We start from the raw sequence: 55,199 nt of genomic DNA, 5'->3' as shown, positions 1-55,199 counted from the left end.
GACGGCCCGCAGCGTCAGGGCGATCTGCGAGGCCGCGGACACCGCCGGATGGCAGCACAGGAACAACAAGGTCAACGTGTCGTCCCGGCCACCCGGATCGTCGATGTCCGGCGCCGAGGCAACAAACTCCTCGGGCGCGGCCAGGTTGGCCGCGTTCTCCTCTCGCTTCCGCCGCGCCGACTCGCTGCGCAGCAGGTCGGTCAGCCGCCGTGAGCCGACCCGGATCAGCCAGCCGCGCGGGTTGTCCGGCACGCCCTCGGCCGGCCACTGCTGGGCAGCAGCGAGCAGTGCCTCCTGCACGGCTTCCTCGGCCAGGTCGAAATGCCCGTAGTGCCTGACGAGCGCGCTGAGCACCTGCGGGGTCTCTTCCCGCAGCAGGAGCTCGAAGTCGCTCACATCTCCAGCCCGGAGCTGTCCATCACAGGTCGCACCTCCACGGCCACGTACTTCGCGTCCGGCATCCGGGCCGCGTACTCGATCGCCTCGTCGATGGTGTCGCACTCCACCAGGTAGAAGCCGGCCAGGTGTTCCTTGGCTTCGGCGTACGGGCCGTCGGTGGTGGTCCGGGTGTCGCCGCGGACCAGGACCGTCCGGGAGGTGATCGGGTCGGCCAGGCCTGCGGCGCTGACCAGCATGCCCTGCTCGGTGAGCTCTCTGGTCAACTCCTCGTGCGATCGGGCCAGGCCCTCGCGCTGCTCGGCCGTCAGACCGGCCCAGCTCTCCGGGTTGCTGTAGATCAGCAGCATGTACTTCACAGGCACCATCCTGACGGTCGCGGAGGTCCCGGCGACCCCCTCACACCCGGTACGTCGAAGCAAACCCCACCGATTTCGACTTCCTGCCCAACAGTCCCGCAAGAAATCTGCACCGCCGGCTCCGAAATGTCGAGCCCTCGCCGGCCAGTACGACGTACCGGGCAGATGACGCCCAGCCCGGGCGTCCCGAGTACTGGAGGCCCCTCGTCATGGAGAACGCTCCCGATCCGAAGCGCTGGTTCGCGCTGGCCCTGCTGTGTCTGGCGGGGTTCATGATCATCCTGGACGCGTCCATCGTGCTGGTTGCAGTGCCGTCGATCGAGCGCGAGCTCACCTTCTCCAGCGGTGGGGTGCAGTGGGTGCCCAGTGGCTACGCGCTGATGTTCGGCGGTCTGCTGCTGCTCGGAGGGCGCGTGTCCGACCTGCTGGGCCGACGGCGCGTGCTGATCGCCGGGCTGCTCCTGTTCGCCGCTTCGTCGCTGCTGTGCGGTTTCGCCTGGACAGGTGACACTCTGGTGTTCGCGCGCGGCCTGCAGGGGATCGCTGCCGCAGTACTGGCTCCTAGTGCGCTGTCGATCGTGATGACGACGTTCCCGGACGGTGCAGAGCGCAACAAGGCGCTGGGCGTCTGGGGAGCGACCAGTGGAGTCGGCGGTACCGCGGGGTCCCTCATCGGCGGGCCGGTCACAGACGGGCTCGGCTGGCAGTGGATCTTCTTCATCAACGTGCCCGTATGCCTCCTGGTCGTCGCACTGGCTCCGGTACTGCTCAAGGACAGCCGCGGACCCGGCCGACGCGGTTTCGACCTCGCCGGCGCTGTCACCGTGACCGCCGCCCTGATCGTTCTCGTGTACGCCGTCATCGAGGCGCCGACGTCATCGGCCGGCCGGACCACCTTGCTGGTGCTCGCCTCGGCCGGTCTCTTCGCCCTGTTCGTCCAGGTGGAGAAGCGGTCGTCCGCGCCACTCGTCCCGTTGCGCATCTTCCGCTCTCGCGCGGTGGTGGGAGGCAACCTGATCGGCATGACCTGGGGTTTGACGGCTTTCGGACTGACCTTCGTTTACACGCAGTACGCGCAGCATGCGCTGGGTGCATCGGCGGTCCGCTTCGGGCTGATGTCCTCGGTGGTCGCGGCGACGGCGGTCGGTGGATCGATCCTCGGCCAGAATCTGGTCACCCGCATCGGTCCGCGTCCGGTCTCTGCTGTAGCGCTGTTGCTGGGCGGAATCGGCTGCACGGTGATGAGCGTGCTCACCGTGTCGTCCGGGTACTTCGAGGTGGCGTTCTGGGGGCTGCTCATCTTCGGTGCCGCACTCGGCGCGGGGACAGTTGCCGGGTCCATCGCGGCCTTGAGCGAGGTGACCGAGAAGGACTCCGGCGTCGCCTCCGGCCTGCAGAACGCGTCGTTCCAGATCGGTGGCGCGGTGGGTATCGCGGTCCTGTCCGCGGTCGCCATCGGCAACACGAGCGGGGCGACGCCGGTAGAGCTGGTGTCTGGCTACAAGGTGGCCTTCGCCGCCTGCTGGGCATTCATCGCCCTGGGGCTCGTCGGCACCAGCCTGCTGATCAGCAAGAAGCGTGCTGCCTCACGCGACGCGGTAGTGGTAGGTGTGTGAGCGAGCGAAGCCCACACTCTCGTAGAGGCGCCGAGCTGCTTCGTTGCCGGCCTCCACCTGGAGGTAGAGCCGCTCGGAGCCTCGGCTGCTCGCCCACTCGGCCCCGGCGTACAGGACGGCTGTAGCGAGGCCCTGCCGGCGGTACTCGGCGCGAGTGGCCATACAGAACAGACCGGCCATTCCAGGGGCTGCCACGAACAGTGCCGAGCAGGCGATGCGTCCATCCAGAGTGACACTCACGTACGCCGCCGGCTCGGCCAACCGGGACAGCACGCTCTCGGCAACAGTTGCACTGTCGCCGTGATGGTCGAGTTCCACAAAGCCTTGCAGCCAAGGGGTTGTCGGCTTGCCGCTCACCTCGACGGCAACCCCATGATCGCGCGAGATCCGGGACAACACCTCTTCGGTGCCGGCGGTCAGGACCGACGTTGGGGCAGCTTGCTGGTAGCCCATGGCAGCCAGTTCGGCGTCGAGCTCGGTGTTGAGTTCAGCCGGCGCGATCTGGATGCAGACCGGGAGCTGGTGCTCGGCGAAGAACGCCTCGGCCGTGGCGATCGACTGCCCACCGGGCTTCAGCGGCAGGGCGGAGTTCGAGCGGCGACGGCCCACTCCCGGCGTACTGCGTAACAGCCACCCGCCGGACTTCCCCACACGGGCGGCCGGCCAGGCCTTGGCGGCGTACTCCTCGATCTTCCAGGCGTCATCCATGAACCCAGGCTAGCTGGATAAAGATGTCATGGACAACATATTTATTCAGGCAGTGAGGAGCGTGCCGCGCAGTTCGACCCGGTCGCCGACCAGCGCGGAGACGCGGCCCGCGATCTCCTGCGCCCGCTCGTCGTCGGCCACGTCGACCATGAAGAAGCCGGCCAATTGCTCCTTGGCCTCGCCGAACGGCCCGTCGGTGACGACCTTCACGCCGTCCCGCACCTGGACAACGCGGCCCTCGCCGGGCACGGACAGCCCTTCGGAACTGACCAGCTCGCCGGTCCCGGCGAGTTCGCCCTTGAACTTCGTCAACTCGCGAACCACCCGCTGGTCGGCCGTGGAGCCGCCCGGAGCGTCGCCGTAGATCAGTACGAGGTACTTCATACCGCCGGATCGTAACCGGCCCGACCGACAGAAAACCCCGCGAGCCGAAGCTCGCGGGGTTGCTTCCGTCCGCCAGATCAGTACCAGTGCTTCCGTCCGCCGACAGCACGGCCGGTGGATCCCAGCAGGAACAGGACCGCTCCGACCACGAGCAACACGATGCCGATCGTCCACAGGATCGGGATACTCAAAACGAATCCCAGAATCAGCAGGATCAGTCCGAGGACGAGCATGAAGCCTCCTAGTTTCTCGGGCCGCCAGGGCGGTGATTGGCGGCACCTCCATCTGGTGCCCAGCCGTATTCGTCCCTAACCCGTCGGCAGTTCGCAGTACCGCGCAGGCGACACGGAGTACAGGGGCGGCCACCCGTAGTACCGATGAGCGGCGGAGGGTCCTCCGCTGAGCGTGCGCCATGTTCGCAATGCGTTAAAAGTCCACGCCGGTTGGTGGACTTGCCGGGATGTGTGCTTGACTCCTCCGGTCGATAACGTTTTGATCTCGGCAGATTGGGTGAATCAGTGGCTGAAGGACGGCATAGACAGGCGCGGCACCGTCATCCGCGCCCGAAGGTGATCGGTCCCGGCATCGTGAAGGTTGCGATTCCCGGCGCCGCGGTGGCATTACTGGCCACCGGATCCGCAGTCGCATTCCCGGACGAGACCCCGAAGCAGGATGTGTCTACCGCCAGCTCGCCCCTGCAGCTGAAGCGTGAGGCACCGACCAGCCGGGACGCTCTTCGTCCCTCGTTGAACCTCGCTCCGACGAAGGCACCGACCCAGGCTCCGAAGCCGAAGGCGCCGGCGCCGCCGAAGCACCTGAAGAAGCAGGCGCCGATCCCGAAGCCCACGTCGGTCAAGACCCGGGCAGCCGAGAGCGTGAAGACGCTGCTTCCGCCGAAGATCATCGGCAGCAAATACACCACCACAGATGTGAACCTGTGGAGCGCACCGGTGTCCGGCACGCTGCTGACCGTGCTCGACAAGGGCACCAAGGTCTCGGTCACCGGCGAGGTCAAGGGTGCGTTCGCGGAGGTTGTCCGCAACGGCGTCCGCCGCTGGGTCAAGGCGCAGTACCTGGCCGCGACCAAGCCGGTGGACAAGCCGGTCGAGGACAACAGCCCGTCGCAGGCAGCCTGCAAGTCCGGTTCGAGTGTCGAGAGTGGCCTCACGGCCGACGCGATCCGGGTGCACCGCGCGGTCTGCAACATGTTCCCCTCGGTCACCTCGTACGGCGGGCTCCGCAGCGGCGACAGCGGCAGCGAGCACTCCACCGGCCGGGCGCTCGACATTATGGTCCGCGGCTCGCTCGGCCAGGAGATCGCCGACTGGCTCCGGGCCAACCGCAAGTCCCTGGGCATCAGCGAGCTGATCTGGGCGCAGCAGATCTGGACGGTCCAGCGCAGCAGCGAAGGCTGGCGCTCGATGGAGGACCGCGGCGGCGACACCGCGAACCACTACGACCACGTGCACGTCTCGGTCTACGGTAACTCCGGCACTGTCTGAGATTCACCGGCTGAGATTCACCCGCCGCACCAGCAACGGCCCGGCCTCGAGGGATGAGGCCGGGCCGTTGTCATGACCTGAGGTGCGCTCAGGCCGGCGTCAGGTTGTGGTTCAGGTGGAAGAAGTTCTCCGGGTCGTAGGCGCGCTTGACCGCGCGCAGCCGGGTGAGGTCCGCTTCGGCGTACGCCGAGGTCGCGCGGGCCGGGTCGGCCAGGAAGTTGAGGAACGTGCGACCGGTGGTCCGCAGTACCGGCGCCAGCTCGGGGACCTCCTCGTTGATGATCAGCGAGTACGTCGCCGCGCGGTGGCCGACCGGACCGGCGCCGGGACCGGGGTGAGCCATCGCGCCACCCCAGTGGCGGATCTCCACGATCGCGGTGGGCAGCGTGGCGAGTTCGTCGAGCAAGTCGTCCGCCAGGGTGTCGACCAGGTCGAGGTAGCGGGCCGGCGTACCGCCCATCGCGGACGCGGCGAACGGAGTCGTCATCAACTCGCCGGCCACGACCGGACCGGCCACCTGGAAGAGCGGCTTCAGGAGGTGCTCGGCCAGGTCGGCTTCACCGGCGTACGAGGCCTTGACCGCGAGCGCGCGGGTGGTGGTGCCGGGGAGGTTGGTCACCAGGATCGCGGTGCTCAGCTCGTTGGGGATGCTGGCTGACCAGTCGCGGTAGAACTTGAGCGTCTCGGCCGCGTTGTCCATCCCGAAGTACACGATGCCGGAGTGGACCTGCGGAACGGAGTACAGGCGGAACTCGAGTGAGGTGACGATGCCGAAGTTGCCGCCACCGCCACGGATCGCCCAGAAGAGGTCCGGGTGCTCGTCAGCGCTTGCCGTGACTACTCGGCCGTCTGCGGTGACTACCTCCGCACGGATGACACTGTCGGCGGCGAACCCGTACTTGCGGGCCAGCCAGCCAACACCACCGCCCAGCGTGTAGCCGGTAACCCCGACGTCCCGGGAGGACCCTGCCAGCGGTGCAAGGCCGAACTGGCCAGCTGCATCGATCACTGCGCCCCAGCGAGTACCAGGACCGACCTTGGCGATCTTGCGCTGCGGGTCAACCAGTACTGATGTCATGGCCGAGGTCCTGAGCAGGATGCCGCCGTCAGCCGGTACACGCGTCCCATGTCCAGTCGCCTGTACTGCGAGCGGCAACCCGAGCTGCCGGGCAGTGCGGACTGCCGCCTGCACGTCGGACCGGCTGAAGGCCTCCGCAACGACCAGCGGGCGCGAGTCGAACGTCGGCACGATCGACTGGCGCAGTACGTCGTACTGCTCGTCCCCCGGCCGGTGAACCGACCCGTTGAACCCAGCGCCGAGCAGACCCGCCACCACGTCGCTACCGGTCGCCTCTGCCGCGAAAATCGCCTGCGTGCTCATCCTGTGACTCCTTCGCCGTAGCCGTGTTCTCACCAACACGTCGAAGGAGACAGCCCGGACTAGACACGCCCTCCCAAACTTTTTCTGAGATTCTTCGCCAGGTGCCCCATACTCACGTCGTCACCACCCAGGGCGAGCTCGTCACCAAGCGGTACGTCTCGTGCCCGCGCGACGAACACCTGCGCGAGTGGAGCGCCCTCCAAGCCATCCACCGCCACTCACCGGACCTGGCTCCCACTCCTATCTCCCTGGACCTCAGCGGCCCGGTCCTGGTGATGTCCCGAGTCGCCGGACGACCACTGGCCGGTTCACTGACCGCTGCCGAGCTGGACGGCCTTGCCGCCGCACTGGGCCGCCTCTGGGCCTTGCCGACGGATGACCTACCGCCGGTCGGCCTGCAGCCCATCCCGGAACTCCTGGCCCGGGTGCGCGCCGACATCACGTCGTACTGCGGTGGCGGCATCGTGGGAGAGGCCTTTGGAGCAGCCGCGATCTGGCTGGGTGGTTCTGAGGTCGACAGCCTTCTCATGCCCGGCACCCCGGTCATCGGTCACGGCGACCCCAATCTGGCGAACTACCTCTGGGACGGCTCGCGGGTGCGGATCGTCGACTTCGAGGACTCCGGGGTGAGCGACCTGTCCTTCGAGCTGGCGAACCTGGTGGAGCACCTCGCCGGGCGTGGGACCGACTGGTCCGGCTTCGCTGATCGCTTCCCGGTCGACCAGCTGCGGCTACTCACAGCACGGCGGTTATGGGCGATGTTCTGGCTGACGCTGCTGCGCCCTGGTGGGCCGGCTGAGAGCCGAAACCCCCCAGGGACCGGGGCGCTTCAGAGTGAGCGGGTGCTCGGGTTGCTCAGGCAGGGATCGGCAGGGCCTCGAGGCGGGGAAGGTCGGCGAGGATGTTGATCTCGGTGATCTTGCCGTCGTGGATCGTCACGTCCATGACGCCCATCAGGGTGTCGCCCACGACGGTGACCATGCCGAGGCGGCCGTTGACCAGCGCCGGGCGGCTGTGCGGAGCCAGCTTGGTGAACGTGAGCGCCTGCTCGACCACCGCGAGCGCGCCCCGGACCAGCTTGGAGACGGCGGGACCGCGGCCTTCCGTAGTACCGGCGTCTGCGCGGAGGACCACGTTCGGGTCCAGGAGGGAGAGCAGCGCCTCGAAGTCGCCACCGCGCGCGGCGGCGAGGAACGCATCGACGACTTCGCGTTGCCGGCTCACGTCGTTGTCACCGACCGGAGCGCCCTGAACGCGGCGGCGGGCGCGGGAGGCGAGCTGCCGCGCGGCGGCCGGAGTCTTGTCGACGACCTCGGCGACCTCGTCGAAGCTGAGCCCGAACATGTCGTGCAGCACGAACGCGAGCCGCTCGGCCGGCGACAACTTGTCCAGCACGACCATCATCGCCAGCCCGACGGCATCGGCACGGACCGCCTCGTCCTCCGGATCGACCGGGCTCAGGATCGGGTCGGGCACGTAGAGGTCGTCGAGCGGATCCTCCCGCCGCGTCTTGCGGCTGCGCAGCTGGTCGAGGCAGACCCGCGACACCACGGTCGTCAGCCAGCCGGCCAGGTTCTGGATGTCGCTCGCGTCGGACCGGCTGAGCCGCAGCCAGGCTTCCTGGACAGCATCCTCAGCCTCACTGACTGATCCGAGCATCCGGTACGCCACCGCCCGCAGGTGCGGGCGGTTCTCCTCGAACTGGCCGGCCAGTCGCTCGATGTCGTCCACAGGTCACAATCTCTCGTCGCGGTCCGTCAACCCGTTGACGGTGGGGGAGCCCATCATGTGACAACTCGTCGTCGGTCCGCTCATCATTACCGGATGACCGACCGTCAGCTGATCTTCGAGGACCACTTCGACGGACCGGCGCTGGACACTGAGGTCTGGCTGCCGAACTACCTTCCGCACTGGAGTTCCCGCGCCGCGACAGCCGCGCAGTACGAGCTTGTGGACTCTTGTTTGCGCCTGTTCATCCCACCCGAGCAGGGGGTGTGGTGTGAGGACGACCACACGCCGCCGCTGCGCGTCTCGGGGATCCAGTCGGGCAACTTCTCCGGACCGGTCGGCAGCACGATCGGGCAGCAGCCGTACCGCGAGGGTGTCGTCGTTCGCGAGGAGCAGGAGCCGTTCTGGGGTTGGACGCCATCCAGCGGTTATGTCGAACTGCGCGCCCGCGCCGTCGTCTCGCCCCGCTCGATGGCCGCGCTGTGGATGGTCGGCCTGGAGGATCGCCCCGAACGCTGCGCCGAAATCTGTGTCACCGAGATGTTCGGCAAGTCGGTCGGCCCTGGCTCGGTCGAGGTCGGTCTGGGTCTGCACAGCTTCCGTGACCCGTCCGTGCCCGAGGACTTCGAAGCCGTCCGGCTCCCGCTCGATCCTTCGGACTTCCACGTGTACGCGGTCGACTGGACTCCTTCGCGCGCGGACTTCTTTGTCGACGGGGAGCTGATCCGCAGCTGCGCGAGCCCACCGGCGTACCCGATGCAGCTGATGGTCGCGGTCTTCGACTTCCCCTCCGAAGCCGGGCCGGGAGACGACCTCGTCCCGGAGTTTTATGTCGACTACATCCGCGGGTACTCCTGAGTTATCGTTCTCGCGTGACCACGCGTTTGAGCAGCTGGTGGGTCGTCGACTAGGCGGCCTGCTTGTTCACGCGTAACCAACCGGCCGCCTCGATGAGGCGGCCGTTGTGATGTTCCAGCCTCGTCGGGTCGGCGCTACCCCCGAGGACTGTCGATGGCAACGACGTTGCGTACTACGGACTACAGCTGGTCCGCGCTCATTTCCGATCTGCTCGTCGGTCGTGAACTCACGCCGGAGGAGCTCTGGTGGGCGATGGACAGCGTGGTTGGTGGCGAGGCAACCTCGGCGCAGCTCTCCGGTCTGCTGATCGCCTTGCGGGCCAAGGGCGAGACGCCGCCCGAGATCGCCGCTCTTGCCAGTGGGGTGCGGCGGCACGCCATTGCGGTCGACGTTCCGGGGCTGTTCGTCGACATCGTGGGGACGGGTGGTGACGGCACCGGCGCGGTCAACATCTCCACCATGGCGGCGATTGTGGCCGCGTCCACTGGCGTGACTGTGGTCAAGCACGGCGGCCGAGCCGCGTCCTCCCAGACCGACGGCTCTGCGGATCTGGTGGAGCACCTGGGCATACCGCTCTCACTGTCACCTGCAGACGTACTGCGGACTGTGGAGGCGGCTGGCATCACCTATCTGTTCGCACCGACGTTCAACCCAGGTCTGCGGCAGGTAGCCGCGGTACGGCGAGAGCTGGGCGTCCCCACCGCCTTCAACGTGCTCGGGCCGCTCATCAACCCGGCGGATCCCCAGCACCAGCTCGTAGGAGTCGCCGATCCGCGGATGCAGCCGGTCATCGCCGCAGTACTCGCTCAGCGGGGCTCAACCGCACTAGTGGTCCGAGGCAACGACGGCCTCGACAAGCTGACCACTACTGCCGGCTCCTGCGTCTGGGTAGTCCGCAACGGCCACGCAGTACGCCAACAACTCGACCCCCGCACGCTAGGCATACCCCTCTCATCACTAGCCGACCTACGAGGCAGTACTGCGGCCGCGAACGCCGCAGTACTCCGCTCCGTCCTAGCTGGCGAGCCCGGCCCGGTGCGAGACGTAGTACTCCTCAATGCGGCGGCTGCAGTAGCAGTGAGCCGCCTCGGGCCTGAGCCCCTGGAGCCGCAGCTAGCTAACGCCCTGCAGCTCTGCGCCGAAGCAATCGACAGCGGAGGGGCCGCTACGACACTGGCCCGCTGGGTCGCTGCCTAGTACTAGGTGCGGTAACGCAGGAGGGCGACTCCGGAACGGAATGGTTGGGTGTCGACTAGGCGCAGGTTGGTGGTGGGGGTGCCGTCTTGCCAGAGGCGGGCTCCCTTGCCGAGTACGACTGGGTAGACGAAGAGGCGGTACTCGTCGACCAGTCCGGCTGCCATCAGGGAGTGGACCAGCTTGATGCTGCCGGTGGTCACGATGTCTTTACCCGGTTGGGTTTTCAGGGCCTCTACCTCAGCCAGCTCACGCAGTACGGTGCTGTGCTCCCACTCCGGATCCTGCAGAGTTGTGGACACCACGTACTTCGACACGGTGTTGAGGTAGTCGGAGATGCCGGTCTGGTCGTCTGTCTGGTGCGGCCAGTAGCCGCGGAACTCCTCGAACGTCTGCCGCCCGAGCAGTAGCGCATCAGCACCTTCCCGCTGCGCCTCGAGGGCCGCGAGTTGGTCCGACAGGTCGGTCTCCCCTGCGTCTCCCGGGTTGAACCACCCCTCGCTCGCGTCGATCACCCCGTCGAGCGTGATGTTCTCGGTGACCACCAGATACCGCATGCTCCGACCTCCGTACGTCGTTTGTGGGAGCTACGTCGGAGGCCGGTACCCGTTTTCGACAGTCGCTAGTGCGCCGCGTAGGAGGTTCCGCTGCGCTCCCGGCTCTTCGTCGCGCGGAAGACGAGGAGGCGGGACTCGTCGGTCAGCGGCTCCTGGTGCCAGCCGGCGTACACCTCTGTGTTCTCGAAGCCCGCTGCTTCCAGGGCCGCGCGGATCTCGTCGCCTGTGCGGAAGTAGAGGACGGTGGTGGCGATGGCGTCGGAGCCGCCCTCGAAGACGTTGTGGGCGTCGAAGACGACGCGTCCGTTGTCCACCTCGGTGACCTCGAGCCACTCGCGGAGGTGACCGGCGGGGGTGTCGCGTTCGTAGTACGTCTGGTCCCGGGTCCACTGCTCCCAGGCGCGCGCCGCCGGGTTGCGGCTTTCGAAGCTGATGATTCCACCGGGCCGCAGCGCCGCCGCGAGCTTTTCGAGGACCCACGGGAGGTCGTCGTCGCTGATGTGCATCATCGTGTTCCCGGTGCTCACCACCAGGTCGGCGTCACCCGTGCCCTCGACCGCCTTCGCATCGCCATCGACCCAGGTGACCGCCTCGGCCCCCGGCTGCCGGCGCGCGTATCCCAACATCGTCGCGCTCGGATCCACCCCGACCACGACCCGCCCGGACTCCACGAACGCCCGAGTCAGCAGTCCGGTCCCACACCCGAAGTCGACCACCTTCCGGGCTTCGGTCTCGTTCGCAAGACTCAGGAAGTAGTCGTGATCGTCCCCCGGCCCGTTGTCCCCGTCGTACAACCCGACCAACCGCTCATCGCCGTACGGATCCGCAGTCATCCCCGCACGCTACGGAGCGCGCGCCCTGCAGCGCAAAGAGTTAAACGACCGCTGGCTTCCGCACGAGGAGGTAGCCCTGCGAGACCTTCTCCGTATCGGCGCGCTCCCGCACCGCCGTCATCCACATCTCGAAGCCCGCCTCCCGCAACAAGTCGGCAACCTCATCCGGCTGCTGCCGGTACCAGTCGAGCTCCACCGCAGTACCGAGGAACTCCGTACGACGCCCTCGGTCGTCGCCGATCTGGAAGACCAGCATCAGTACTCCGCCGGGCGCGAGCACCCGGTGGAACTCGGCGAACACCTGAGCCCGCTGCTCCCACGGAATGTGGATGATGGAGTAGTAGGCGAGAAGCCCACCGAGCGAGGCGTCCGGCAGGTCCAGCGCCAGCATCGACCCCTCTTCGAACCGCAACTGCGGATAGGTGCGTCGCGCAACCTCCAGCATGCCGGGCGACAGGTCGATGCCGAAGGCATCCAGTCCGAGCCGGGACAGCAGAATCGTCACCCGCCCCGGTCCACAGCCGACATCCGCGACCAAGTCGTTGCCCCCGGCCCGCACCAGCTCGGCGAAGGTGGCGAACAACGCACGATCCAAAGGCCGGTCGTCGAGCCCGGAGGCCACCACATCCGCATGCTCGGCAGCCAGTGCGTCATAGGAATCCCGGGTTGCCGCGACAAATGCAGAATCCACCATGCCACCGACCCTAAACGCCACCACCCCCAGAATCGGTTGAGCTGCTTGGAGAGGGCGTGCTGTGGGCCGTCAACAACCCGTTCATCGGCAGCCAGGCCAGTACCAAGATTTACACCGCCATCATCTGACCTGAACCCGTCAGCGGAGAGGATGTCGAGAACGGCGACGCGGCTCCGTCCCAAGGGCAGAAGCGGCTACCGAGGCCGTCCTGAACCGGGAGACAGAGCATGACCATCAAGCGCATGGACCACGTCGGCATCGTCGTCGAGGACCTCACGGCGGCCACCGAGTTCTTCGTCGAGCTCGGGATGGAGCTGCTGGGTGAAGGACCGGCCGAGGGCGCGTGGATCGACGGCATCGTCGGCCTGGACGACGTCCGGGTCGACGTCGCCTACCTGCGCACCCCGGACGGCCAGGGCGCGATCGAACTGACGAAGTTCCGCAGCCCGCTGGCCGGCACCGCCGAGCCGAGCGCGCCGGCGAACACCCTCGGCCTGCGGCGCGTCATGTTCACCGTCGACGACATCGACGACACGGTGGCCCGGCTCCAACCAATGGGCGGCGAACTCATCGGCACCGTGGAAAAGTACGGAGACAGCCACCGTCTCTGCTACCTCCGCGGCCCGCAGGGCATCATCGTCTCCCTTGCCGAAGAGTTGAGCTAAGCCTCGAGCCCGGTCGGGGGGCGAAGAATCGCGTCGCGGCCGATCTGGGTCGGGCGGCGAAGGATCGCGTAGCGGCCGACCTCGGTGGCCGCGATGCGGACAGGGTCGAAGCCGGCCGCCTCGGCTTCGGCGACCAGCTGCTCAGCGGTCCGACCGAAGGGCACGTTCCAACCGTTGGCGACCAGCCGGCGTACGGCGTACGCGGACCTGCCGCTCGGGGCGGGCTCGGGCTCGTGCTCCTGCATGAACAGCAGGCCGCCCGGCCTGATCGCCCGTCGGATCACGGCGAGCGTTTCCGCCCGGGTCTCCTCAGGGAAGAACGGCTGAGCCCAGAAGGCGCCGCCGAACTCGTCGACCTCCTTCAGATCGCGGATGTCCATGCACCGGATGTCGACGCGATCGGCCACGCCATGCCCCTCGGCCCGGCGTACCGCCTCGGCGGCGACCTTCGGTACGAGCTCGACCGCCACCGACCTCATCTGCGGAAACAGCGTCGCCAGCGTGAGACTCGAACCGCCCACCCCACAGCCCACGTCAAGCCATCGCTGCGTGCTCACCAGCTCGGCAAGCTCAGGCAACTGGGGAAGGAAGGTGTGCTCCTACAACGCCCGGGTGTGGTCGGTGGCCCGACCGCCCGATGCCCTCGCGATGACGAGAGCCTCGTCCTCGGTCAGCGGCAACGGCCCGGGATCCTCGACAACCGTGCGGACCAGCTTGGCCATCACCGCGGATCGATCCAGGATCTCGTCCAGCCCGATCCACGCATCATCCGCGGCGAATGCCTCGTACTGCGCACTCAGACGAACCCGGTCGCCGGAGTACTCGACGATCCCGTGCTCCTCGAGAACGGCCAGTACGTCGCCCAACCGGGCCGGCGTCAGCCCGGAGTACCGGCCGAGTTCGCCAACCTCCCGCGCCTCGGCAAGAAACCGCAGCCACCCCAGGTCCCGGATCGCGGTGAGCAACTCCAACACCTGCGCCCCAGTAGCCCAGCCCTCAACCCGCTGCCGCCCGTCACGCGCAAGCTCGAATAAGCCCCTCGTCCCTTTGAACTTCGTCGGATGCAGGACCCGACGATAGGAACGAGCAGCCCGAAAGACCTTGACCCAAGCTTGAGCGGCGACCGTTCCCCAGGTCAGACGCATGATTCGAGCGGAGGGTGTGGGATTCGAACCCACGATGACGGTCACCCGCCATACCGGTTTTCAAGACCAGCGCACTCGGCCACTATGCGAACCCTCCAGGCGGTCACCCGTGGGTGGTCGCCGAGGGTCGAGGATAGCGCTCCTTCGGCGTGGCGGGGGGATCGGGGGACCGGAGTAATGGGGTGGGCGGGGGTGTGTTCGGTCGGTAGGGTCTGCGGGGTGGGTGAGTGGAGGTGCCACTCGCTGACGGAGACGGGAGGTGGGAGCGATGTCCAGGTCATCGGAGGACATGGCTTGTGCCGTCCGGTCGGCTCGCTGAGCTACTGCTGACGCGGGGTGACCGACCGGGCGATCCGGCGGCGTCGGGCGACGTCGCCAGTCCAGTCTGCCGTCATGCCCTCTGGGAGTTCCGATGCGATCCCTTCGTACCTTTCTCCTGCCCGCCGAACTGGGGCAGGATTTCCGCCGGATCTGGCCGGCCTCGACCATCTCCAATCTCGGCGATGGCGCGATGCTTGCCGCTGGCCCGCTTTTGGTTGCCTCGATCACCGATGAACCACTTGCCGTCGGCATCGCCGCGTTCGTGCAACAGTTGCCATGGCTACTCTTTGCCTTGCTCAGTGGAGCACTGGTCGACCGGCTCGATCGCCGACTGGTGGTCGTTGCCGCTGACACCTTCCGAGCGGTCGTGCTGGCCGCGCTCGGCATCGCAGTACTAGTTGGCGTTTCGCCGTTGTGGGCTGTCTATCTGACGCTCTTCCTTCTCGGTACTGCGGAAACGCTGGCTGACAGCGCATCTGGTGCGCTGCTCGTCAACGCAGTACCGAAAGAGCAACTCGGTAAAGCTAATGCGCGTCTCTATGCCACTGGAACCGCCGCCAACCAACTCGTCGGACCACCGATCGGTGCCTTGTTGTTTGCCGTCGGCACCGGGGTTCCGCTGGTCATGGATGCGGTGACGTTCGCGGCAGCCGCAGTACTGATGAGCAGGGTTTCCGCACAGTTACCTGCTGCTCAAGACGCAGCCCGTACTGCGCTCTGGGCCGATGTCCGCGAAGGAGTCCGGTGGCTGTGGAACCACGCCGGTGTGCGCACGCTCGCTTGGACGATCCTGGTCATGAACATCACCTTCATGGCCGGGTTCGCGACCTGGGTGCTGTTCGCCAAGGAGCGACTCGGGTTGAGCGAGACGCAGTTCGGGCTGTTGATCTCCGCCAGTGCGGTCGGTGCGATCGCGGGGATGCCCGTCTACCACCTGCTCGAACCACGACTCGGAAGTTTGACGCTGCTTCGGGCGGGACTGGTGGTGGAGACGGCGATTCACCTGATCCTGGCCGTCACCAGAAGCCCGGTCGTGGTGGTCGTGACCATGACGGTGTTCGGAGTACATGCCGTTGTGTGGGGCATCGTGTCGACCACGGCTCGGCAACTCGCGACACCTGACGCGCTGATGGGCAGGGTGAACAACGTGTACTCGTTGGCCTCGATCGGGGGTGCCGCGCTGGGGGCGTTGCTCGGCGGAGCGCTGGCGCAGCGGTTCGGGCTGACGACGCCGTTTGCCTTCGCCTTCGTCGGCATGGCGATCATGACTGCTGGGGCGTGGCGGCCGTTGCGGTACGTCGTAGTACGGGCGGCAACCCCGCAGAGGTAGGCATTAAAAGATTGGAGCGTCTCGACCGCGGGTTGTTAGTGTTCACGGTTGACTGTCCAACTGCAGCCGGGGAAATCTCATGCCTTCAGCAACGTCCCTCGGCCTGCCGAACATGCGTGGGCGGACACCTTTGATGGCCGCGTTGGCGATCGATTCGTTCGGCGGCGGCTGCGCCGGCCCGCTGGTACTGCTCTTCTTCGTCCGGGTCGCGGATATCCCCCTCGGTACTGCGGGGCTGATGCTGACCGTCGCGACCATGTTCTCCATCGCGGCACCGGCGGCCGTCGGGCTGGTGATCGACCGGGTCGGCCCGAGGAACCTGGTGATCGGGGCGCAGTTCGCGCAGGGCATCGCCTTCACCGGGTTCTTCTTCGGCCGGTCGCTGTGGTTGCTGTTCCTCTGTGCTCTGGTGTCGACGACCGGGCAGCGAGTGTTCTGGTCGGCGATCTTCAGCCTGCTGTCGGACGTCGCGGATCCGGGCGACCGGGATCGCTGGTTCGGCCTCGGCGGGATGATGCAGGCGGCCGGGTTCGGGCTGGGTGCGCTGGCGGCGGGTGTGCTGCTGAGCCTCGGCGGCAACGGGCCGTTCCTGGTCGGCATGGCGGTGAACGCGGTGACCTTCTTCGCCGCGGGTCTGCTGCTGCTCCGGTTGCGGGCCAGGCATGAGGCGCAGGCGGCTGCCATCCAGGACACCGGGCCGGCGCCGCTACTGCGGAAGGACAAGGCGTTCCTCGTGCTGATCGCGGTGAACACCGTCCTGGCACTGTGCACGATGATGCTGGGGGTGGGGCTGCCGGTCTACGTGACCGAAGCACTGCCGGACGCACCGAAGTGGATAGTCGGCGTACTGCTGGCGGCGACGTCCGTGGTGCTCGCGACCGGTCAGACGCTGGTGGTGCGGCATACCGAGCAGCGGCGGCGTACACAGGTGCTGGTGCTTGCCGGTGTGCTGTGGGCCTTGTGGGGTGTGCTCATGGCGGGGCTGCTCCATGTACCGGCCGTGCTGGTTGTGCCCGGGTTGGTGCTGGCGACTGTGGTGTTTGCTGGGGCCGACGTCCTGCATGCCGCTACTGGGAACGCGCTCGCAGCCGCGGTGGCGCCGGACAATGGGCGGGGGAAGTATCTGTCGTACTGGCAGTACTCGTTCACCTTCGCGAGTGTGCTGGTGCCGGCCTTCTTCGCGCAGCTCTTCGAAGTGCGGCAGGAGCTCCCGTGGGTCGCTTTGTCGGTACTGGCGCTGGTTGCCGCAGCGAGCATCATCATGCTCGAGCGGGTCCTTCCCGACGCGGCGACCCGTCGTACCTGAGGGTCGTTGAAGTGCGCCACGCTGACGGGTCAGGCTTTCTTGCGCTCTTCGAACAGGTGTTCTAATGTCCTTCTCGTAGCTCGCGGAGTTCACTCCCACCCAGAACCTTCGCCTCAGCCGGCTGAACCTCCCACCACCGACGTGGACAGCCGGCCCCAGGCGATGGCCGCCCGGGCAGTGAGGGCCCGGGCTGTGGAGTACCCGCCCACTGCCTAGTACAACTGCGAGAGGAACCCGAGGTGATGCCCGACGAGAGGATTCACTGATGTTGCTGGAACACCGTGGCCGGAGACCGGTCGTGCCGGAGTCTGCGTACGTCGCGCCATCAGCCGTGCTGTGTGGAGCCGTCGTTCTCGGCGAAGGCAGCCGGGTGCTGCATGGCGCAGTACTGACTGCGGAAGACGGTGAGGTCCACCTCGGAGAGAACAGCGTGGTGATGGAGAACGCCCTGGTCCGCGGCCGGGCGGATCACCCCGCGATGATCGGTGATGCGGTCTTGGTCGGTCCGCACGCCCACGTGAACGGCGCCACGGTCGAAGCTGAGGTCTTCATCGCCACGGGCGCCGCGTTGTTCCCAGGTTCGCGCGCCGGCACCGGCGCGGAACTGCGCATCAACAGCGTGCTCCAGGTCAACTCCCGCCTCGAACCAGGCACCGTCCTCCCGATCGGCTGGATCGCAGTCGGCGACCCCGCCCAACTCTTCTCCCCCGACCGCCACGAAGAACTCTGGGAAATCCAGCAAACCCTCAACTTCCCCACCACCGTCTACGGCGTACCCCGCGCCACCCCCATGCGCGACATCATGTCCCGCCAGTCCAAGTACTACGGCGCCCACCAAACCGACACCCAACTCCCTGACCCGACCTAACCCACAGCCGGCGCAGACAAGCCCTGCAACCGATGCGGGAGAGATCCGTTGTGTGACGCATGGCGAGCGTGGTGGCCGAGTTCGGTTTTTGGACCTGGCGGATACGGCAGACCAGCAGGAGCAGACGCAGCAGAGCGGTGCGGCGAACCCGGCGGACGGGTTCAGGCGAACCCGGCGGGCCGGTGCGAGCCGGACGCGGCAGAGCGGCGCCCCGAGCGCGGCGGACGGGTGCAGGCGGGCCCCGGCGGACCGGTGCGAGCGGACGCGGCGGACCGGTGCGAGCGCAAGCGGCAGAGCGGCGCCCCGAACCCGGCGGACCGGTTCAGGCGAACCCGGCGGACCGGTGCGAGCGGCCAGCCGGACCCCGTGCAAGCAGCGCGAGCGGTGCAAGCAGTGCGAGCAGCGCTCGACGGTGTGCGCCGTCTGCGGGGGAAGCCCCCGGTAGACGGCGTACGGCGCAGGAGTGGCTGCCGGATGCGCTTTGCCGGCGCAAGCGCGGAGGCAGCTCTGCTTTCCGGGCGCGGACTTACTAGTCGCACGCGCTGCCGTAGGTCGCGGACGCCGGACGATCGGCGCGCTGCACGCTGCCGACTGTTCTTCCCGACCGCGCGTCTCTTCCCGACCGCGGCATCTCTTGCCGACCGCGGCATCTCTTGCCGACCGCGGCATCTCTTCCCGACCGCGGCATCTCTTGCCGACTGCGGCTTCTCTTCCGACCGTGACATCGCCGCGGGATCGCCGTACGGGTTAGGTCGGGGACTGTTCGGGTGTTCCGGGGTCGGGTGGAGCTGGTTGGTGGGACTCATAGGCCTTTAGCCATTGGGCGCGGATCTGGGGTGGGTGGGCGTTCTGGACGCAGAACTCGTTGCCTTCCGGATCGGCCATCACGATCCAGGGTTGGGTGTCGCCTTGGCCGACGTCGACGCGGGTGGCTCCTAGTGCTTCCAGTCGGGCGACCTCTGTTGCCTGGTCCTCGGGGCGTAGGTCGAGATGGAGGCGGTTCTTGATCGTCTTGTGCTCGGGCACCTTGATGAACAACAGGTCGGGCACCACGCAGTCTTCACGACTTCCGGCCGGCGGCTCGACGATCCACTCAGGATCTTCGGCCTGGCTGATCACCCAGTCGAGCGCCTCGGCCCAGAACCTCGCCAGGCGGCCGGGATCTCGAGCGTCGACGACCAGTGCACCGATACGCAGCCCCATGTGGTCACGGTAGGGGCGGACGTCCAGGCCATCAAAGGTGGCGTCGCGGTGCGGGCGTGAGCGCGGAGGTTTGGCGGAGGGTCCGGGATTGATGGGCTGGGTGTTCGAGGGTGATGGGCTGGATGGTCGACGGCTCCGTGCAGACCGCCGACGGTCGCCGGGCTGGATGGTCGAGGGCTCCGGGCAGGCCCCCGACGGTCGCGCCGGACTCGGCTTCGCACATCGCCTTGCCGTCGGTGCCGGAGCGGCCGGGGTGATGTCGGCCAGGTCACCTGCGCGTCCGCCACCGACTGGATGGTCCGAACCCGTTCCGCGATAGCGGTCAGGTCAACCTTGGCGGGCATCAGTGCGCACGACGACAGCCGCGCCGGCCCTGGGGTGGGTCGGCGCGGCTGGGTCAGGCGAGCGGCTGGGGGGCCGCCACGGCTGGGGTGGGTCGCCGCGGCCGGGATGGAGCGGGTCGCCGCGGCCGGGATGGAGCGGCGTGGCTGGGGTGGGTCGGCGCGGCTGGAGCGCGGGCTGCACGTGCTCTGCGAGAAGCCGTTGGCCCGGAGGGTGGCCGAGGGCACCGTGGGCGCGCGGCGTCGGGTCGTCGCCGCGCGGCCAGGTGGGCGACGCGGAGGGTTAGTTGGGGGTGGGGGTTAGTTGGGGGTGGTCCATTCGACGAATTGGATGATGATGCCGTTGGGGTCGGTGATTTGGAAGAGGCGTTCGCCCCAGGGTTCTTCGCGTAGCGGCATGGTGATGGGGACGCCTTCGTCGCGCAGTCGCTTGTCCTCTGCGTCGAGGGTGTCGACGGTGAAGGCGAGGATCAGGCCGGCCGCGCGCTGGTCGCGCTGCTCGGGTGGTAGGACCTCGATGCCGCGCTGCAGCAGGACGATGTCGACCGCGTCGTCGCGGGTGAGGGACGCGAAGCCCTCGGCCGCGGCGCGTTCCTGGTAGCCGAGGTGGTTGACGAAGAACTCGCGCGATGCCGCGACGTCGTCGATGGTCAGGGAGATGGTGGAGGCGTTGATCTTCACAGGATTCCTTCCAAGAGACTCGGCTGAGGACGGGACCGCGGTCAGCGGACGCCGCGGCGCGGGATGTCGCGCCGGGTGGTGACGCGGGTGCTGGTGACCGGGAAACGCACTGTGCGGGTGGCCGGAGGCCACTGGTCGCGGCGCTTGCGCGGGAACGCACCGGACTGAGAGGTGCCGAGGTCTGGGTTTCGCATCCACTACTTCCTTTCGGGCTAACTTTACGACGAGCGTAACTTTAGCTCGAACCTAAGATGCTGTCAACATACTTTTACGACGGGTGTAAGATTTTCTTCCATGGACACCACCCACGCCCCAACCGGCCTGCGGGAGCTCAAGAAGCAGGAGACGCGCCAGCTGATCTCCGACCAGGCGACCCGGCTGTTCATCGCCCAAGGCTTCGAACAGACCACCATCGCCGAGATCGCCGCTGCGGCGCGCGTCGCGAAGAAGACCGTCACCAACTACTTCGCCCGGAAGGAGGACCTTGCCCTCGACCACCAGGACGCGTTCGTCGCCTCCCTGGCGGACGCGGTGGCGACACGGCGTCCTGGCGATTCCGCTCTCGCCGCGCTACGCCGCGACTTCGAAACCGCGATCGCGACCCAGAACCCGGTCGCCGGCTTCGCGGGGCACGATTTCACCCGGATGATCGCCGACAGCCCCACGCTCACCGTCTGTCTTCGCGGTTTGCACGACCGTCGCGAGCAGGCGTTGGCCGCAACGCTCGCCGAAAGCACTGGCGAGAGTGCTGATGACATCACCGTCCAGACGGCCGCTGCTCTGCTCGGCGCCGTCCACCGCACCTTGTTCCACCGGATCCAGCTCCTCACCCTGGCCGGCCGATCCAACGACGACATCGCGCAAACCATCGCCCCCGAAGCCACCCAGGCCTTCGCCCTCCTCGAACCCGCCCTCGGCGACTACGCCGTCGCTTGAGTCGAGGCGGCGGCTGCTGAGGCGGGGCGCTGACGCGGGGTCAGGCCCGGTGGCGCCGGGGTCAGGCGCGGTAGGGCGGGGTCAGGCGCGGCGGCGCGGGTTCAGGCGCGGTGGCACCGGGGTCTGGTGGCGCCGGGGTCAGGCTCGGTCGCGCTGGTCAGGGCGCGGTGGCGCTGGTCAGGCGTGGTGGCGCGGGGGTCAGGCTCGGTGGTGCTTGAGGGCGGTGAGGGTGTAGGTGGTTTGGTGGCCTGGCGGGCGGGTGTTGCAGGTCATGCGGGCGTTGATGGTGGCTGTTGTGGTGGCGAGGGCTACCTCGTAGGTGGTGGCGTCGGACGTCAGGTGGATCTGCCAGGTGGTGGGGGTGGGGCGGCTGAGGTGGGTTGGCTGTAGGGCGTCGACGGCTAGGGAGGCGCCTGCTTCGCGGGCGAAGTGTTGGGCGGCTTGTACCGGAGACGGGTGGGCGCCTGAGCCGCGGAGGTACTTCGGTACTACGAAGCCTTCGTTGTAGCGGGTTGCGAGGGTGACTGCTTCTGCGGTGGGGACGTGGCCGTAGAAGAGGCTGTGGGGAAGGAAGACGAGGTTGGCGGCGAAGCGGTCGCCGCCTATGTGGCTGCATTCCCAAGTTCTGTCGGGGTAGGCGGCGGTGAGGGCTGCTGCGGCTGGTCGGCCTTGGATGGCGCAGCAGGCGTCGTGGCGGCCGTGGGTGCAGACGAGGTAGATCGGTTCGGTGCTGGGGGTGCCGGGGTCGGTGCCGTCCAGGACGTTCAAGAGGTGGTCGTCGGCAGGGAGGTTGCCCCAGCGGATCGACTCCTGTCCGGGCCGGCTGTCGACGAGAGCCCAGCACCGGTCGGTACTCCGGCCCTGCCGGCCGTGACGCTTGATGAGTACCGGCCGGATGCCCGCTGACGCACACCTCCGAGCAACCTCACCAGCCAAACTCGAAACACCACCGGCGGAAACTGCGTCGGTGAGGGCGGTTAGGGCTTGGCGGGGCCAGGGGGCGGGGGTTTCTATTAGGAGCCAGCGTTGGGCTGGTGGGGCTGTTGCGTATAAGGGATCGCCTCGGCGCTCGGCGGCGGGGGCGCATCGCCGGACTGGCCCGGCCGGTTGGCCTTCCGACGGATCAGGAGCGGTCACTGGGGTTCGGTGGTCAGGACTGCTTCGGTCAGGAGGCGGCGCGTCAGGACCAGTTGGTCGGAGGCGTCCAAGCCGGGGAGGTCACCCACCCGAGTGGAGGCGCCGTCGGTCAAAGAGCTCAGGGCCGGATAAGTTGCCGCTGGCAAGGAGATTGTGCGGTCCGGGAGGAGGAGGCGAACCGGATTACCGTCGACCAGCTGGAAGCGCAGGCCCGCGCGCAGGTGCACGATGGTCTCCGCCGAGAGGGATGCGATTGCGGCCGCGTGCGCCAGAGGCGCGAGTGGCGCCGGGCGATTGCCGGACCAGGTCCGGCGGCGGAGGCGGGGGGCCAAGTCATCCGGGGTGGTCTGCTCGATCTTCTTGATCAGCAGCGACGCCACCTCGTCCAACACCAGAGAGAGCTGAGCCGGGTCGCCAGGGTCGAAGCCGAGCGGAAGCGCAGTACGCAAAGACGGTTCGTCGGCTGCCAACGCGGCGAGCTCCTGGACGAGGAGGTAGCGCGTCATGGTGTGCAGGCCGACCGTCAAGTGAGCACTGACTCCACCGAGCGCCTTCGCCGAGTGCAGGAAGCCCCGGGGTACGTAGAGCGCGTCGCCAGGGCGCAGTACGTCGTCGATCACCGGGGCGCGGTCACGGGCTGCTGCCGCGACCGCCTCCGAGTGATCGGTCCAAGGCTGGTTGCGGAGCGGGTCCACATGCACCGGTTCGTGCACGGTCCAGTGCTTCTCGCCCGCCACCTGCAGCACGAAGACGTCGTGAACGTCGTAGTGCGCGGAGAACCCCTGCGACTCCGCCGGAGTGATGTAAGCGTTGATCTGCACGGGATGCCCAGCATCCGACGACAGCTGAGTAGCGAAGTCGACCAGCGCGGGCCACGTGCGATGAAGAGCCTGCAGTACTACGGTGTGCCCGCTCGCGAAGAGCGCAGCCACCTTGTCGTCGCGTACCTGGTCGCCGATCTCCGCACCGACTCCGGCCGGCCCGGTGAACTGGCTGTCGCCGACAACCGTTCCGTTCTTGGCCAGGCGCAGGAACGGAGTACGGAGGCCGCGGCGGGACAGGAGTTCGTCGGCGGCCTGCAGGCTGAACAGGTCGCCGTAGTCTCCGCCGTGCGACAGCAGTGCGCGAGAACCCCAGTAGCTGCGGCCGAACTCGGCCAGGTCCAGCTCACTACCCACACAGCGCCGGAGAGCAGGGCGCCCGTCCGGCGGCAGCCCGCTCTCCGGCACCGCGGTCACCAACTTCCGGAGTTCCCGCCGGCACCGCCGTCAGCACCGCCGTCGGTCGCGCCTGGTTCGGCGCCGCCGTCCGCTGGGCCTTCGGCGCCACTGTCGGCTCCTCCGTCAGCGCCGCCATCGCTGACACCAGGCGAGGCGCCGCCGTCCGCAGGTCCCTCTGAGCCACCACCTGACGAGCCGTCACCGGCCCCGCCTGCGTAGCCGCCTTCACTCCCCGCACCGCCCGAGTAGCCGCCTTCACCCCCGGCACCACCGTCGGCACCGCCATCGGTCGCACCTGGGTCAGCCCCGCCATCAGCAGGCCCTTCCCCGCCACCGGAGTAGCTGCTCTGACCACCGCTGTCTTCGGCACCACCGGAGTCGCCACCGGCGCCACTGTCGGCACCGCCGTCAGCACCACCGTCCGTGCCGCCTACTGTCGCGCCGCCATCCGCCAAGCCTTCGCCACCGGGGTCGCCGGAGCCGCTGGAGATGTTCCCGCCGGCGCCGCCGTCAGCTCCGCCGTCGGTGGCACCACTCGACGCCCCACCGTCGGCCGGCCCCTCGTTGCCGGTCGACGAGGTGGTCATGTCGTCGTCGTTCATGCCCATGATGCTGCTCCCTTCGAAGTGCCCGGAGTGTCCTGCCGACTCTCCTGTGCGCAAAGTAGACCGGAGCTAAACCCCCGCACGGGTTACAACGGGCACTCGGTTCGGCAGCGATCGACGAGGCGATCCGAAGCGCCGGCCGACAGGCACAGCGACCCAGCCGAGACAGGCCCAGCAATGGCCGCCGCGACTCAGCCGAGCAGGTCCTGCCAGACCTTCAGGAACGCGTCCGTGACCGCCTCGGGCCGCACCGCGATCCGCAACCAGTCCGGCCCCAATCCCGGGAACGTGTCGCCCCGCCGTACGGCGAACCCACGCTCGCGCAACTGCTCCCGCAATCCCAGAGCCCCGGCCACATGCACCACCACAAAAGGCCCCCGCGCGACCCCGTACGTCGAAACGCCCGCGCACCCCAACCCGGCCAGCAGATGAGCGCGTTGACGATCCAACTCGACCGCGGCCTCACTCGCCTCGGTCAGAGCGCGTTCGGTGCTGCACGCAATCGCGGCAGCGAGCGCAGGAGTAGACACCGGCCAATGCGCCTGTACTGCGGCCAACTGCTCGATCAACCCAGGAGCGGCCACCACGTACCCGACCCGCAGCCCCGCAAGCCCCCACGTCTTGGTCAGACTCCGGACCACCACCAGCCCAGGAATCGATGCTCCCACCAACGATTCCGGCTCACCCGGTACGGCGTCCATGAAGGCCTCGTCGACCACCAGGATGCGACCGGGCCGAGCCAGTTCGCGCAACTCGTCTGCCGGATGCAGGACCGACGTCGGGTTGGTCGGATTCCCGATCACGACCAGATCGGCGTCGGTCGGCACCGCCCGGGCGTCGAGCACGAAGCCGTCCGCGGCACTCAGCAGCACCCGGTCGACCAAGTGACCGGCCGATCGCAACGCCGCCTCGGGTTCGGTGAACTGCGGGTGCACGATCACCGGATGCTTCGGCCGGAAGGCCCGTGCGATCAGGACGAACGCCTCCGCGGCTCCCGCGGTCAGCAGGATCTGCGCGGGATCACGGTGGTGGCGGACGGCAACGGCGGCCAGCGCGGCGTCCTGCCGGGGGTACCCCGCCAGGTCGGTGAGGCTCGCGCCGATCTCCTCGACCAGCCAGCCGGGCGGCGTACCGGCGCGCACATTGACGGCGAGATCGACCAGGCCGTGACCGACCTCGAGATCGCCATGGTGGTCGAGATCGAATCCGTCCGGCCGCAGGGTCACCCGAGGAGGCTAACCCGAGCAGGTGAACCGGACGAGGAAGGTCTCAGGAAACTAACGCGGCGCGACCGTGAACCTTCGGTTCAGCAGCGACGGGTTGCGGCGCCGCGTCTCGGCCAGCCGCTCCGTCGAGAGCTCGGCCACCGCGAACCCGTCCGCCTCCCCCACGGCGGCGACGGCGATGCCCTGCGGGTCGATGATCTGACTCAGTCCGCAGTACTTCTTCCCGTTCTGCGCGGCGGCCGCGACGTAACAGGTGTTCTCGATCGCGCGAGCCGTCAGCAACGTGGTCCAGTGATACTCCTTCAGCGGCCCACGCACCCAAGCAGCCGGTACGACGAACGCCTCCGCCCCCGCGTCGACCAGGGCCCTCGACAACTCGGGGAACCGCAGGTCGTAGCAAGTCATCAAGCCGAGTTTCAGCCCAGCGACCTCGACGACCACCGGCGCCACGTCGCCGGACGTCAACTGGTCCGACTCGCGATAGCCGAACGCGTCGTACAGATGGATCTTGCGATAGGCGCCGAGCAGGTCACCGTCCGAGCCGACCGTGAGCAGCGTGTTGTACGGCCGGACCTCGTCGCAGCTGCGCTCGAACATGCCCGCCACGATCGCGACACCATGCTCGGCCGCGAGCTTGCGCAGCGTGCCGACGAACTCGCCGTCGAGCGGCTCGGCCAGCTCACCGACCGACCCACCTTCGGTGGCGAAGTCGGCCATGATCGCCTCGGGCAGGACGACCAGCTCGGGCCCGCTCCGGACGGCGTCGGCGACGAGCCGCGTCACCAGGTCGCGGTTGGCGGCCTTGTCCTGCGTACTGGCGGTCTGCACCACGGCGATCTTCACTCCTCCATGGTGCCGCATCACCCAGTGCGCCGGGAGGGGCAGACTGGGGGTGTGGAATTCGATGCGGTGGTACTGGCCGGTGGCGGGTCCACCCGATTCGGTGGCGTGGACAAGGCGATGCTCGTGCTGGACGGGATCTCCCTGCTCGATCGGGTGCTGACGGCAACAATCTCCGCGGCGACGACCGTTGTGGTCGGGCCGGAGCGGACCGTCGTACGACCGGTGGAATGGACCAGGGAGTCCCCACCGGGCGGCGGACCGGTTGCCGGGATCGCGGCCGGCCTCGCCGTCGGGCAAGCGCCCGTCGTGGTGTTGCTGTCCTGCGATCTCCCGTGGATCACCGCCGACGAGGTCACCCAGTTGGCCAGCGGCATCGGTGAGCACGACGGCTTCGGACTCCGCGATACGGGGAGCCGCGAGCAGTGGCTGGCGGCGGCATACCGGCGTACGGCGCTGGTGGAGGCGTTGCAGCGACTCGGGGACCCACACAACCAGTCGGTTCGACGGCTGTTCCACGGACTCAACCTCGCTTGGTCGGCCCCCACCCGAGCCGGTGACGACGTCGACTCTTGGGCAGACCTCGACGACTAAACACTTCGACAGCCAACCGGCCCAGCCCTAGGTTGGCGCACGTGGACATCGCCGCGATGGTCGAGAAGGCTTGCCCCGGCAGCGAGATCGTGGAGATCGTCCCGCGGTCGGGCGGCCAGCTGAGCACCGTCTTCGAGGTACGCCGGTACGCCGCCGCGCCGGTGATCGTGAAGATCTACGAACCCGAATGGGCCTGGAAGCAGGCGAAGGAAGTCCACGTCTACGGGCTCCTCGCGAACCAGCTCGGTGATGCCGTCCCGCAGGTGATCCACGCAGAACACGGCGAGCCCGCCTACACGGTGCTGACCAAGCTCGACGGCGTACCGCTGTCCGAGGCCGAGCCACCCGATTGGCGGGCTGTCTACGTACAACTGGGTCAGCTGCTCGCAAGGGTCCACCGCATCACGCAACCGGCGTACGGGTATCTCACCGATCAGCTCCTCGAGCCGCTGCCGACCAACCATGCCTATATGTGCCGCCAATTCGCCAAGAAGCTCCAGGAATTCAGTGAACTCGGCGGCGACCACCAGCTCGGCGAAGACATCGCCCGGTACGTCGACGCGCACGCGGATCTGTTCAAACACAACACAGCAGCCGCCCTTTGTCACAACGACTTTCACGAGGGCAACGTGCCCGTGGATCCCGGGACCTGGCGGGTGCGCGGTTTCGTCGACGTGGAGAATGCGATCGCGGCCGACCCGTTGATGGACTTTGCCAAGACCGAGGCCTACTCGATCCGGGGCGACACCGACAAGCTCGCCGGGCTCATCGACGGGTAAGGCGAACTGCCTGCCGACTGGCGCGCCAGGACGACGCTTTACCGGCTTTATCATTCGCTGGAACTCTGGGACTGGTTCAAGTCGATAGGCACCGTCGATCCACTCGGCAGCATTGCTGGTGACCTCGCGAAGATCGTCCGCTCGTGACTCGAACCGCCACCAGCGGGGAGGCAGTACCGTGGCTGGCATGCGAGCTGTGGTTTGTGAGGGTGCTGGTGGCGTCGAGGTTCTGAAGATCGGGAAGATCGAGGACCCCACGCCGGCGGTGGACGAGGTCGTCATCGATGTGGTCGCCGCGGGGGTGAACCGTGCGGATCTGCTCCAGCGGCAGGGCTTCTACCCGCCACCGCCAGGCGCGCCGGGCACGATCGGGCTCGAGGTGTCCGGCACGATCTCCGCGGTCGGCGCCGAGGTCGAGGGCTGTTCGGTCGGTGACGAGTGCTGCGCACTGCTGGCCGGCGGCGGGTACGCCGAGAAGGTGGTGGTGCCGGCGCCGCAGGTGATGCCCGTGCCGGAAGGCATCGATCTGGTGAGCGCGGCCGCGTTGCCCGAGGTCGTCGCGACGGTGTGGTCGAACGTGTTCATGACCGCGCATCTGAAGGAGGGCGAGACGCTGCTGGTGCACGGCGGCTCGTCCGGGATCGGCACGATGGCGATCCAGCTCGGTGTCGCGCACGGTGCCCGCGTGCTCTGCACGGTCGGCAGCAAGGACAAGATGGACTTCTGCACCCGACTCGGTGCGGACGTCGCGATCAACTACAAGGAAGCCGAGTGGGCTTCGGTGGTGAAGGAGGCGACCGGCAAGGCCGGCGCGGACGTGATCCTCGACATCATCGGTGCGAAGTACCTGGCGGACAACGTCAAAGCACTCGCGTACGACGGCCGGCTGGTCATCATCGGATTGCAGGGCGGGACCAAGGGCGAGCTGGATCTCGGCCGGTTGATGAGTCGCCGTGGCTCCATCACCGGGACCGCGCTGCGAGCCCGGTCAGTGGTCGAGAAGGGCGAGATCCTCACCGAGGTGGTCGGCCACGTCTGGCCGCTGGTGACCGCGAAGAAGGTGCGGCCGATCGTGCACCGCACCTACCCGCTGGAGTCCGTCGCCGAAGCTCACCAGGCCCTCGAAGAGTCCAACCACATCGGCAAAGTGCTCCTGACCCTCTGACAAACGCTGCCACTACGCCGGCCTCCCGGACGGCTGCCACTCACAAACCTCGCCCGGCCGGTCCTGGCCAGGCGAGGATGGGTGGGCAGGAGGCTGCCGAAGGCAGGTTTGTGAGTGGGGGCGGTCCGGGCCCGTGGCGAGGTCCGGCCGGCGGTCTTCCCGCTACTCGGCCGGCGGGAAGTTGGCGGCCAGCCAGGCCGGGTCGGGGGCGACCAGTTGGATGACATCGATCCAGGTGCCCTCCGGGTCGCGGACGAAGAAGTGACGCTGGCCGAAGACCTCGGTGACCGGCTCGGTCTCCAGTTCGACGCCGGCCTCGACCAGGGCGGCAGCGACCTTGTCGACGTCCTCGACGATGAAGCCGAAGACGTTGGTGCTCTCGGTCAGCGCCGAGACCGCGGCCGGGACCGTCTCGTGGCCCCGCTGCGTGATGGCGAGCTCCCAGTCGGCCTCGCCCCGGCGCAGCACCACGAACCAGCCGAGGTCGAGGGTCATCTTCAGGTCGAAGTGCTGCTTGTAGAACGCGGCGACCTCAGCCGGCCGTGCCGTGACCACCGTGGCTCCGAAGGCTGCGGGTTGCATAGAGTCTCCTGACTACTACAGCTGTCGTTGTTGAGTACGACATTTGTAGTGGATAGCTGCTAGCCTTGTCAACATGCCCCGAAACCCCGAACGCCGCGCCCAGCTCGCCGACGCGGGTCTCGCAGTACTGGCCGAGCAGGGCGCCCGCGGCCTAACCCACCGAGCGGTCGACGCTGCCGCCGGGCTCCCGGCTGGTACTGCGTCCAACTACTTCCGCAGCCGAGACGCCTTGCTGGGAGCCCTCGGCGAGCGCATCTTCGAGCGGCTGGCTCCCGACGAGGTGGTGCTGGCCCCGCTGGCCGAGCGGACACCCTCGGTCGATCTGGTCGTCGACTATGTCCGCTACATCGTCGAGCGACTGCTCACCCGGCCGGAGCTCCCGCTTGCCCTGTTCGAGCTCCGTCTCGAGGCCGCCCGCCGACCCGGCCTGAACGAGATCCTCTCGCGCACCTTGCAACAGGGCTTCGACGCCGACGTCTCGTTCCACGTCCAGGCGGGGCTGCCCGGTGGAGCCGAAGAGGTCCGGCTGCTGCACTTCGCGATCGACGGCCTGGTCTTCGACCAGCTCACGCCCGGCGTCGGCCGCCGGTACGACGTCGACGCGGCCACCGCACGCCTCGTGCGGCGATTGGTTCGCGAGGATTAGTACCGTCGTGATGTGAACGGGGAACAGTCTCAGCGCGGTGCCCATGTACTGCGGGCCGTGGTCGACGTCATCGCCGAACGCGGACTCGAGGCCGCCACGATGCGCACCGTCGCCGCCGCGGCCGGGATCTCACTGGCCCAGGTCCAGTACTACTTCCGCAGCAAGGACGAGCTCGTCGCTGCCGCATTCCAGCACATCAGCGAACTCTTCGACCTCAAGCTCGCCACAGTCGACCTGACCGCACCACCCCGCCGCGTACTACGCCAGGCGCTCGAACTCTGGTTGCCGCTCGACGACTCACGCGCCCGGGACGCCCGGATCTGGCTGGCCTTCACCGCGGCGGCGGCGACGTCACCCACCCTCCGCGAGATCGCCGCGACCACCGACCACGAGCAGCGGACTGCGTTGGCCCGCGCTCTCGACGCGGCGGCCGCAGCCGGTGAACTACCCGAGGTGACCGACACCGAGACCGAGGCCGCCGTCCTGCTCGCCGTCGTCGACGGCCTGACCGTCCAGGCGCTCGCCCTGCCCGCCGAGCTGCGCCCGGCTTTCATCGCCGGCGCGCTCGACACCCACCTGAATCGGCTCTTCACCGTCTGACCTGGTCTTTTCACCGCTGATCGAAGTCTGTTGACCTGGGAATACTGAGTATGCATACTCAGTATCTATGTCGATCAAGCACGGTTTGCTGGCGTTGCTCCGGACGGAGCCGAAGTACGGGTACCAACTGCGCGGCGAGTTCGAGGCGGCCACCAACTCCACCTGGCCGCTGAACATCGGGCAGGTCTACACGACCCTGACCCGGCTCGAACGCGACGGCCTGGTGCAGGCCAGCCAGGCCGGCAAGGACGCCGACGGACGGTCGCTGTACGAGATCACCGAGGCCGGCCGGGACGAGTTGGCGAGCTGGTTCGCTACGCCGGTGACGCGCGAGTCGCGGCCCCGGGACGAGCTGGCGATCAAGCTGGCGCTCGCTCTCGCCGTACCGGGGATCGACGTCACGGCGGTGCTGCAGCGGCAGCGCGCGGCGACGATGCGGTCGATGCAGGAGCTGACCCGGCTCAAACGCGGCAGCCGCGACGGCGAGATCTCCTGGCTGCTGGTGCTGGAGTCGATGATCTTCGGCGCCGAGGCGGAGATCCGCTGGCTGGACCACTGCGAGGCGATGCTGTCCCGCCACAGCCGGACCGCCGCCACCCGGCAAGCCGAACCCGACGCCGGACCCGATGCCCGACCCGCCACTCAGGCGACTCAGGCCACTCACGAAAACCAGACCGAAGACCGACAGGCGGGGGCCCACCAATGAGCATCATCCTTGATATCCGCAATCTCTCCCGGGTGCACGGCACCGGCGAGCAGGCCGTGCACGCGCTGCGCGGCGTCGATCTGGCGGTGGAGTCGGGTGAGCTGGTCGCCGTGATGGGCCCGTCCGGTTCGGGCAAGTCCACGCTGCTCACCTGCGCGGGCGGCCTGGACCGGCCGACCGGCGGCGAGATCATGATCGACGGCAACGACCTGGCCACGCTCGGCGCCAAGGCGGTCGCCGCCCTGCGCCGGCGCCGGATCGGCTACGTCTTCCAGGACTTCAACCTGATCCCGGCCCTGACCGCCGCCGAGAACGTGATGCTGCCGCTCGAACTGGACGGCACTCGCGCCCGGGCGGCCCGCAAGTACGCCGAAGCCTCGTTGGCGGAGGTGGCCATCGGCGAGCTGGCCGACCGGTTTCCCGACGAGATGTCCGGTGGTCAGCGGCAGCGCGTCGCGATCGCCCGCGCGATCGTCGGCGAGCGCCGGATCCTGCTCGCCGACGAGCCCACCGGCGCGCTCGACTCCGAAACCGGTGAGGCCGTCCTCCAACTGCTCCGCGACCGGTGCGACCAGCACGGTATCGCCGGCGTCCTGGTCACCCACGACGCCCGGCACGCCGCCTGGGCCGACCGCGTGGTCTACCTGCGTGATGGCGTCCTGGTAGGTCAGTCGGGCCCGCTGCCCGAGGCCGACGTTCTGCTGGAAACCCGCTGATGGGCGGCTGGGGCCCCTCACTGCGGATCGCCCGGCGAACGGCCCGGCGCTCGGTGGGGAGAACTCTGCTCATCGCCGCGCTGATCGGCGTACCGGTGTTCGCGGCGTCGTGGATCGGGTTGATGTCGGCGGCCGGCGATCCGACCGGCGAAACGCTGGCCCGGCAGGCGATCGGCGAAGCGGATGCGCGCGTCACCGTGACGCCGTACCCGAAGCTGATCCCGTGGACGGACCGGCCGAGCCTGGACGGCAATCTGCCAGGACTTCCCGAAGGTGTCGACCCGGCGGGGACGCGGGACGCCGGCAAGGTCGATCCGTCGAAGCTGCTGCCCGCCGGCAGCACGACGGCTCGAGCGCTGCAGGAGGTCAACAACGTCGAGCTCCGCGGACCACAGGCGAACCGGAGCGTCCGGCTGATCACCGGCGACGGTCAGAGCAAGCTGACCGAGGGCACCTTCAAGCTGGACAGTGGCCGGATGCCGGGCAAGCCGGGCGAGGTGGCGGTCTCCCCCTCGCTGGCGAAGTACCTCGACTTAATGGACGGCGAGCAGCTGAAGCCGGGCGCGACGCTGACCACCGCGACCGACCAGAAGTACTCCGTGGTCGGCCTGGCCCGGAGCTTCAACGAACCGAACCGGCAGACCGTCTACGCCGGCCCGAACACACCGCTGGCGCTGCCCCAGCCCGGTGCGGAGATCAGGTATCTGGTCGATCTGCCCGCCGGGACCGACGCGGACGCACTGAGCGACCAACTCCTCGACCAAGGCCTCATGTTGTTGCCTCGGGCAAATGTCGTCGACCCGCCACCGACGACGATGGGAGGCTCGCAGGACGCCGGCGCAACCGCGGTGATCGCGCTGGTGATCGGTTTCGGCGTCCTGGAGATCGTGCTGCTGGCCGGTACGGCGTTCGCGGTCGGCGCCCGCCGGCAGACCCGCGAGCTCGGCCTGGTCGCGGCGGCCGGCGGAACCGCTCAGGACATCCGCCGGATCGTGCTCGTCCAGGGCGCCTTCATCGGCCTGCTCGGAGCGGGCGGGGCGGTCCTGATCGCCGTTCTCGCGACGATCGCCGGCCGGCCGTTGTGGGAGAAGATGCTCAACACGCTGATCGTCGGCGTGAACATTCCGTGGCGGATGCTGGTGATCGTCGGCGTCCTGGGATTGCTGGCCGGCCTCGCCTCCGCGGTCGTCCCCGCCGTGAGTGCCGGACGCATGGCTCCGATGGCTGCACTCAGCGGACGGTTCGCCTCGGCGACCGGGGTGATCCGGTTGCGGAAACCGGCGATCGTCCTGGTGGCCGGCGGAATCGTCTGTGCGATCGTCGGCAGTGTCTGGATGGCCAGTGTGTTCGCGCAGGCCCAGAAGTCGGTTGCCGCGCAGGCGGAGCCCTATCGGGCCACCGTCACGCCGACCGGTCCGATCGCCCTGGTCCTGCTGGGCATCACCGCGGTGATCATCGGACTGGTCTGGCTCCTGCCGAACCTGGTGGGCAAGGTGGCGAGCGTGGCCCGCTTCCTGCCACTGAGCGGACGGCTCGCGCTCCGCGACGCGGCCCGGCACCGGCATCGCACCGGCCCCGCGGCCGCCGCGATCATGATGTCGGTCGGCGCGACGGCGGCGATGGCGTTTGCGATCTCCAACTCGATCGCGGCCGAATCGGCCGACTACATCCCGGACGCCATCCACGGCGATGCCACCCTGCCCTTCGCGGGCACCGTGCCCTATTCACCGGTGACGGTGGAGAAGGTCGCCGGCCTGCTGCCGACCAGGAAGACCTATGAGATCAGCACGATCTCGCTGCCCGGCGCCAAGTCGTCGGGCGAGTACACCCCTTCTCTGTCGGTCACCACCCCGCCGGGAAGTGGGACCTGGGGATTGCCGTTGATGGTCGTCGATCCGGACTACATCGCCCGTTTCCCGGAGTACGGGGCGAAGGCCGCGGCGGCGATGCGCGCGGGCAAGATCGTCCTGCCCCGGCAGGAAGGGCTGACCGACGGCAAGGTCAAACTGGTCGAGGACAATCTCCAGGAGGACCCCAAAGGGCAGTTGCACGCGGCGGTGGTCGTTCCGTCAGCACCCAAGACCGCTCAGGTGTCGGCCTCCGCGCTGATCAGCCCGGAGGCCGCCCGGAAGCTCGGCAACCTCCGGCCGTACCGGGTGCAGTACGAACTCAAGCGCGAGCCCACGGACAGTGAACTGGCAGCGGCGACCAAGCTGCTCGGGCACGAGGACGTTCTGAAGGTGGAGAAGGGATACGAGAGCCCGGCGCGGTTGTGGTTCATCGGCCTGATGAGCGCGGCCACTGTCGTCACGCTGCTCGGCGTGGCCATCTCGGTCTCGTTGTCCGCGGCCGAGGGACGCGCGGACCTGGCGACGTTGGCAGCGGTCGGCGCTCCCCCGCGACGTCGGCGCAGTCTTGCCGCCGCCCAGGCCTGGGTGCTCGGCGAGCTGGGATGTCTGCTTGGAGTGGGAGTCGGCGCCCTCTACGGCTACACCGCGCATGCGGCCTTCGGTTCGCCGTACTTCGCGATTCCCTGGCGTGAGATCGGCGGCATCGTGCTCGTCGTTCCTTTGTTTGCGGGACTTCTGGCCTGGTTGCTGACCAGGTCCCGGCTTCCGATGGTCAGCCGGGTCGACTAGTACTGCGAACCGCTGCGCCTGGTTGCCCTAGGCACCTACTTGGCGACTCTCGCCAGGTCGGGATGGGCGACCGGGTGCAGCGGCGTACTGGTCACGCGCCACTGGCCGCACGCGCAGTTCTGGTAGCTGAGCAGTCCCTCGCTGACGGGGTGCGAGGACGCGACCCGCCAGCTGTGGCGATGGTCTTCTCTGGTGGTCATGAGTCCATCGTGCTGTAATGGCATTGTGCATCTCAACCCTTACGGCGCCGACGCGGTCCTGCTGGCCGTGAACCTGACCCTCAACCCGGCCACCACCCCGGCCGAGCTGGCCGAGCGGTGCGAGGAGAGCGGCGTCGAGAGCCGGCTGGTGCGGAACCGACGCGTGACGGCCGCCGACTTGGCCGCGGTACGGGTTGCGTTGGACGAGTGGCTCGAGGTTGTGGACGCGCCCGACGAGCAGAGCCGGGTGCGGTTGATGAACGCGATGCTGGCGAAGTACACGGAGCATCCGAGGCTGACCAACCACGCCGGTGACGGCTGGCACATGCACTACCGACCGGACGACGTACCGGTCGGACGACTGGTCGCCACCCTGATCAGCACCGGTACTGCGCTGCACCTGGCCGGCCGTGGCATCTCGCGACTCGGCCGCTGCGCCACGGACGGCTGCGACAACGTGTACGCCGACCTGTCCCGGGGCGGGCGGCAACGCTATTGCAGCCCTGCGTGTGCGAACCGCGACGCAGTGCGAAGGCATCGCTCGAAGACCTCCTGAGGCCGTCCAGGAGCCGTGACCGCGACGCACCTAGGATGGGGGAATGAGCGAGAGCGAGCAGCAGGAGGCCCGGGAAGTACAGATGACCGGCGCCCAGACCGAGGACGGCAAGATCCTGATCGTCGGTCCGGACGGCATGGCCGTCGAGGGACCGCCGCGCGAGCGATCCGAGGACCACGACGACGAGCCCCGTTCGGTGACCGAGCTGGTCGAGCAGCCGGCCAAGGTGATGCGGGTCGCGAACATGATCCGCCAGCTGCTCGACGAGGTGAAGGCAGCCCCACTCGACGAGGCCTCCCGGCAGCAGCTGCGGTCGATCCACGAGGCGTCGATCAAGGAGCTCGAGAGCGGCCTGGCTCCGGAGCTGGTCGAGGAGCTGGAGCGACTCAGCCTCGACTTCACCGAGGACAGCACGCCCACCGAGGCGGAGCTGCGGATCGCGCAGGCTCAGCTGGTCGGCTGGCTGGAGGGCCTGTTCCACGGCATCCAGACCGCGTTGTTCGCCCAGCAGATGGCCGCTCGCCAGCAGCTGGAGCAGATGCGCCGCGCACTGCCTGGCGGCCAGCAGATGCCGGCGAGCGACGACGGCTCCCCGTTCCCCGGCCCCCGCCCACCCGGCACCACGGACGGCCCGGGCAGCGGCGGGATGTACTTGTAGTTCTTAGAGGTCGAAGAGTTCCTCGAGGACGGTGGCGACACCGTCCTCGTCGTTTGCCGGGCAGACGACGTCAGCCATCGCCAGTACTTCGGCGTGCCCGTTGGCCATCCCGTACGACGTACCCGCCCAGGCGAGCATCGGCAGATCGTTCAGCGAGTCCCCGAAGGCGATCGCCTCGTCGGCCTTGATACCCAGGTCGGCGGCGAAGTCGGCGAGCATGGCCGCCTTCGACACCCCACCAGCCGAGATCTCCACCAGGCTGTGACCGCCACTGTGGCTCGCCGTCACCCGACTCCCGGCCACTGGCGTGATCCGCGCCAGCAGGTCGTCGGAATGCCAGCTGGGATGGCGAACCAGCAACTTCGCGGCCGGTTCGGACAACAGCTCCTCGACCTCCGCGACCAAGGTGTCGTCGGGCGTCGGCCACCGATTGAGATAGCGCGGCTCCTGTCCGTAACGGTCCGGTCGCTCGATGGCGAACTCGACCTCCGGGATCTCCGCCCGGATGGCCAGCGCGACGTCCAGGGCGACCTGCGGATCGATGAGTGAACTGCGGATCGCCTTGCGCTGAACGACGTCGTACAGAATGGCGCCGTTGGCAACGATCGCGACACCGTGCGCGCCGACCAGGTCGGCGAGGTCGTGCAGCCAGCGCGGTGGCCGGGCGGTGACCATCACGAACTGGGCGCCGGCTTCCTGGATCGCCAGCACCGCGGCCTTGGTCCGCGGCGAGATCGAGTGATCACTGTGTACTAAGGTTCCGTCAAGATCGGTCGCGACCAGACGCGGCGGGCGGACTACTTCGGGGATGCGCACCCGACCACCGTAACGCCCGGCAAACGCGCCACCTATACCCCTTCGCGGGCCGCGGCGCAACCATTTGGACATCGCTTTCCGTGCAATCTGATTGACCGTTGAACAACGTCATCAGACCGTTACGGCAGGATGCTGCAAAGGCAGCTAGTTCCCATGCGCTGCAGGGTTTGCGCGTGATTTCATGCGGTGGCCAGTGGGAACCGGAGGCGATTCCTTCGCGTCGTAGGCCTGTTCCGGATCACGGGATCTGGCGCAGCCTCACCCCGGCAAAACCATCGGCATATCGATGTGGAATTGGGTGCAACCAAATCCACGTCCGCAACGTCAACAGTTATGGATCGGTGCGTCCCGCGCCGGGACGACACGGGGTGGGTCGGCAACAGATCGGTCCATCAGCTAGTGGGCTCGAGTGTTCGAACGTCATTCACCGTTCGTTCACGCGGGTCCTGGAACTTGGGGAGCCACGATGATCGTCAACAGCGCCAAGATAGCGGGGCAAGGGAGCAACGGCTCTCGTGCGGCTGTCGACACATCTTCCATCACGGAGGGGGCCATGACGGGCTGCACTGCACGCACGGACATCTTCCAGCACCGGTTGATGGAAGAGCCGCCGCCTGCGTCAGCAACCCGGCGGACACGGGAACGCTACGACCAGCTGGTCCGGGAGGCCAAAGCGGTCTGCGCGTCCTGCCCGTTGTTCACCGACTGCTTGTTCAGCGCCGTTGCCCAGCACGATGTCAGCGGCTTTGTCGCCGGCACCACCGCTGCGCAGCGTCGCTCGATGCGGAATCTGCTGGACGTCGAGGTCCAGGCAGACGACTTCGACCAGCTGGCCGGAGCGCGGGGCACGCGCCGGCCGGTCAGCCACGAAGAGGTGCTGCGACTGCGGACGCAGTACCCCAACGACAGCCTGGAGTCGCTGGCGATGCGACTGGGATGCTCACTGTCGACTGTCAAGCGCCACCTGCGCAGGGCTCGTCGTGGGCAGAGCCCGGCGGCCAAGGCTCCGCGCCCCCGCCCGGAGGTGAGCGCCGTCCTGGACGCGTTCGACGCCGTGGTGGACCGGCCTTGCCAATCGCCTCGTCCCGGCAGCACGCGCGTCGCCTGACCACTGATACTCGGCCCGCCAGCGGACTATCAGCACGTCGGTCAGACCACAGCCGGACTTCCACAAAAGCCCGGAACCCCTGCTGGTGCAGGAGTTCCGGGCTTTTTGGTTGCCGCGTGAAACTATCTCCGGTGGCTATTCGATCAGGATCGAACAGTTAATTCCCGGTGTAGTTCAGAAATAACGATTGAGTACCGCCGCGACGCCGTCGTCGGTGACCGATTTAGTTACCTCGTCGGCTTTCGCCTTGACCTCGTCCGGCGCGGAACCCATCGCGATCCCGAGCCCGGCGTAGGTGAGCATCTCGATGTCGTTGCGGCCGTCGCCCATCGCCAGCAGATCGGTCGGTTCCACCCCGTACTGCGCCAGCGCGACCTTCAGCCCGGTGCTCTTGTCCACGCCCTCGGGCGCGATGTCGAGCCAGGCCGTCCAGCCGACGAAGTAGCTCACCCCGTGCAGACCGAGCCGTTCGGCCAGCTGGACGAAGTCACTCTCCGACTGCTCCGGGTCACGGATGATCAACCGGGTCACGGGTTGCGGCGCCAGCTCGGCGTCGGTCACCACCCGGACGGTGGCGCCGGTGCCGAGGTCGCCTTCCGGGAAGGGCGCGGTGACCAGGTAGCTGCCGTCGTACTCCTCGACCGCCATCCGGGCATTCGGCGCGTGCTCGCGAACCGACTCGATCACCGTCCGCGGATCGAAGGTCCGCTCGTCGACCACTTCACCTGTGGGCATCCGCAACGTGCGTGCACCGTTGCTGCAAACAACCAATCCGTCGGTCAGCCCGAACATCTCGGCGACCGGCCGGGTGGTCTGCCAGGCCCGGCCGGTGGCGAGGATGACGGGCACCTGCGCCGCAGTACGGCGTACTGCGTCGACGACCGCCTGGGAAAGGCGTTCGTCGTGGTCGATCAGCGTTCCGTCGATGTCGAGGGCAACGGCTTTCGGCCGCCAGCCGTCGATCATCCGGCAACCGGTTCGAGAACCTCGCGGCCGCCGACGTACGGACGCAGCGCGGCCGGCACCCGGACCGAGCCGTCGGCCTGCTGGTGGGTCTCCAGGATGGCGACCAGCCAGCGGGTGGTGGCCAGTGTGCCGTTGAGCGTCGCGACCGGACGCGGCTTGCCGTCCGCGTCGCGGTGCCGAATGTTCAGCCGGCGCGCCTGGAAGTCGGTGCAGTTCGACGTCGAGGTGAGCTCGCGGTACGCGCCCTGGGTCGGCACCCACGCCTCACAGTCGAACTTCCGGTACGCCGAAGCGCCGAGGTCACCCGTCGCGGTGTCGATCACCCGGTAGGCCAGTTCCATCTTGTCCAGCATCTCCTTCTCCCAGCCGAGGAGCCGCTGGTGTTCGGCGGCAGCGTCTTCCAGGCTGCAGTAGGAGAACATCTCGACCTTGTCGAACTGGTGGACGCGGATGATCCCGCGGGTGTCCTTGCCGTAGGACCCGGCCTCACGGCGGTAGCAGGACGACCACCCGGCGTACCGGACCGGGCCGTGTGAGACGTCGATGATCTCGTCCATGTGGTAGCCGGCCAGCGGGACCTCCGACGTACCGACCAGGTAGAGCTCGGGCTCTTCCAGCCGGTAGACGTCGTCGTGCGCGTTCAGGTAGCCGGTGCCGCCCATCACCTCGGGCTTGACCAGCGTCGGGGTGATCATCGGGGTGAAGCCGTTCTCCACCGCCTGGGCGATCGCCAGCTGGAGCATGCCGAGCTGGAGCAGCGCGCCGACGCCCTTGAGGAAGTAGAACCGGGCGCCGGACACCTTCGCGCCGCGCTCCATGTCGATCGCGCCGAGCAGCTCACCGAGCTCGAGGTGGTCGCGCGGCTGGAAGCCCTCGGCCTCGAAGTCGCGCGGCTTGCCGATCTCCTCCAGCACGGTGAAGTCCTTCTCACCGCCGACCGGAGCCTCCTCGGAAACCAGGTTCGGCAGTTTGCCGGCCAGCTCGTCGAAGCGCGTCTCGGCCTCGGTCGCGGCCGCCTCGGTCGCCTTCACCTCGGCGGCCAGCGCCTTGGTGCGCTCGAGCAGGGCGGTCCGCTCGTCGCCCTTGGCCTGGGCGACCTGCTTGCCGAGCCCCTTCTGCTCCGCCCGCAACGACTCGAACGCCGCGATGGACGATCGACGCTCACCGTCGGCCGCCAGCACCTGGTCGACCAGGTCAGTACTCTCGCCGCGCTTGGTCAGGGACGCACGGACGACATCGGGGTTCTCACGGAGCAATTTCGCATCGATCACACGTGAAGAGTATCGGGGCGTGTCAGCGGGGGCGAAGTGTATTGGGGATGATGAGCTGGCACCAGCGGATGACCAAGGGGGAAATGAGCGGGTATGAACCAGCATCCACCTACTCATGTCGGTCGTGCGCTGACGGTTGTCCTGGGTGCGTTGCCGTTCACCGTGATCACCCTGCTGGTCTTCCAGGACTGGCCGCCGTTGCGCCGCTGGGACGAGTCCGTGGCCGCCCGCGCGGCGGAGTACGGGCAGACCCATCCCAACGTGGTGGACGTCTGGGAGGTGATCGGCGCGATCACCACGCCCTGGGTCTGCCGTGGCGTCATCCTGGCTGTCGCGATCTACCTCTGGCACCGGCGAGCTCGGCTGCTGACCGTCTGGCTGATCGTCTCCGCGGGCGCCGAGCTGGGTCTGGTGCAGGCGGTCAAGCACATCTTCGACCGGGCCCGGCCCGCGCAGATGCTGGGCGAGGCCGACGGCTGGGCCTTCGTCTCGGGGCACGCGACCGCAGCGTTCGTGATGGCCGGGGCACTCGGAGTGGTGTTGCCCTCCGTCCGCGGGTGGCGGCGCCGCTTCCGGCTGCTGGTGGCGCTGCCTACGATCGCGGTGGTCTGGTTCGCGTCGGTCGACCGGATCGTGCTGAACGTGCACTGGGTCTCCGACGTCCTGGGTGCCTGGGCGCTCGGACTCGCCGTCCTGACCGCCACCTCGATCGGGTTCGGGCTGCGACCCGGCCTGCGGCGACGGCGCCGTCGTACGCCGGCTGACGAGAGCGGCGCGGCCGAGGCTCCGCGGGCAGCCGTCATCGTCAACCCGATCAAGGTCGGCGACGGGGTCGCGTTCCGGCGCAAGGTGAACCGGGCGCTCGCGGTCCGGGGGTTCGAGGACCCGCTCTGGCTGGAGACCCGCGAGGACGACGCCGGCAACGCGATGGCCAAACTGGCGATCGAGAACGAGTCCGACCTGGTGCTGGTCGCCGGGGGTGACGGGACGGTACGGGTGGTGTGCGCCGCGTTGTCGCACACCGGCATCCCGGTCGGGGTGATCCCGGCCGGCACCGGCAACCTGCTGGCCCGCAATCTTCACATCCCACTCGACCTGGACGACGCCTTGGAGCGCATCCTGGACGGCCGCGACCGGCGGATCGACCTGGTCAAGGTGTCCGGCGACGGCCTCGACACGGACCGTTTCGCGGTGATGGCCGGCCTCGGGCTGGACGCCGCGATCATCACCGGCGCCCCACCGATCCTGAAGGCGCAACTCGGCTGGACGGCGTACGTGGTCTCGGCGGCCAAGAACATCAACCACCCGTCGGTGAAGGTCCGCATCGTGCTGGACGACGACGAACCACTGGAGCGCCGCGTCCGCACCGTCGTGATCGGCAACGTCGGCATGCTCCAGGCGAACATCCCCCTCCTCCCCGACGCCCGCCCCGACGACGGCCTGATCGACGTCGTCATCATCGCCCCCCGCCGCGTCACCCAGTGGCCCCTCGTCTTCTGGCGCGTGATGACCCGCACCAAGCGCACGGAGATGTACCTGGAACGCTTCACCGGCCGCAAGGTAGAAGTCACCGCCGCCGTAGACGTCCAACGCCAACTGGACGGCGACGGCATAGGCCCCGGCCGAACCCTCACCGCCGAGGTAGACCCCGGCTCCCTAGTAGTCCGAGTCCCCAAACGCCGCTAACCGGTACATAGGCGGCCCGAAGCTGCCTCAGGTAAGCGGGTGGGGTTACTGGTGTTCGGGGGTTTCTCGGGGTTGGGCGGCTTCTTTGCGGAGGGTTTCGATGGCTTCTTCCTCCTCGGGGGACAGCTTGGCGTCGCTTTCGAAGGACTTGACCTCCTTCGCGTACGACCGCGCGTCGTTCCGGCTGTTGATCGACGTCAGCACGACCCCGTCACCCTTGTCGTCCAGCAGCGCCATCGACCACGACAGCCGGCCCCCCATGTCGCCGTACGCGTCGTACCGGACCACCGCGAGATGCTGCAGCGTCTCGCGCAGCTCGCTCCGCGCGTCCTCGAGCTCCTTGCTCAACCGCCGCAGTTCCGACTTCACCGTGCCGGGCTTGGCCTCCGGCTGGCTCGTCTCGGCGGGCTGGACCTGCGGCTGAGCTTGCGGCGCGACAGCGGGCTTCGCCCCGGCCTTGGGCGCACCGGTCTGCGCCCTGAGCGCCTGAATGGCGAACACGAGGGCGAGCACCGCCACGAACAAAGCGGCGATCCCGAAAGCACCGGCTAACGTCGAAGACACGACGGCAGCCTAATGGCTGCGTCATCAGGTGGCTGCGCTGAGTGCCCGTCCGGGGTCCGAAGCGGCGAATCGCGGCAGGCCCACGTAGATTCGCGGCGTGACTCATTTGCCTGACCAAAACCCCGGCGGCGGCCCACTGCCCGGAGTGCACGACCTCGGCTACGCACGCCTCGACACCGATCGCCTGGACCGCACAGGCGACGCAGAGGTGGTCTACGGCGCGGGGAAGACACCGGAGCAAGTAGTGGAGCTCCTGCAGACCCTGCACCAGACCCACCCCGGCCACGCCGTCCTGGCGACCCGCCTGAGCGTCGAGGCCCAAGCCGCCGTCGCCTCCGCCCTGCCGCACGCAGTAGTCGACCAAGTCGGCCGTACCGCGGTCCTCGGCGCACCCCCAGTACTACGAGGCACCGTCGCCGTCGTCGCAGCCGGTACGTCGGACGCTCCGGTGGCGGCCGAAGCTGCCACGACTGTCGGTGTGTTCGGCGCCAACGTCGACCTGATCACCGATGTCGGCGTCTCCGGCCTGCACCGCATCATGAGCGTGCGCGAACGCCTGAACGCCGCCGACTGCCTCATCGTGGTCGCCGGGATGGAAGGCGCGCTGCCGAGCGTCGTCGGCGGGCTGGTCGGCGTACCGCTGGTCGCAGTACCGACCTCCGTCGGGTACGGCGCTTCCTTCGGTGGCATGGCCGCGTTGCTCGCCATGCTCAACTCATGTGCGCCCGGCGTGACCGTGGTGAACATCGACAACGGTTTCGGGGCCGGTGTGTTCGCTGCCCGCGTGGCGCGGCGCGCTGCACCGACGGAGGTGAAGTCGCAGTGAGGACCGCCTGGATCGACTGCGCGGCCGGCGCCTCCGGCGACATGCTGCTGGGCGCCTTCCTGTCCGCCGGAGCCGATCTCGACGTCGTCAACGCCGCAGTCGCCGCCGTCGACCCCTCGCTCTCGGTGACGGTAGACCGCACCAGCCGCCACCAAATCGCCGCCCTCAAAGCCTCAGTCCGAGTAGCCGGCGAACTCCACCCCGAAAACCTCCCCGACAACCTGGGGCCGGCTGCTGCCGGCAGCCTGGAGAGGGAAGGCGAAGCCGAAGAGGGCGGGCCCGCTGGTGACGCGGCCGTCGCCCACCCCGAAGCTGCTGCTGGCAATGGCGCTGCGACCCAGGGCCTCGGCGACACCGGGCACGGGCATAGCGATGCCGGCCACGGTCATGGGCACGGGCATGACGATGCCGGGCACCGGCATGGGCAGGGGTCTGAGGTTGGAGGGCCTACGCGGACGTGGGCTGAGGTTCGGCGGTTGATTGAGGGGGCTGGGCTGGCGGAGGCTGTGCGGGAGCTGGCGTTGGACACGTTCGCCCGGCTGGCTCGAGCCGAGGCTGCCGCGCATGGCGTGACGCCCGACGAGGTGCACTTCCACGAGGTCGGCGCGCTCGACGCGATCGCGGACATCGTCGGGGTCGCCGCCGCCTCCGTTGCGCTCGAACTCGACCACATCGTCGTCTCCACGATCGCGCTCGGTGGCGGTCGGCAGGTTCGTGGGCAGCACGGCGGCATCCCGGTTCCTGGCCCCGCAGTACTGGCTCTACTTTCCGAAGCTGACGCGCCTGTCATCGGCGGCACCGCGCCGTACGAGATGACCACGCCGACCGGCGCCGCTCTCCTCGCCTCGCTGGCCGACGAGTTCGGCCTGCTACCGGCGATGCGAATTCAGCAGACCGGTGTCGGAGCGGGCGGGCGGGACCCGATCGAGGTGCCGAACATCGTCCGCGTGATCGTCGGTGAATCCGTCGGACGCCCGGCCACCGAACTCGTCTACGAGACCAACGTCGACGACCTCGACCCGCGGATCTGGCCGCAGGTGCTGGCGCGGCTGATGGAAGCCGGCGCTGCGGACGCGTGGCTCACCCCGATCCTGATGAAGAAGGGCCGGCCGGCGCACACCCTGTCGGTCCTGGTCGGCGGTGCGAACGCCGAGGAGGTCCGCTCGGTGATCCTGTCCGAGACGTCCGCGATCGGCCTGCGCGAGTCGGAGGTGCGCAAGCACGCCGCCGACCGCGAGTTCGCCAGCGTCGCGGTCGACGGTCAGCGGATTCACGTCAAGATCGCCCGGTACGGCGGTCAGGTGGTCAACGTCCAGCCCGAGTACGACGATGTCGCCGCGGCCGCCGCGGTCCTGAAGAAGCCGATCAAGACCGTCCTGGCCAAGGCCATCGCAGCCGGCCACGACCTCTGGAGCTGACCCGATGTCTAGAGCCGAGGCGATCGGTCGTGTGGGCGCGGCCATCGAGGGGTCGCGGCGAGCTAGTTCGCCGCGGCCTTCTCGGTCTCGGGTCTGGACTTACGTCGTGGCCAGTCGTACGGCCACCACTGGGCGCCACCGCGCCGGGCCCACACGATCAGCCCGATCAGTACGCCGAGCTCGATCGCGGGGCAGATCGTGTCGCGCAACCGGGTGCTGAACCACTCGAGCGAGTCGGACAGGAACGGCGCGACCTGACGCGCGTTCGGATCTCGGCCGGGCACGTACGCGATGGCGAGCATGGTGGTCCGGATGACCATCAGCTTGTCCACCTTCGACGCGGCCACCGCCGCCAGCGCGACCCACGCGATGATGTCGTACCAGGGCAGCGAATACATCGCCGTGACCAGCCAGGCGATCGCGTAGATCGCGGTGTACCGGATGGCCTCGGGCGCCCGGTCCTCCAGATGGGTCCGGGGCAGCAGCGACTTGGGGAAGACCTGGGAGAGCAGGATCGCCACGACGATCAGGCCGACCCAGGCCGCGATCGCGAGCACCGTGCGGACCAGGCCGTTCGGCAGGAAGAGCGTGAAGAAGCTCAGCAGCGCCTTGTGCGGAGTACCGGTCGAGATGAAGGAACTGTTCGACCGGGCCTGCTGCAGCGCCTCGAGGCCGACGACCGCGTAGAGGCCGGCCATCGACAGCGCGCCGCCGAGGCAGAAGATCAGTGCCCTGCGCCGGTCCGCGCGCAGCGACCAGAGCATGGCGACACCAACAAGGCCGATCGACAGCTTGGTACAGCCCGCGACGCCGAGCATGATGCCGGCCCAGAGGATGTGCCGCCGGAACAGCACCAGCGCGATGATCGCGAACATCACCGCGATCGCATCGTTGTGCGCGCCGGCCAGGACTGTCCACAGCAGCAGCGGGTTCGCCAGGGCGAGCATGGCGATCCGGCGGCGGTTGACCAGATCGGGGCCGACCAGCTTCATCAGCAGCAGCCCGGAGATGATCATGCTGACCGCGACGGACAGCTGCAGCATCCAGACGGTGAGCTGCATCGAGTCGCCGCCGACCCAGGACGAGAACCACTGGATCCAGGTCGCGATCGGGCCGTAGACACTCTTCGCGCCCTGCCACGGCCGCTCGGTCGCGGCGATCACCGGGTCGTAGCCGAGCCGGATGGTGTCCGCCGGCGCCGTCGTGTACGGGTTGCCGCCGAGCGACATGATCCGCCCGTACGCCGCGTAGATCAGGACGTCACCGGACGCCATCGGCGGCACCAGCGTGACGGCGGCCGTCGTACCGATGCCTAGGGCAACTAATCGGTTGAGGCGGGGGGCCCAGCCGTTCTTGATCGCCCGGGCGGCCAGGAAGACGCCGTACCCGCCGAGCAGGATGGCGACGTAGATCATCATCGTCACGAGCCAGTCGTTCGGCTTCGTGTCGAACCAGTACGACGGCAACCAGGCGTGCCGGTTGGTCAGCGTCAGCACGACCACTGATGGGCCAAGCAGACCCGCCAGGACGATCAGGGTCGTCGATGCCAGATACAGCCCGACAGCCCTGCGGCCATCCCGATCAGCCGCCCGAACGTCGGCCGCGCTCACCTGATCACCGGCAGAATCGGCGGCATCGCTAGCACCCGCGGCACCGCCAGCACCCGCATCCGTAGCGGCACCGGGCGAATCGTCTCTGGTCAGCTCAAGGCCGGGTTGCCCGGCCGCGGTCGTGTCAACTGGAGCCTTGTCGGCGCCCGTGCCGTCGGTGCTCATCGGCCCGGCCCGGTGGTCGAGCCGCCGCGCGCGGGCAACGCGTTGCGCGCGACCAGCGCCCGCCGTACGTGGAGGAACTGGCGGCCGCGATGCAGCTGGCCGCGCCAGTCGGTCCCGGTCGCGCGATGCCGGACGTCGATCGGCACCTCGATGATGCGGAAACCCTTGCGGCCCAGATCGATGCTCAACGCCGCCTCGACACCGAACCCTTGCGCCAGCGGCAGCGCCGCCTCGAACGCGACCCGGGTCAGACACCGCTGGCCGGACAACGGCTGCTCAGGCGCCCAACCGGTCGCCTGCTCGATCCCGGCCCGAGCCAGCCGTACGACGAAACCGCGTCCGCCGGCCTTGCTGCCATCGGGGCGGACCTGGGCCGGCAACGTCCCGATCGTCATATCCGCGCGACCCTCGGCCACCGGGGCGATCAACGGCTCGGCGCCAGTCGCGGAATCGGCCAGGTCGGCGTCGAGGAACAGCAGGTGCCGCGCCCGAGCGCCGTCCCGCTCCGCCACCGCGGCCGCTCCGGTCTCCATCGCAGCAGCCTTACCCCGGTTCCGCGGATGCCGTACGACGACCGCTCCCGCGCGCTCAGCGACCTCGGCGGTGCCGTCGCTCGATCCGTCGTCGACGACGACCACCAGGTCGACGCCGGCGAGCTTGCGCACCGCGTCGACCGTCGCGACGATCCGCTCGGCCTCGTCCTTGGCCGGGATCACGCACGCGACGGAGCCCTGGACGGGCTCGACGGGAGGCAGATCAGTACCGGACACAGCACCGCAGCCTAGTTGCTCAGCAGCCGATCCCCCGCCTCCGGATCCGGTCCCTGGGGATATCTCGTTCTTTCGACCGATTCCGGGGTTGCCTGTGGACAACTTCGGGCCGGCCGACGGCGATCAGGGCATCTTCTCTGGCAAGACCGAGAACAGCAGGGCGCCGGTGGAGGTGGCCGAGTTGGACTTCAGCGAAAATTGTCGGACAATCAGACAGAATCACGGCATGACCCGCGTCTACCGCGGCGCTGCCGTAGCTTGGTGTGACGGGATCCGGACGAGAGGGCAGACAGATGACTGAGGCGTATGGCGTCGACAGCGAGGTCGGGCCGCTGCGGACGGTGATGCTCCACCGGCCGGGCAACGAGCTGCGCCGGCTCACCCCACGGAACAACGACAAACTGCTCTTCGACGGCATCCCCTGGGTCGGCCGCGCACAGGACGAGCACGACGCGTTCGCCCAGGTACTGCGCGACCGCGATGTCGAGGTGCTGTATCTCGACAAGCTGCTCAGTGAGGCGCTCGGCGACCCAGCCGCGCGGGCCTCGGCCATCACCGGCGCGACCGAAGACCTGCGTCTTGGCGACACCCTGCGTGAGTACCTGCGGGCGAGCCTGGCAGCGCTCGACCCGGTGCAGCTCGCGGAAGCGCTGATGGCCGGCGTGCGCAACGATGAAGTACGGGCCGGTGGGCTGGTCACGTCACTACTCGCGCATGAGGACTTCCTGATCGACCCCCTGCCAAACCTGCTGTTCACGCGGGACTCGAGCGTGTGGATCCGGGACTCGGTCGCCGTGACCTCGCTGGCGATGCCGGCGCGGGTTCGCGAGACGCAGCTGACCGAGCTGATCTACAGCTACCACCCGCGGTTTGTCGGGGCGGGCAAGGTTTACGACCACCAGCTGGAGCACGTCGAAGGCGGAGACGTGCTCGCCCTCGGGCCCGGCGTACTGGCGGTGGGCGTCGGTGAGCGAACCACCCCGGCCGGAGTCGAGCGGCTCGCGCGCCGGGTGTTCGCGAAGGGACTGGCGCATACCGTCCTCGCCGTACCGATCGCCCAGCAGCGCGCGACGATGCACCTGGACACCGTCTGCACGATGGTCGACGTCGACGCCGTACTGATGTATCCGAACATGGCGGAGGAGATGCGCGCCCTCGCCGTCACCGCCGACGGCGACGAACTGCACGTCGCAGAGTCCGAGCCATTCCTGGTCGCCGCAGCCAAGGCCCTCGGCATCGACACCCTGCGCCGGATCGACACCGGCCTGGACCCAGTCACCGCCGAACGAGAGCAATGGGACGACGGCAACAACACCCTCGCCCTCGCACCCCGCGTGTGCATCGCCTACGAACGCACAGTCGAGACCAACGCCCGCCTGGAAGAGTCAGGCATCGAGGTCATCCGCATCTCCGGCTCCGAACTAGGCTCCGGCCGAGGCGGCCCCCGCTGCATGTCCTGCCCCATCCTCCGCGACCCCGCCTAACCAACAAGAGCGGGTTGGTGGGCTCGCGACACCTGCTCCGCTCCGCTACGCCGCCTGCATCGCCGGTGACAGTTGGCGCTAGCGCGCATGACCCGCGGTGGCAACCGAGCCCGTCAGAAGGGCGCCGAGGCGAACGGACCACCGGCGCTGGATGAGCCGCGCCCGGCGCGCTGGTCGGCAGGCTCGCGACGCCTGCTCCGCTTCGCTACGCCGGCTGCATCGCAGGTGAGTACTGGCGCTGACGCGCATGACCCCGCGGTGGCGAAGCAGCGCGTAAGGGTGGCCCAAGCGGCAAACAGACCGCTGGCACTGGATGGGCCGCGCCCGTCGCGGGTGGGCAGCTCGCGACACCTGCTCCTGTTCGCTACGCCAGCTGCAGCGCCAATGAGTACCGGCGCTGACGCGCACGATCCCCGCGGCGGCGAAGCGAGCGCGTCCGGTTGGCACAGACCGGCTAACGGACAACCCTCGCTGGATGAGCCCCGCCCCGCGCGCGAGTTGGCGGGCTCGCGACGACTGCTCCGCTTCGCATGCCGGCTGCATCGCCAGTGAGAGCTGGCGCTGGCGCGCATACCCAGCCGGGGCGAGGCTAGCGCGTGATGCTGGCGGCTGCATATCTGGGGGAATCAAGAGTTGCTCGAGCAGTACGCCGCTGAGCACACCATGAGCTTGTTCAGGCGCGCGTGAGCCCGGACGCCACGAAGACGCGCGGTTGGCCTGTGCAGGAGGTGACGTTCGCGATGGCCGTGTCCACCGAGCCTCCACCGATGAATACGTCGTCGCCCAGTTGGCCGACCACCTGTCCGGTTGCGTCGAGCAGGGCAAGCTTGCCGTTGTGGATGCCGACGCTCCAGCCCAGGGGCCAAGCGATGTCGACGAACTCCTGCACAGTGACGATCGCTCCGTCGACCAGCCTGCTGGCGGCGCAGCGTAGTACCAGGCAGTTTGTCGACGGGTCGATGGCGAGAGTCCCCGAGGCCTGGGCATGTAGGTGCTCGAGGGGCGGTACGCGCTGGAGCGTCAGGCCGGGCAGCAGCGCGTCGGCGTCATGCTCGGCTTCGCGATTCACAAGATCAACTCCCGAGTTGATGGGCACGAGCACACGCAGTTTCCGGGTGACTGCCGGCATCTTCATCATGCCCGCCGCCGGGTCCCGCCGGGTGTGGGAATGGACTTGAGCTGGCGGCAAATAGTTTCCGTTCAGACGCGGTCGCTGTGCGGCGCTCACGGCGAATCGGTTCGGTGCTGACGGCTCGTCCGTTCGACGCTGACGGCTACTGCATTCAGGTGCTGACCGCTTGTGCGTTCGGGAGCGCGGGAGGCCTGTAGGGCCAGGAGTTTGGGGATTAGCACGAGCGCCCGCCAGGCTTGGAGGGCTGCTTAAACGTTCAGCATTTGGGTGGTTGCTGGCGGGAATGTGGCAGCGATTCCGCATTGGAGGCGGTTGCTGACTAGACAGGTACCGGGGGCGACACGCGGAGTGAAAATCGGGGGTTGTTGTCGGGGCCGGTTATGAGTACTCTTCATGCCTAGGCCCAGGCCCTGTTGCTCCCCCGTCAGCAGGACTTGGGCCGTCCACGTTGCCGAAGGCCCGCACTCGTTGAGTGCGGGCCTTCGTCGTGGCTAACGGATTGTCAGCTGACGGCTGGCGAGACCGGCGCGGGCGGCTCGTTCTTCCGTGGTCAGCGGGGCCTCCGAGGCGAGTGCCTTGTCGAGTTCGGCAGCGAACTCGGCGGCCGGCTTCTCCAAGTCGGCGGCTTCGGCGTCGGTCGGGAGCTCCCACACCGGCGCGAGCACGCCGAGGGCGCGGAAGGAACCGATCAGGCGGCTGCCCTCGGTCAGCGCGGACGAGCCGGCGGCGTGCAGCCGGGCCAACGCGTCGAGCAAGGTGTCCTCGGCGTGCGGCATCACCCAGCGCAGGTAGCGGCGATCGCCGATCTGCGTCCAGTACGCCGCTTCGACCGACTCCAGTCGGACGGTCGGAGCAGCAGCCGCGTTCGCGCGCTCGAGGCCGGCCGCCACCTCACCGGTCGGGTCGTCGACGTTCTCGCCGACCCAGTAGTCGAAGCCGTCGTGCACCTTCACGGTGATCGGCTCGGAGGTGTCGATCAGGTCCTGCAGGCGCGGGCCGTCCTTGAGCAGGTCGCCGAGCTGGATCGGGTTGCCCGGCTCGGTCGCGAGGGCCGCGGTGATGGCGTGCGCGACGTCGCGGCTCGGGTCGCCCGAGGAGGCGTGGGTCTGCAGGCCGATCCAGATGGTCTCGTCATCGCGGACCAGGCCTGGCATCGCCATCGGCAGCAGGGTGACCAGGTTGACCTTCTTGCCCTTGTGCTCGCCAGCCAGTGTGACCTCCGCAGTACCGGCGGGGACGATCTCGCGGAAGGCGATCAGGTCGCACTCGGCCGGCAGGCCCTCGAACGGCCGGACCACGAAGGTGTCGGCCGCCTGCGCCTGCTCACGACCGTGGCACTGCTTGAAGCGCTTCCCCGATCCACACGGGCAGGGCTCGCGCGGGCCGACGTCGACCAGGTCGGCCGGATCCAGCGTGACGGTCGTGGTGTTCTTGGCGCGGTTGCGCGACTTCTTTCCCATACCCCGCAGTCTTGCAGTACTCGCCTACCGCCCACCAACCCGAACTGATCCTGACCCGGGGGCCAGAGCGGAGAGCCGGGGGGGCCGGGGCTGGGTCAACTGGCCCAAGGGGCTCAGCAGGGCACGACAGGTGGGTCGCCCGGGCACGGGTGGTAAGCGGGGGGGACCGAGGGGCGCGTCAGCGGGACACGGGTATCGACCTGGCCTGAGGGGTGGGGCAGCCGGGGGCCGGTGGTCAGCGGGGACCGAGGGGTGGGTCAGCCGCGGAGGGTGGTCAGCGGGCCCGGGGGCGGGCAGCCCGGAACGGGTGGTGGGCCGGGGACCGAGGGTGGGTCAGCGGGGGACGATGGCGTGGACGGTGCGGCGGGCGTCGGCGGTGCGGACGCCCCATTCGGAGGTGAGCATGTCCACGATGGCCAGGCCGCGGCCGCCGACGGACTCGGGGTGTGCATCGGTGATGCGTTGCGGCTCGGTGTCGCCGCGGCCGTCGACGACCTCGAGGTGGATTCCGGCCTTGTCGACCCACCAGGTCGCGCGGACTTCGCCGCCGGGCAGGGGCGGGGCGTACCGGATCGCGTTCGAGAGGAGTTCGGACAGGACTAGTTGCGCGTCATCGCGCGCGTTGTCCGCGACCCGGTGCCGCTTCAGATAGCCGGCCAGACGGCGGCGGGCGTCTGCTACCGCAGACACTTCGTGCGGCAGTACGACGTCCACAACACTCACGTCGGCGGGCAAGGTTGCAGAGGACAAGCAGGGTCTCCTCAGTCATCGGAACAACACTCCACTTCTGCCCCCGATCGGGCTTGCGAAAACACCTGCGGGTATTCCGTTACATAGTGGCGCTGAAGATCACGCGTTCTCCGCGGAAATCGTGACGAAAACGACGGAATTGAACGTCCGAATTAACCGGACGCATTCGTGCCACTACGCAGAACGATCAAAGTGAGACACGGCACAAGTACCTCTGCCGGGCTGGCTCGGTGGGCGAGGCCGCACGCCGGCGGTGGCCTCGGCGGGCCATCCGGCCTCGAGTGGGCGGAACGCTGGCCGGCGCGCAGCACACGGCGAGGGGGCCGAGGTCAGCCGCTCGGGGTGAGCCGGCGGGAGACCGAGGCAAGCGGCCTTGGGATGGGGCGACGGAAGGGCCTAGCCGGTGCGGGTGGACGGCGGAGGGCGGAGGGCGGACGCAAGGGGCGGTGCGAGCCGCCTGGGTGGGTCGGGCCCTGGGGTGGCGGAGGGGCGCTAGCCAGCGCGGGGTGGGCAGCGGAGAGGGTGCTAGCCAGTCGACCTGGCGGGGCGGCGCTGGGTGTGGTCAGCCCGCCGAGGCGAGCCTGCGCGGGCGAGGCGGCCCGTCCGGGCGGGTCGGCGCTGGGTGGGGTGGGGTGGCGGGGCGCGGGGTGAGCAGCGGAGGGGACGCTGGCTGACGCGGGGTAGGTGGCCGGACGCTAGGTGGCGTGGGTGGCGGTGGGTGTGGTCAGCCCGTTGGGGTGAGGCTGGGCGGGCGAAGTCAGCCGGGCGGGTGGGCTCTGCGGTGGGTGGCGGAGGGGCGCTCGCCGGCGCGGGGTGGGGGGCGGAGGGGAGGCTGGCTGACGTGGCGTGGGCGAGGGAGGAGGTGACCCGCCCGGCGGGGACCTGGCGGGCGGGTCACCTCCGCCTGCGGGTGGGCCTGGGTGATGTGAGCGCGGGGTTGGCCAGCTCAAGTGGGCGCGGGGTTAGCCGGCTCAAGTGGGCGCGGCAGCTAGCCTGCTTGAGGGGGCGCGGGGTTGGCCGGATCGAGTGGGCGCGGAGTTAGCCCGGCTCGAGTTGGCGCGGGGTTAGCCGGCTTGGGGTGGGCGGCGGAGGGCTAGTTTGCGGCGGCGGATGGAGAGGGGAGTTGGGGGTTCGGCGGTTGGGTGGGCGAGGGTTTGGATGGCTAGTTCGGGGTGGTCGCTGATCAGGGCGTCTACGCCGATGGCTTGGCAGTGGCGGATGTCTTGTTCTGTGTTGACGGTCCAGACGTGGACCTGGTGGCCGTGTTTGTGGGCGCGGTCGACGTACTCCGGGTGGGCGGTGACGATCTCGATGCTCGGGCCGGCGTACGAGACGCCGGTGGGGAGGGAGCCGTCGCGGAAGCGGAGGGGGACCCGGTCCATTAGCAGGACCGTGCGGAGGCCGGGGGCCAGGACCCGCATTCGGCGCAGAGACAGCCAGGAGAAGCTCATCACTCGTACCGGGGATTCCGAGCCGATCCGCGGGTGGGCCCAGCCGAAGCGGTCGAGTGCCTCGATCAGGCGGCGCTCGACCAGTCCGGCGTACCGGGTGGGGTGTTTGGTCTCGATCGCCAGCTCCAGCGGCCGGCCCGAGTCGTGGACCGTCTCCAGCAGCCGTTCGAGGGTGAGCACCTTGGTGAGGTCCGGGTCCGGCAGTTCGGCCTCGTCGTCGAGGTCGGCCCACGGGTTCTTCCACGAACCCCAGTCGAAGCTGTCCAGCTCCTCCAGGCTCATCGTGGACAGCACGCCGCGCCCGCTCGAGGTCCGGTCGATCCGCCGGTCGTGGACGCAGACCAGGTGCCCGTCCGCGGTCAGCCGGACGTCACACTCCAGCCCGTCCGCTCCGGCCTCGACGGCCCGGCGGTACGCCGCCAACGTGTGTTCTGGACTGACTTCGCTGGCGCCACGATGGGCCACCACGCTGGGGCGTTTCGCCATAAAGAGAACTCTGGCACGCCGCCCACGTCAATCACTAACAAAGCCACGCCAGCCAACCGCAATCAGCTCACAACAAAGCAGCCACCGCTATCCGCACCAGGCCAGTACTCCGGTTCGAAGGCGCGTCATCCAGACTTGGCCGGGTGACCCAGATGCGCGCAGTTGTCCTCACTGAACCCGGCCCACCGGAATCGCTGAAGGTCAGCACCGCCGATCGGCCGGAGCCTCGACCCGGCTGGGTCCGGATCAAGGTCGAGGCGTTCGGGCTGAATCGCTCGGAGTACCACCTCAGGGCAGGGCTGGCGTCGAACGCGAAATTCCCGATCATCCCCGGGATCGAAGCAACCGGCACGGTCGATCTAGCGCCGGGTGGCGAGTTCGAGCCCGGCCGGCAGGTGGTCGCGATGATGGGCGGGATGGGCCGGGAGTTCGACGGCGGCTACGCCGAGTACACGGTGGTCCCGGTGAGCTCCGTCGTCCCGGTGACCACCGATCTCGACTGGGCGACCCTCGGCGCGCTGCCCGAGATGCTCCAGACCGCACACGGCTCGCTGCACACGGGACTCGCAATCCAGCCCGGCCAATCGCTGCTGATCCGCGGCGGCACGTCGTCCGTAGGCGTCGCGGCCGCCGTACTGGCCAAGGAGCAAGGCCTCACGGTGTTCTCGACGACCCGCAACCCGAAGCGACTCGACATGCTCAAGGAACTCGGCGTCGACCACCCGTTGGTTGACGACGGCAACATCACCGAACAGGTGCGCGAGATCCTTCCCGACGGCGTGAACGCGGCCTTGGAACTGGTCGGCACGAACGTCCTGCCCGACACCCTCCGAGCCACCGCAGTACACGGCACCGTCTGCTTCACCGGCATGCTGAGCGACGCCTGGACAATCCCGGACTTCTACCCGATCGGCTACCTCCCCAACGGCGTCCGGCTCACGGCGTACGGCGGCGAGAGCACCGACCTGCCCGCCGACGCGTTCCAGCGCTACGTCGACTTGATTGCCTCAGGCAAGCTCCCGATCCGGATCGACCGCGTCTTCGGCCTCGACGAGATCGCCGAAGCCCACCGCATCATGGAGAACGGCGACGCGGTGGGCAAACTCGTCGTCCGGATCAGCTGACGGCCTTCTGCAGGGTCCGCAGACGACCGATGGGGCGGGGTAGACCGTAGTGATCACGCAACGTCGTTCTGGTGTAGTCGGTTCGGAAGAGCCCTCGCTGCTGGAGGATCGGTACGACGTGGTCGGTGAAGGCCTCGAGTCCTGACGGCAACACCGCCGGCATGATGTTGAAGCCGTCAGCGGCGCCTGCACCCCACACGCCGGACGCCTTGTCAGCAAGGGTCGCGTCGTCCTCCC

General features: G+C 68.4%; 59 protein-coding genes and 1 tRNA gene (2 of these 60 only partly in view). 26 read left to right on the top strand and 34 right to left on the bottom strand.

All coding sequences use genetic code 11. The features are described from left to right. Together ACQPYM_RS01410 and ACQPYM_RS01405 are read right to left on the bottom strand one after the other, a co-directional pair. A protein-coding gene (locus ACQPYM_RS01410) for an RNA polymerase sigma factor (RefSeq protein ID WP_433013481.1) crosses the window boundary here: on the bottom strand, positions 1-396 show its start. Its footprint begins 837 nt before the window's first position; the window shows 396 of its 1,233 coding nt (coding positions 1-396); its start codon is at positions 394-396; its stop codon lies off the left edge, out of view. Further along, a complete protein-coding gene (locus ACQPYM_RS01405) occupies positions 393-746 on the bottom strand; it encodes a YciI family protein (RefSeq protein ID WP_433023154.1) in 354 nt (117 codons plus the stop codon). The genes ACQPYM_RS01410 and ACQPYM_RS01405 overlap by 4 nt, the downstream gene beginning before the upstream one ends. Positions 747-964: 218 nt before the next feature. Here ACQPYM_RS01405 and ACQPYM_RS01400 point away from each other — a divergent pair, with 218 nt between their 5' ends. After that, entirely contained in the window at positions 965-2,371 is a 1,407-nt protein-coding gene (locus ACQPYM_RS01400) for an MFS transporter (RefSeq protein ID WP_433013478.1), read from the top strand. Here ACQPYM_RS01400 and ACQPYM_RS01395 read toward each other — a convergent pair. The 3 genes from ACQPYM_RS01395 to ACQPYM_RS01385 form a co-directional block, all read right to left on the bottom strand. After that, positions 2,342-3,079, bottom strand: a complete 738-nt coding sequence (locus tag ACQPYM_RS01395) for a GNAT family N-acetyltransferase (RefSeq protein ID WP_433013476.1) — start codon at positions 3,077-3,079, stop codon at positions 2,342-2,344. The genes ACQPYM_RS01400 and ACQPYM_RS01395 overlap by 30 nt on opposite strands. A 45-nt stretch (positions 3,080-3,124) precedes the next feature. After that, positions 3,125-3,463 carry a YciI family protein gene (locus ACQPYM_RS01390; protein ID WP_433013474.1) on the bottom strand — a complete coding sequence of 113 codons (339 nt, stop codon included), beginning with the start codon at positions 3,461-3,463 and terminating at the stop codon, positions 3,125-3,127. Between the two features lie 77 nt (positions 3,464-3,540). Beyond that, a complete protein-coding gene (locus ACQPYM_RS01385; RefSeq protein WP_360276171.1) occupies positions 3,541-3,696 on the bottom strand; it encodes a DUF6131 family protein in 156 nt (51 codons plus the stop codon). A gap of 285 nt (positions 3,697-3,981) precedes the next feature. On the opposite strand from ACQPYM_RS01385, the gene ACQPYM_RS01380 reads away from it, so the two are divergent. After that, the gene (locus tag ACQPYM_RS01380) at positions 3,982-4,965 is read left to right on the top strand and encodes an SH3 domain-containing protein (RefSeq protein ID WP_433013472.1); all 984 of its coding nucleotides are present in this window, start codon (positions 3,982-3,984) and stop codon (positions 4,963-4,965) included. Between the two features lie 88 nt (positions 4,966-5,053). Here ACQPYM_RS01380 and ACQPYM_RS01375 read toward each other — a convergent pair whose 3' ends face one another. Beyond that, on the bottom strand, positions 5,054-6,346 hold the full coding sequence (locus tag ACQPYM_RS01375; RefSeq protein ID WP_433013470.1) for an FAD-binding oxidoreductase: 1,293 nt from the start codon (positions 6,344-6,346) through the stop codon (positions 5,054-5,056). A 101-nt stretch (positions 6,347-6,447) separates the two neighbouring features. On the opposite strand from ACQPYM_RS01375, the gene ACQPYM_RS01370 reads away from it, so the two are divergent. After that, entirely contained in the window at positions 6,448-7,254 is an 807-nt protein-coding gene (locus tag ACQPYM_RS01370; protein ID WP_433013468.1) for an aminoglycoside phosphotransferase family protein, read from the top strand. Here ACQPYM_RS01370 and sigJ read toward each other — a convergent pair. Next, positions 7,202-8,077 carry an RNA polymerase sigma factor SigJ gene (gene sigJ, locus ACQPYM_RS01365; RefSeq protein WP_433013466.1) on the bottom strand — a complete coding sequence of 292 codons (876 nt, stop codon included), beginning with the start codon at positions 8,075-8,077 and terminating at the stop codon, positions 7,202-7,204. The genes ACQPYM_RS01370 and sigJ overlap by 53 nt on opposite strands. A gap of 93 nt (positions 8,078-8,170) precedes the next feature. On the opposite strand from sigJ, the gene ACQPYM_RS01360 reads away from it, so the two are divergent. After that, positions 8,171-8,932 carry a glycoside hydrolase family 16 protein gene (locus ACQPYM_RS01360; RefSeq protein ID WP_433013464.1) on the top strand — a complete coding sequence of 254 codons (762 nt, stop codon included), beginning with the start codon at positions 8,171-8,173 and terminating at the stop codon, positions 8,930-8,932. 153 nt (positions 8,933-9,085) lie between these two features. After that, positions 9,086-10,129, top strand: a complete 1,044-nt coding sequence (gene trpD / locus ACQPYM_RS01355) for an anthranilate phosphoribosyltransferase (RefSeq protein WP_433013462.1) — start codon at positions 9,086-9,088, stop codon at positions 10,127-10,129. Positions 10,130-10,131: 2 nt separating this feature from the next. Here the strand turns inward: trpD and ACQPYM_RS01350 are convergent, their stop codons facing one another. From ACQPYM_RS01350 to ACQPYM_RS01340, 3 genes are all read right to left on the bottom strand, one after another. After that, positions 10,132-10,683 (bottom strand): dihydrofolate reductase family protein, encoded by a 552-nt coding sequence (locus tag ACQPYM_RS01350; RefSeq protein WP_433013459.1) that lies wholly within the window; start codon positions 10,681-10,683, stop codon positions 10,132-10,134. 65 nt (positions 10,684-10,748) lie between these two features. Continuing rightward, positions 10,749-11,516 carry a class I SAM-dependent methyltransferase gene (locus tag ACQPYM_RS01345; RefSeq protein ID WP_433013456.1) on the bottom strand — a complete coding sequence of 256 codons (768 nt, stop codon included), beginning with the start codon at positions 11,514-11,516 and terminating at the stop codon, positions 10,749-10,751. Positions 11,517-11,556: 40 nt separating this feature from the next. Further along, positions 11,557-12,210 carry a class I SAM-dependent methyltransferase gene (locus ACQPYM_RS01340; RefSeq protein ID WP_433013453.1) on the bottom strand — a complete coding sequence of 218 codons (654 nt, stop codon included), beginning with the start codon at positions 12,208-12,210 and terminating at the stop codon, positions 11,557-11,559. Positions 12,211-12,437: 227 nt separating this feature from the next. On the opposite strand from ACQPYM_RS01340, the gene ACQPYM_RS01335 reads away from it, so the two are divergent. Beyond that, positions 12,438-12,875, top strand: coding sequence for a VOC family protein (locus ACQPYM_RS01335; protein ID WP_433013450.1), 438 nt, complete (start codon positions 12,438-12,440; stop codon positions 12,873-12,875). Here the strand turns inward: ACQPYM_RS01335 and ACQPYM_RS01330 are convergent. From ACQPYM_RS01330 to ACQPYM_RS01320, 3 genes are all read right to left on the bottom strand, one after another. Then, a complete protein-coding gene (locus tag ACQPYM_RS01330; RefSeq protein WP_433013447.1) occupies positions 12,872-13,453 on the bottom strand; it encodes an SAM-dependent methyltransferase in 582 nt (193 codons plus the stop codon). The genes ACQPYM_RS01335 and ACQPYM_RS01330 overlap by 4 nt on opposite strands. A gap of 21 nt (positions 13,454-13,474) precedes the next feature. Then, positions 13,475-13,849, bottom strand: coding sequence for a hypothetical protein (locus ACQPYM_RS01325; protein ID WP_433013444.1), 375 nt, complete (start codon positions 13,847-13,849; stop codon positions 13,475-13,477). 179 nt (positions 13,850-14,028) lie between these two features. Then, positions 14,029-14,117 (bottom strand) — tRNA-Ser (locus ACQPYM_RS01320). A gap of 315 nt (positions 14,118-14,432) precedes the next feature. Here ACQPYM_RS01320 and ACQPYM_RS01315 point away from each other — a divergent pair. The 3 genes from ACQPYM_RS01315 (at position 14,433) to ACQPYM_RS01305 (ending at position 17,845) form a co-directional block, all read left to right on the top strand. Next, a complete protein-coding gene (locus tag ACQPYM_RS01315) occupies positions 14,433-15,671 on the top strand; it encodes an MFS transporter (RefSeq protein WP_433013441.1) in 1,239 nt (412 codons plus the stop codon). A gap of 79 nt (positions 15,672-15,750) precedes the next feature. After that, complete coding sequence (locus tag ACQPYM_RS01310; RefSeq protein WP_433013438.1) at positions 15,751-16,977, top strand: MFS transporter; 1,227 nt, start codon at positions 15,751-15,753, stop codon at positions 16,975-16,977. A gap of 298 nt (positions 16,978-17,275) precedes the next feature. Further along, the gene (locus ACQPYM_RS01305) at positions 17,276-17,845 is read left to right on the top strand and encodes a gamma carbonic anhydrase family protein (RefSeq protein ID WP_433013435.1); all 570 of its coding nucleotides are present in this window, start codon (positions 17,276-17,278) and stop codon (positions 17,843-17,845) included. Between the two features lie 747 nt (positions 17,846-18,592). Here ACQPYM_RS01305 and ACQPYM_RS01300 read toward each other — a convergent pair. The 3 genes from ACQPYM_RS01300 to ACQPYM_RS01290 form a co-directional block, all read right to left on the bottom strand. Beyond that, entirely contained in the window at positions 18,593-19,048 is a 456-nt protein-coding gene (locus ACQPYM_RS01300) for a VOC family protein (protein WP_433013432.1), read from the bottom strand. A 641-nt stretch (positions 19,049-19,689) separates the two neighbouring features. After that, positions 19,690-20,070, bottom strand: coding sequence for a VOC family protein (locus ACQPYM_RS01295; RefSeq protein ID WP_433013429.1), 381 nt, complete (start codon positions 20,068-20,070; stop codon positions 19,690-19,692). 41 nt (positions 20,071-20,111) lie between these two features. Then, positions 20,112-20,264: a hypothetical protein gene (locus ACQPYM_RS01290; protein ID WP_433013426.1), complete on the bottom strand. Its 153-nt coding sequence runs from the start codon at positions 20,262-20,264 to the stop codon at positions 20,112-20,114. Between the two features lie 100 nt (positions 20,265-20,364). On the opposite strand from ACQPYM_RS01290, the gene ACQPYM_RS01285 reads away from it, so the two are divergent. After that, positions 20,365-21,006 (top strand): TetR/AcrR family transcriptional regulator, encoded by a 642-nt coding sequence (locus tag ACQPYM_RS01285; protein WP_433013423.1) that lies wholly within the window; start codon positions 20,365-20,367, stop codon positions 21,004-21,006. A gap of 198 nt (positions 21,007-21,204) precedes the next feature. On the opposite strand, the gene ACQPYM_RS01280 is transcribed toward ACQPYM_RS01285, so the two are convergent. The 5 genes from ACQPYM_RS01280 to ACQPYM_RS01260 form a co-directional block, all read right to left on the bottom strand. After that, positions 21,205-22,143: a sucrase ferredoxin gene (locus ACQPYM_RS01280; protein ID WP_433013420.1), complete on the bottom strand. Its 939-nt coding sequence runs from the start codon at positions 22,141-22,143 to the stop codon at positions 21,205-21,207. After that, entirely contained in the window at positions 22,140-23,372 is a 1,233-nt protein-coding gene (locus ACQPYM_RS01275) for a cupin domain-containing protein (RefSeq protein WP_433013417.1), read from the bottom strand. Before ACQPYM_RS01275 ends, ACQPYM_RS01280 begins: the two co-directional genes overlap by 4 nt. A 5-nt stretch (positions 23,373-23,377) precedes the next feature. Next, a complete protein-coding gene (locus tag ACQPYM_RS01270; protein ID WP_433013414.1) occupies positions 23,378-23,965 on the bottom strand; it encodes a BatC protein in 588 nt (195 codons plus the stop codon). Between the two features lie 194 nt (positions 23,966-24,159). After that, positions 24,160-25,194, bottom strand: coding sequence for an Rv2231c family pyridoxal phosphate-dependent protein CobC (cobC, locus tag ACQPYM_RS01265; RefSeq protein WP_433013411.1), 1,035 nt, complete (start codon positions 25,192-25,194; stop codon positions 24,160-24,162). A 51-nt stretch (positions 25,195-25,245) separates the two neighbouring features. Further along, a complete protein-coding gene (locus ACQPYM_RS01260) occupies positions 25,246-26,037 on the bottom strand; it encodes a carbon-nitrogen hydrolase family protein (RefSeq protein ID WP_433013408.1) in 792 nt (263 codons plus the stop codon). A gap of 51 nt (positions 26,038-26,088) precedes the next feature. Here ACQPYM_RS01260 and mobA point away from each other — a divergent pair, with 51 nt between their 5' ends. The 3 genes from mobA to ACQPYM_RS01245 all read left to right on the top strand — a co-directional run bounded on the left by mobA (position 26,089) and on the right by ACQPYM_RS01245 (position 28,572). Beyond that, entirely contained in the window at positions 26,089-26,628 is a 540-nt protein-coding gene (gene mobA / locus ACQPYM_RS01255; protein WP_433013405.1) for a molybdenum cofactor guanylyltransferase, read from the top strand. Between the two features lie 41 nt (positions 26,629-26,669). After that, positions 26,670-27,407, top strand: a complete 738-nt coding sequence (locus tag ACQPYM_RS01250; protein ID WP_433013402.1) for a phosphotransferase family protein — start codon at positions 26,670-26,672, stop codon at positions 27,405-27,407. Between the two features lie 187 nt (positions 27,408-27,594). Next, positions 27,595-28,572, top strand: coding sequence for an NAD(P)H-quinone oxidoreductase (locus tag ACQPYM_RS01245; protein ID WP_433013399.1), 978 nt, complete (start codon positions 27,595-27,597; stop codon positions 28,570-28,572). Positions 28,573-28,734: 162 nt separating this feature from the next. On the opposite strand, the gene ACQPYM_RS01240 is transcribed toward ACQPYM_RS01245, so the two are convergent. Next, positions 28,735-29,154: a VOC family protein gene (locus tag ACQPYM_RS01240; RefSeq protein ID WP_433013396.1), complete on the bottom strand. Its 420-nt coding sequence runs from the start codon at positions 29,152-29,154 to the stop codon at positions 28,735-28,737. A gap of 73 nt (positions 29,155-29,227) precedes the next feature. Here ACQPYM_RS01240 and ACQPYM_RS01235 point away from each other — a divergent pair, with 73 nt between their 5' ends. The 5 genes from ACQPYM_RS01235 to ACQPYM_RS01215 all read left to right on the top strand — a co-directional run bounded on the left by ACQPYM_RS01235 (position 29,228) and on the right by ACQPYM_RS01215 (position 34,461). Then, positions 29,228-29,800, top strand: a complete 573-nt coding sequence (locus ACQPYM_RS01235) for a TetR/AcrR family transcriptional regulator (RefSeq protein ID WP_433013393.1) — start codon at positions 29,228-29,230, stop codon at positions 29,798-29,800. A gap of 12 nt (positions 29,801-29,812) precedes the next feature. Then, positions 29,813-30,400: a TetR/AcrR family transcriptional regulator gene (locus ACQPYM_RS01230; RefSeq protein ID WP_433013390.1), complete on the top strand. Its 588-nt coding sequence runs from the start codon at positions 29,813-29,815 to the stop codon at positions 30,398-30,400. 67 nt (positions 30,401-30,467) lie between these two features. Continuing rightward, positions 30,468-31,106, top strand: a complete 639-nt coding sequence (locus ACQPYM_RS01225) for a PadR family transcriptional regulator (protein ID WP_433013387.1) — start codon at positions 30,468-30,470, stop codon at positions 31,104-31,106. Further along, positions 31,103-31,822 (top strand): ABC transporter ATP-binding protein, encoded by a 720-nt coding sequence (locus tag ACQPYM_RS01220; RefSeq protein WP_433013384.1) that lies wholly within the window; start codon positions 31,103-31,105, stop codon positions 31,820-31,822. Before ACQPYM_RS01225 ends, ACQPYM_RS01220 begins: the two co-directional genes overlap by 4 nt. 53 nt (positions 31,823-31,875) lie before the next feature. Next, positions 31,876-34,461 carry an FtsX-like permease family protein gene (locus ACQPYM_RS01215; RefSeq protein WP_433013381.1) on the top strand — a complete coding sequence of 862 codons (2,586 nt, stop codon included), beginning with the start codon at positions 31,876-31,878 and terminating at the stop codon, positions 34,459-34,461. A 35-nt stretch (positions 34,462-34,496) separates the two neighbouring features. Here ACQPYM_RS01215 and ACQPYM_RS01210 read toward each other — a convergent pair whose 3' ends face one another. After that, positions 34,497-34,661 (bottom strand): hypothetical protein, encoded by a 165-nt coding sequence (locus tag ACQPYM_RS01210; RefSeq protein ID WP_433013378.1) that lies wholly within the window; start codon positions 34,659-34,661, stop codon positions 34,497-34,499. 25 nt (positions 34,662-34,686) lie between these two features. On the opposite strand from ACQPYM_RS01210, the gene ACQPYM_RS01205 reads away from it, so the two are divergent. Continuing rightward, positions 34,687-35,217 carry a CGNR zinc finger domain-containing protein gene (locus ACQPYM_RS01205; RefSeq protein ID WP_433013375.1) on the top strand — a complete coding sequence of 177 codons (531 nt, stop codon included), beginning with the start codon at positions 34,687-34,689 and terminating at the stop codon, positions 35,215-35,217. A gap of 43 nt (positions 35,218-35,260) precedes the next feature. Continuing rightward, positions 35,261-35,875, top strand: a complete 615-nt coding sequence (locus tag ACQPYM_RS01200) for a bacterial proteasome activator family protein (RefSeq protein ID WP_433013372.1) — start codon at positions 35,261-35,263, stop codon at positions 35,873-35,875. A gap of 3 nt (positions 35,876-35,878) precedes the next feature. Here ACQPYM_RS01200 and ACQPYM_RS01195 read toward each other — a convergent pair whose 3' ends face one another. Then, on the bottom strand, positions 35,879-36,691 hold the full coding sequence (locus tag ACQPYM_RS01195) for an HAD family hydrolase (RefSeq protein WP_433013369.1): 813 nt from the start codon (positions 36,689-36,691) through the stop codon (positions 35,879-35,881). Between the two features lie 553 nt (positions 36,692-37,244). Here ACQPYM_RS01195 and ACQPYM_RS01190 point away from each other — a divergent pair. Continuing rightward, positions 37,245-37,799 (top strand): WhiB family transcriptional regulator, encoded by a 555-nt coding sequence (locus tag ACQPYM_RS01190; RefSeq protein WP_433013366.1) that lies wholly within the window; start codon positions 37,245-37,247, stop codon positions 37,797-37,799. Positions 37,800-37,973: 174 nt separating this feature from the next. Here the strand turns inward: ACQPYM_RS01190 and ACQPYM_RS01185 are convergent, their stop codons facing one another. Further along, positions 37,974-38,765 (bottom strand): HAD family hydrolase, encoded by a 792-nt coding sequence (locus tag ACQPYM_RS01185; RefSeq protein ID WP_433013363.1) that lies wholly within the window; start codon positions 38,763-38,765, stop codon positions 37,974-37,976. Next, a complete protein-coding gene (serS, locus tag ACQPYM_RS01180) occupies positions 38,762-40,036 on the bottom strand; it encodes a serine--tRNA ligase (protein WP_433013360.1) in 1,275 nt (424 codons plus the stop codon). Before serS ends, ACQPYM_RS01185 begins: the two co-directional genes overlap by 4 nt. 93 nt (positions 40,037-40,129) lie before the next feature. Here serS and ACQPYM_RS01175 point away from each other — a divergent pair, with 93 nt between their 5' ends. Beyond that, a complete protein-coding gene (locus ACQPYM_RS01175; protein ID WP_433013357.1) occupies positions 40,130-41,722 on the top strand; it encodes a diacylglycerol kinase family protein in 1,593 nt (530 codons plus the stop codon). A 45-nt stretch (positions 41,723-41,767) separates the two neighbouring features. Here ACQPYM_RS01175 and ACQPYM_RS01170 read toward each other — a convergent pair whose 3' ends face one another. After that, positions 41,768-42,286: a DUF4446 family protein gene (locus ACQPYM_RS01170; protein WP_433013354.1), complete on the bottom strand. Its 519-nt coding sequence runs from the start codon at positions 42,284-42,286 to the stop codon at positions 41,768-41,770. Between the two features lie 97 nt (positions 42,287-42,383). Here ACQPYM_RS01170 and larB point away from each other — a divergent pair, with 97 nt between their 5' ends. Both larB and larC read left to right on the top strand, forming a co-directional pair. After that, a complete protein-coding gene (gene larB / locus ACQPYM_RS01165) occupies positions 42,384-43,112 on the top strand; it encodes a nickel pincer cofactor biosynthesis protein LarB (RefSeq protein WP_433013351.1) in 729 nt (242 codons plus the stop codon). Then, a complete protein-coding gene (gene larC / locus ACQPYM_RS01160) occupies positions 43,109-44,530 on the top strand; it encodes a nickel pincer cofactor biosynthesis protein LarC (RefSeq protein WP_433013348.1) in 1,422 nt (473 codons plus the stop codon). Before larB ends, larC begins: the two co-directional genes overlap by 4 nt. Positions 44,531-44,592: 62 nt before the next feature. Here the strand turns inward: larC and ACQPYM_RS01155 are convergent, their stop codons facing one another. Both ACQPYM_RS01155 and ACQPYM_RS01150 read right to left on the bottom strand, forming a co-directional pair. Beyond that, complete coding sequence (locus ACQPYM_RS01155; protein ID WP_433013345.1) at positions 44,593-46,140, bottom strand: DUF2029 domain-containing protein; 1,548 nt, start codon at positions 46,138-46,140, stop codon at positions 44,593-44,595. 161 nt (positions 46,141-46,301) lie between these two features. Continuing rightward, the gene (locus tag ACQPYM_RS01150) at positions 46,302-47,075 is read right to left on the bottom strand and encodes a glycosyltransferase (RefSeq protein WP_433013342.1); all 774 of its coding nucleotides are present in this window, start codon (positions 47,073-47,075) and stop codon (positions 46,302-46,304) included. A gap of 293 nt (positions 47,076-47,368) precedes the next feature. Here ACQPYM_RS01150 and ACQPYM_RS01145 point away from each other — a divergent pair, with 293 nt between their 5' ends. After that, positions 47,369-48,559: an arginine deiminase gene (locus ACQPYM_RS01145; RefSeq protein WP_433013339.1), complete on the top strand. Its 1,191-nt coding sequence runs from the start codon at positions 47,369-47,371 to the stop codon at positions 48,557-48,559. Positions 48,560-49,232: 673 nt separating this feature from the next. Here ACQPYM_RS01145 and ACQPYM_RS01140 read toward each other — a convergent pair. The 4 genes from ACQPYM_RS01140 to ACQPYM_RS01125 all read right to left on the bottom strand — a co-directional run bounded on the left by ACQPYM_RS01140 (position 49,233) and on the right by ACQPYM_RS01125 (position 53,838). After that, positions 49,233-49,787, bottom strand: a complete 555-nt coding sequence (locus ACQPYM_RS01140; protein ID WP_433013336.1) for a hypothetical protein — start codon at positions 49,785-49,787, stop codon at positions 49,233-49,235. 395 nt (positions 49,788-50,182) lie between these two features. Further along, entirely contained in the window at positions 50,183-51,151 is a 969-nt protein-coding gene (locus ACQPYM_RS01135) for a DUF5926 family protein (protein WP_433013333.1), read from the bottom strand. A 333-nt stretch (positions 51,152-51,484) separates the two neighbouring features. Continuing rightward, on the bottom strand, positions 51,485-51,901 hold the full coding sequence (locus tag ACQPYM_RS01130) for an ATP-binding protein (protein ID WP_433013330.1): 417 nt from the start codon (positions 51,899-51,901) through the stop codon (positions 51,485-51,487). A 1,064-nt stretch (positions 51,902-52,965) separates the two neighbouring features. Next, positions 52,966-53,838: a glycerophosphodiester phosphodiesterase gene (locus ACQPYM_RS01125; RefSeq protein WP_433013327.1), complete on the bottom strand. Its 873-nt coding sequence runs from the start codon at positions 53,836-53,838 to the stop codon at positions 52,966-52,968. Between the two features lie 152 nt (positions 53,839-53,990). On the opposite strand from ACQPYM_RS01125, the gene ACQPYM_RS01120 reads away from it, so the two are divergent. Then, complete coding sequence (locus tag ACQPYM_RS01120; RefSeq protein ID WP_433023152.1) at positions 53,991-54,962, top strand: zinc-binding dehydrogenase; 972 nt, start codon at positions 53,991-53,993, stop codon at positions 54,960-54,962. Here ACQPYM_RS01120 and ACQPYM_RS01115 read toward each other — a convergent pair. Beyond that, a protein-coding gene (locus tag ACQPYM_RS01115; RefSeq protein ID WP_433013325.1) for a flavin reductase crosses the window boundary here: on the bottom strand, positions 54,955-55,199 show its 3' portion. The gene runs 190 nt beyond the window's last position; 245 of the gene's 435 nt are visible here — the last part of the coding sequence; its start codon lies off the right edge, out of view; the stop codon is at positions 54,955-54,957. The two genes, ACQPYM_RS01120 and ACQPYM_RS01115, sit on opposite strands and share 8 nt — an antisense overlap.

Origin of the sequence: Kribbella sp. CA-294648 (assembly GCF_050943845.1) — a bacterium.
Classification (GTDB): Bacteria; Actinomycetota; Actinomycetes; order Propionibacteriales; family Kribbellaceae; genus Kribbella.
This window is presented reverse-complemented; position numbering and strand designations above follow the sequence as displayed.

What these genes read in the sequence shown, in the direction of transcription:
- ACQPYM_RS01405 (WP_433023154.1), bottom strand. Translation starts at nt 746, where the DNA reads ATGCTGCTGATCTACAGCAACCCGGAGAGCTGGGCCGGTCTGACGGCC.
- ACQPYM_RS01400 (WP_433013478.1), top strand. Translation starts at nt 965, where the DNA reads ATGGAGAACGCTCCCGATCCGAAGCGCTGGTTCGCGCTGGCCCTGCTG.
- ACQPYM_RS01395 (WP_433013476.1), bottom strand. Translation starts at nt 3,079, where the DNA reads ATGGATGACGCCTGGAAGATCGAGGAGTACGCCGCCAAGGCCTGGCCG.
- ACQPYM_RS01390 (WP_433013474.1), bottom strand. Translation starts at nt 3,463, where the DNA reads ATGAAGTACCTCGTACTGATCTACGGCGACGCTCCGGGCGGCTCCACG.
- ACQPYM_RS01385 (WP_360276171.1), bottom strand. Translation starts at nt 3,696, where the DNA reads ATGCTCGTCCTCGGACTGATCCTGCTGATTCTGGGATTCGTTTTGAGT.
- ACQPYM_RS01375 (WP_433013470.1), bottom strand. Translation starts at nt 6,346, where the DNA reads ATGAGCACGCAGGCGATTTTCGCGGCAGAGGCGACCGGTAGCGACGTG.
- ACQPYM_RS01360 (WP_433013464.1), top strand. Translation starts at nt 8,171, where the DNA reads ATGACCGACCGTCAGCTGATCTTCGAGGACCACTTCGACGGACCGGCG.
- trpD (WP_433013462.1), top strand. Translation starts at nt 9,086, where the DNA reads ATGGCAACGACGTTGCGTACTACGGACTACAGCTGGTCCGCGCTCATT.
- ACQPYM_RS01350 (WP_433013459.1), bottom strand. Translation starts at nt 10,683, where the DNA reads ATGCGGTATCTGGTGGTCACCGAGAACATCACGCTCGACGGGGTGATC.
- ACQPYM_RS01345 (WP_433013456.1), bottom strand. Translation starts at nt 11,516, where the DNA reads ATGACTGCGGATCCGTACGGCGATGAGCGGTTGGTCGGGTTGTACGAC.
- ACQPYM_RS01340 (WP_433013453.1), bottom strand. Translation starts at nt 12,210, where the DNA reads ATGGTGGATTCTGCATTTGTCGCGGCAACCCGGGATTCCTATGACGCA.
- ACQPYM_RS01335 (WP_433013450.1), top strand. Translation starts at nt 12,438, where the DNA reads ATGACCATCAAGCGCATGGACCACGTCGGCATCGTCGTCGAGGACCTC.
- ACQPYM_RS01315 (WP_433013441.1), top strand. Translation starts at nt 14,433, where the DNA reads ATGCGATCCCTTCGTACCTTTCTCCTGCCCGCCGAACTGGGGCAGGAT.
- ACQPYM_RS01310 (WP_433013438.1), top strand. Translation starts at nt 15,751, where the DNA reads ATGCCTTCAGCAACGTCCCTCGGCCTGCCGAACATGCGTGGGCGGACA.
- ACQPYM_RS01300 (WP_433013432.1), bottom strand. Translation starts at nt 19,048, where the DNA reads ATGGGGCTGCGTATCGGTGCACTGGTCGTCGACGCTCGAGATCCCGGC.
- ACQPYM_RS01290 (WP_433013426.1), bottom strand. Translation starts at nt 20,264, where the DNA reads ATGCGAAACCCAGACCTCGGCACCTCTCAGTCCGGTGCGTTCCCGCGC.
- ACQPYM_RS01285 (WP_433013423.1), top strand. Translation starts at nt 20,365, where the DNA reads ATGGACACCACCCACGCCCCAACCGGCCTGCGGGAGCTCAAGAAGCAG.
- ACQPYM_RS01270 (WP_433013414.1), bottom strand. Translation starts at nt 23,965, where the DNA reads ATGAACGACGACGACATGACCACCTCGTCGACCGGCAACGAGGGGCCG.
- ACQPYM_RS01245 (WP_433013399.1), top strand. Translation starts at nt 27,595, where the DNA reads ATGCGAGCTGTGGTTTGTGAGGGTGCTGGTGGCGTCGAGGTTCTGAAG.
- ACQPYM_RS01240 (WP_433013396.1), bottom strand. Translation starts at nt 29,154, where the DNA reads ATGCAACCCGCAGCCTTCGGAGCCACGGTGGTCACGGCACGGCCGGCT.
- ACQPYM_RS01235 (WP_433013393.1), top strand. Translation starts at nt 29,228, where the DNA reads ATGCCCCGAAACCCCGAACGCCGCGCCCAGCTCGCCGACGCGGGTCTC.
- ACQPYM_RS01225 (WP_433013387.1), top strand. Translation starts at nt 30,468, where the DNA reads ATGTCGATCAAGCACGGTTTGCTGGCGTTGCTCCGGACGGAGCCGAAG.
- ACQPYM_RS01220 (WP_433013384.1), top strand. Translation starts at nt 31,103, where the DNA reads ATGAGCATCATCCTTGATATCCGCAATCTCTCCCGGGTGCACGGCACC.
- ACQPYM_RS01210 (WP_433013378.1), bottom strand. Translation starts at nt 34,661, where the DNA reads ATGACCACCAGAGAAGACCATCGCCACAGCTGGCGGGTCGCGTCCTCG.
- ACQPYM_RS01200 (WP_433013372.1), top strand. Translation starts at nt 35,261, where the DNA reads ATGAGCGAGAGCGAGCAGCAGGAGGCCCGGGAAGTACAGATGACCGGC.
- ACQPYM_RS01190 (WP_433013366.1), top strand. Translation starts at nt 37,245, where the DNA reads ATGACGGGCTGCACTGCACGCACGGACATCTTCCAGCACCGGTTGATG.
- ACQPYM_RS01185 (WP_433013363.1), bottom strand. Translation starts at nt 38,765, where the DNA reads ATGATCGACGGCTGGCGGCCGAAAGCCGTTGCCCTCGACATCGACGGA.
- ACQPYM_RS01175 (WP_433013357.1), top strand. Translation starts at nt 40,130, where the DNA reads ATGAACCAGCATCCACCTACTCATGTCGGTCGTGCGCTGACGGTTGTC.
- ACQPYM_RS01145 (WP_433013339.1), top strand. Translation starts at nt 47,369, where the DNA reads ATGACTGAGGCGTATGGCGTCGACAGCGAGGTCGGGCCGCTGCGGACG.
- ACQPYM_RS01135 (WP_433013333.1), bottom strand. Translation starts at nt 51,151, where the DNA reads ATGGGAAAGAAGTCGCGCAACCGCGCCAAGAACACCACGACCGTCACG.
- ACQPYM_RS01125 (WP_433013327.1), bottom strand. Translation starts at nt 53,838, where the DNA reads ATGGCGAAACGCCCCAGCGTGGTGGCCCATCGTGGCGCCAGCGAAGTC.
- ACQPYM_RS01120 (WP_433023152.1), top strand. Translation starts at nt 53,991, where the DNA reads ATGCGCGCAGTTGTCCTCACTGAACCCGGCCCACCGGAATCGCTGAAG.